47 protein-coding genes are annotated in these 52,111 nt (G+C 32.9%); 4 read left to right on the top strand and 43 right to left on the bottom strand.

What is annotated here, in order from left to right; genetic code table 11:
* From HMPREF1864_RS01715 to crcB, 38 genes are all read right to left on the bottom strand, one after another.
* Positions 1–232: HD domain-containing protein (locus HMPREF1864_RS01715; protein WP_156435946.1), on the bottom strand; the 232-nt coding region annotated here is incomplete at its 3' end.
* A complete protein-coding gene (gene recJ / locus HMPREF1864_RS01710; RefSeq protein WP_062571116.1) occupies positions 216–2,006 on the bottom strand; it encodes a single-stranded-DNA-specific exonuclease RecJ in 1,791 nt (596 codons plus the stop codon). The genes HMPREF1864_RS01715 and recJ, both read right to left, overlap by 17 nt.
* A gap of 118 nt (positions 2,007–2,124) precedes the next feature.
* The gene (gene scfB / locus HMPREF1864_RS01705; protein WP_062571115.1) at positions 2,125–3,474 is read right to left on the bottom strand and encodes a thioether cross-link-forming SCIFF peptide maturase; all 1,350 of its coding nucleotides are present in this window, start codon (positions 3,472–3,474) and stop codon (positions 2,125–2,127) included.
* 52 nt (positions 3,475–3,526) lie between these two features.
* A complete protein-coding gene (scfA, locus tag HMPREF1864_RS01700; RefSeq protein WP_005956826.1) occupies positions 3,527–3,673 on the bottom strand; it encodes a six-cysteine ranthipeptide SCIFF in 147 nt (48 codons plus the stop codon).
* Positions 3,674–3,681: 8 nt separating this feature from the next.
* Positions 3,682–3,981 carry a preprotein translocase subunit YajC gene (gene yajC, locus HMPREF1864_RS01695; RefSeq protein ID WP_062571114.1) on the bottom strand — a complete coding sequence of 100 codons (300 nt, stop codon included), beginning with the start codon at positions 3,979–3,981 and terminating at the stop codon, positions 3,682–3,684.
* Between the two features lie 80 nt (positions 3,982–4,061).
* A complete protein-coding gene (tgt, locus tag HMPREF1864_RS01690; protein ID WP_062571113.1) occupies positions 4,062–5,174 on the bottom strand; it encodes a tRNA guanosine(34) transglycosylase Tgt in 1,113 nt (370 codons plus the stop codon).
* Between the two features lie 5 nt (positions 5,175–5,179).
* Positions 5,180–6,199, bottom strand: coding sequence for a tRNA preQ1(34) S-adenosylmethionine ribosyltransferase-isomerase QueA (queA, locus tag HMPREF1864_RS01685; RefSeq protein WP_062571112.1), 1,020 nt, complete (start codon positions 6,197–6,199; stop codon positions 5,180–5,182).
* A gap of 13 nt (positions 6,200–6,212) precedes the next feature.
* Positions 6,213–7,331 (bottom strand): SpoIID/LytB domain-containing protein, encoded by a 1,119-nt coding sequence (locus HMPREF1864_RS01680; RefSeq protein ID WP_062571177.1) that lies wholly within the window; start codon positions 7,329–7,331, stop codon positions 6,213–6,215.
* A 1-nt stretch (position 7,332) separates the two neighbouring features.
* Positions 7,333–8,334 carry a Holliday junction branch migration DNA helicase RuvB gene (ruvB, locus tag HMPREF1864_RS01675; protein ID WP_062571111.1) on the bottom strand — a complete coding sequence of 334 codons (1,002 nt, stop codon included), beginning with the start codon at positions 8,332–8,334 and terminating at the stop codon, positions 7,333–7,335.
* A 4-nt stretch (positions 8,335–8,338) separates the two neighbouring features.
* Entirely contained in the window at positions 8,339–8,923 is a 585-nt protein-coding gene (gene ruvA, locus HMPREF1864_RS01670) for a Holliday junction branch migration protein RuvA (protein ID WP_062571110.1), read from the bottom strand.
* Positions 8,923–9,417, bottom strand: a complete 495-nt coding sequence (gene ruvC, locus HMPREF1864_RS01665; protein WP_062571109.1) for a crossover junction endodeoxyribonuclease RuvC — start codon at positions 9,415–9,417, stop codon at positions 8,923–8,925. The genes ruvA and ruvC overlap by 1 nt, the downstream gene beginning before the upstream one ends.
* A 38-nt stretch (positions 9,418–9,455) precedes the next feature.
* Positions 9,456–10,217 (bottom strand): hypothetical protein, encoded by a 762-nt coding sequence (locus HMPREF1864_RS01660; protein ID WP_062571108.1) that lies wholly within the window; start codon positions 10,215–10,217, stop codon positions 9,456–9,458.
* Positions 10,218–10,301: 84 nt separating this feature from the next.
* The gene (asnA, locus tag HMPREF1864_RS01655) at positions 10,302–11,297 is read right to left on the bottom strand and encodes an aspartate--ammonia ligase (RefSeq protein WP_062571107.1); all 996 of its coding nucleotides are present in this window, start codon (positions 11,295–11,297) and stop codon (positions 10,302–10,304) included.
* A 55-nt stretch (positions 11,298–11,352) separates the two neighbouring features.
* A complete protein-coding gene (locus HMPREF1864_RS01650; protein WP_062571106.1) occupies positions 11,353–12,006 on the bottom strand; it encodes a zinc dependent phospholipase C family protein in 654 nt (217 codons plus the stop codon).
* Between the two features lie 66 nt (positions 12,007–12,072).
* The gene (locus tag HMPREF1864_RS01645; RefSeq protein WP_369817831.1) at positions 12,073–13,716 is read right to left on the bottom strand and encodes a glycosyl hydrolase family 18 protein; all 1,644 of its coding nucleotides are present in this window, start codon (positions 13,714–13,716) and stop codon (positions 12,073–12,075) included.
* A gap of 61 nt (positions 13,717–13,777) precedes the next feature.
* Positions 13,778–14,125 carry a 50S ribosomal protein L19 gene (gene rplS / locus HMPREF1864_RS01640; protein ID WP_062571104.1) on the bottom strand — a complete coding sequence of 116 codons (348 nt, stop codon included), beginning with the start codon at positions 14,123–14,125 and terminating at the stop codon, positions 13,778–13,780.
* Positions 14,112–14,855 (bottom strand): tRNA (guanosine(37)-N1)-methyltransferase TrmD, encoded by a 744-nt coding sequence (gene trmD / locus HMPREF1864_RS01635; RefSeq protein ID WP_062571103.1) that lies wholly within the window; start codon positions 14,853–14,855, stop codon positions 14,112–14,114. Before trmD ends, rplS begins: the two co-directional genes overlap by 14 nt.
* Positions 14,852–15,355, bottom strand: a complete 504-nt coding sequence (gene rimM / locus HMPREF1864_RS01630) for a ribosome maturation factor RimM (RefSeq protein ID WP_062571102.1) — start codon at positions 15,353–15,355, stop codon at positions 14,852–14,854. Before rimM ends, trmD begins: the two co-directional genes overlap by 4 nt.
* The gene (locus tag HMPREF1864_RS01625; RefSeq protein ID WP_062571101.1) at positions 15,342–15,575 is read right to left on the bottom strand and encodes a KH domain-containing protein; all 234 of its coding nucleotides are present in this window, start codon (positions 15,573–15,575) and stop codon (positions 15,342–15,344) included. Before HMPREF1864_RS01625 ends, rimM begins: the two co-directional genes overlap by 14 nt.
* A 20-nt stretch (positions 15,576–15,595) precedes the next feature.
* Positions 15,596–15,895 (bottom strand): 30S ribosomal protein S16, encoded by a 300-nt coding sequence (rpsP, locus tag HMPREF1864_RS01620; protein WP_005956761.1) that lies wholly within the window; start codon positions 15,893–15,895, stop codon positions 15,596–15,598.
* A 49-nt stretch (positions 15,896–15,944) separates the two neighbouring features.
* Positions 15,945–17,282 (bottom strand): signal recognition particle protein, encoded by a 1,338-nt coding sequence (gene ffh, locus HMPREF1864_RS01615; RefSeq protein WP_062571100.1) that lies wholly within the window; start codon positions 17,280–17,282, stop codon positions 15,945–15,947.
* Positions 17,283–17,293: 11 nt separating this feature from the next.
* Positions 17,294–17,650, bottom strand: a complete 357-nt coding sequence (gene ylxM / locus HMPREF1864_RS01610; protein ID WP_062571099.1) for a YlxM family DNA-binding protein — start codon at positions 17,648–17,650, stop codon at positions 17,294–17,296.
* Positions 17,651–18,123: 473 nt separating this feature from the next.
* Complete coding sequence (gene ftsY / locus HMPREF1864_RS01605) at positions 18,124–19,503, bottom strand: signal recognition particle-docking protein FtsY (RefSeq protein ID WP_062571098.1); 1,380 nt, start codon at positions 19,501–19,503, stop codon at positions 18,124–18,126.
* A 9-nt stretch (positions 19,504–19,512) separates the two neighbouring features.
* A complete protein-coding gene (smc, locus tag HMPREF1864_RS01600) occupies positions 19,513–23,034 on the bottom strand; it encodes a chromosome segregation protein SMC (RefSeq protein ID WP_062571097.1) in 3,522 nt (1,173 codons plus the stop codon).
* 4 nt (positions 23,035–23,038) lie between these two features.
* Positions 23,039–24,088, bottom strand: a complete 1,050-nt coding sequence (locus HMPREF1864_RS01595; protein ID WP_062571096.1) for an elongator complex protein 3 — start codon at positions 24,086–24,088, stop codon at positions 23,039–23,041.
* Positions 24,081–24,776: a ribonuclease III gene (gene rnc / locus HMPREF1864_RS01590; protein ID WP_062571095.1), complete on the bottom strand. Its 696-nt coding sequence runs from the start codon at positions 24,774–24,776 to the stop codon at positions 24,081–24,083. The genes HMPREF1864_RS01595 and rnc overlap by 8 nt, the downstream gene beginning before the upstream one ends.
* A 4-nt stretch (positions 24,777–24,780) precedes the next feature.
* Entirely contained in the window at positions 24,781–25,008 is a 228-nt protein-coding gene (gene acpP, locus HMPREF1864_RS01585) for an acyl carrier protein (RefSeq protein WP_062571094.1), read from the bottom strand.
* Positions 25,008–25,991: a phosphate acyltransferase PlsX gene (gene plsX / locus HMPREF1864_RS01580; RefSeq protein WP_062571093.1), complete on the bottom strand. Its 984-nt coding sequence runs from the start codon at positions 25,989–25,991 to the stop codon at positions 25,008–25,010. Before plsX ends, acpP begins: the two co-directional genes overlap by 1 nt.
* Before the next feature lie 671 nt (positions 25,992–26,662).
* Positions 26,663–30,199 (bottom strand): pyruvate:ferredoxin (flavodoxin) oxidoreductase, encoded by a 3,537-nt coding sequence (nifJ, locus tag HMPREF1864_RS01575; protein WP_062571092.1) that lies wholly within the window; start codon positions 30,197–30,199, stop codon positions 26,663–26,665.
* Between the two features lie 233 nt (positions 30,200–30,432).
* Positions 30,433–31,347, bottom strand: a complete 915-nt coding sequence (gene hprK, locus HMPREF1864_RS01570) for an HPr(Ser) kinase/phosphatase (protein ID WP_062571091.1) — start codon at positions 31,345–31,347, stop codon at positions 30,433–30,435.
* Positions 31,337–33,199 (bottom strand): excinuclease ABC subunit UvrC, encoded by a 1,863-nt coding sequence (uvrC, locus tag HMPREF1864_RS01565; RefSeq protein WP_062571090.1) that lies wholly within the window; start codon positions 33,197–33,199, stop codon positions 31,337–31,339. The genes hprK and uvrC overlap by 11 nt, the downstream gene beginning before the upstream one ends.
* Before the next feature lie 4 nt (positions 33,200–33,203).
* Positions 33,204–34,955: an aminopeptidase P family protein gene (locus tag HMPREF1864_RS01560; RefSeq protein WP_062571089.1), complete on the bottom strand. Its 1,752-nt coding sequence runs from the start codon at positions 34,953–34,955 to the stop codon at positions 33,204–33,206.
* 103 nt (positions 34,956–35,058) lie between these two features.
* Positions 35,059–35,289 (bottom strand): hypothetical protein, encoded by a 231-nt coding sequence (locus HMPREF1864_RS01555; RefSeq protein WP_062571088.1) that lies wholly within the window; start codon positions 35,287–35,289, stop codon positions 35,059–35,061.
* A 494-nt stretch (positions 35,290–35,783) separates the two neighbouring features.
* Positions 35,784–37,178 carry a M56 family metallopeptidase gene (locus HMPREF1864_RS01545; RefSeq protein WP_062571086.1) on the bottom strand — a complete coding sequence of 465 codons (1,395 nt, stop codon included), beginning with the start codon at positions 37,176–37,178 and terminating at the stop codon, positions 35,784–35,786.
* Positions 37,175–37,558: a BlaI/MecI/CopY family transcriptional regulator gene (locus HMPREF1864_RS01540; RefSeq protein ID WP_156435944.1), complete on the bottom strand. Its 384-nt coding sequence runs from the start codon at positions 37,556–37,558 to the stop codon at positions 37,175–37,177. Before HMPREF1864_RS01540 ends, HMPREF1864_RS01545 begins: the two co-directional genes overlap by 4 nt.
* 143 nt (positions 37,559–37,701) lie before the next feature.
* Positions 37,702–39,774, bottom strand: a complete 2,073-nt coding sequence (locus HMPREF1864_RS01535) for a sensor histidine kinase (RefSeq protein WP_062571085.1) — start codon at positions 39,772–39,774, stop codon at positions 37,702–37,704.
* Complete coding sequence (locus HMPREF1864_RS01530) at positions 39,774–40,472, bottom strand: response regulator transcription factor (protein WP_062571084.1); 699 nt, start codon at positions 40,470–40,472, stop codon at positions 39,774–39,776. The genes HMPREF1864_RS01535 and HMPREF1864_RS01530 overlap by 1 nt, the downstream gene beginning before the upstream one ends.
* 83 nt (positions 40,473–40,555) lie before the next feature.
* Positions 40,556–40,918, bottom strand: coding sequence for a fluoride efflux transporter CrcB (gene crcB, locus HMPREF1864_RS01525; RefSeq protein ID WP_062571083.1), 363 nt, complete (start codon positions 40,916–40,918; stop codon positions 40,556–40,558).
* A gap of 92 nt (positions 40,919–41,010) precedes the next feature.
* Between crcB and HMPREF1864_RS01520 the strand changes: the two genes are divergently transcribed.
* Together HMPREF1864_RS01520 and alr are read left to right on the top strand one after the other, a co-directional pair.
* Positions 41,011–42,330 carry a uracil-xanthine permease family protein gene (locus HMPREF1864_RS01520; protein WP_231723489.1) on the top strand — a complete coding sequence of 440 codons (1,320 nt, stop codon included), beginning with the start codon at positions 41,011–41,013 and terminating at the stop codon, positions 42,328–42,330.
* A 106-nt stretch (positions 42,331–42,436) separates the two neighbouring features.
* Positions 42,437–43,594, top strand: a complete 1,158-nt coding sequence (gene alr, locus HMPREF1864_RS01515; RefSeq protein ID WP_062571081.1) for an alanine racemase — start codon at positions 42,437–42,439, stop codon at positions 43,592–43,594.
* A gap of 111 nt (positions 43,595–43,705) precedes the next feature.
* On the opposite strand, the gene spoVG is transcribed toward alr, so the two are convergent.
* Positions 43,706–44,029, bottom strand: a complete 324-nt coding sequence (gene spoVG / locus HMPREF1864_RS01510) for a septation regulator SpoVG (protein WP_062571080.1) — start codon at positions 44,027–44,029, stop codon at positions 43,706–43,708.
* Between the two features lie 159 nt (positions 44,030–44,188).
* On the opposite strand from spoVG, the gene murC reads away from it, so the two are divergent.
* A complete protein-coding gene (gene murC, locus HMPREF1864_RS01505) occupies positions 44,189–45,583 on the top strand; it encodes a UDP-N-acetylmuramate--L-alanine ligase (protein ID WP_062571079.1) in 1,395 nt (464 codons plus the stop codon).
* Positions 45,584–45,674: 91 nt separating this feature from the next.
* Here murC and HMPREF1864_RS01500 read toward each other — a convergent pair whose 3' ends face one another.
* Together HMPREF1864_RS01500 and HMPREF1864_RS01495 are read right to left on the bottom strand one after the other, a co-directional pair.
* The gene (locus HMPREF1864_RS01500; protein WP_062571078.1) at positions 45,675–47,924 is read right to left on the bottom strand and encodes a stalk domain-containing protein; all 2,250 of its coding nucleotides are present in this window, start codon (positions 47,922–47,924) and stop codon (positions 45,675–45,677) included.
* A 151-nt stretch (positions 47,925–48,075) separates the two neighbouring features.
* Complete coding sequence (locus tag HMPREF1864_RS01495; protein WP_062571077.1) at positions 48,076–49,143, bottom strand: pyridoxal-phosphate-dependent aminotransferase family protein; 1,068 nt, start codon at positions 49,141–49,143, stop codon at positions 48,076–48,078.
* 217 nt (positions 49,144–49,360) lie between these two features.
* Here HMPREF1864_RS01495 and HMPREF1864_RS01490 point away from each other — a divergent pair, with 217 nt between their 5' ends.
* On the top strand, positions 49,361–49,789 hold the full coding sequence (locus HMPREF1864_RS01490; protein WP_062571076.1) for a Dps family protein: 429 nt from the start codon (positions 49,361–49,363) through the stop codon (positions 49,787–49,789).
* A 62-nt stretch (positions 49,790–49,851) separates the two neighbouring features.
* On the opposite strand, the gene HMPREF1864_RS01485 is transcribed toward HMPREF1864_RS01490, so the two are convergent.
* A complete protein-coding gene (locus tag HMPREF1864_RS01485; protein ID WP_062571075.1) occupies positions 49,852–50,940 on the bottom strand; it encodes a PIN/TRAM domain-containing protein in 1,089 nt (362 codons plus the stop codon).
* Between the two features lie 33 nt (positions 50,941–50,973).
* A complete protein-coding gene (locus tag HMPREF1864_RS01480) occupies positions 50,974–51,456 on the bottom strand; it encodes a CarD family transcriptional regulator (protein WP_062571074.1) in 483 nt (160 codons plus the stop codon).
* Between the last annotated feature and the right edge of the window lie 655 nt (positions 51,457–52,111).

Genomic DNA, 52,111 nt, shown 5'->3' with positions numbered 1-52,111 from the left:
TATCTTCTACAACATCGTGAAGAAGGCCAGCAACAATAGTGGCTGTATCCATGTTCATATCAGCCAAAATCAAGCTAACATTAAGAGGATGAATAATATAATCTTCACCAGAATTCCTCTTTTGACCCCTGTGATGTTCATCAGCCATCTTATAGGCACGTCTAATCATATCTATATCAGCATTTTCATTATAGGATTTTACTTTTTCAATTAATTCATCTATTAATAACATTCTTCTCACCTGTGATTCTATAGCTTTTAATTTTTAATTGAATGGTAACATTCCCATTAAATTTATTTAAGTCAAGATTAAAAACTATATCTATTAAAATATTGGAAGGCCTTCCATTTAAAAGACCCATAACTTCTTCCCTTCCATAGGAACTAGCAAGCTTCCTTAAAAATACTTTAGAATCTTCAAATAAAATACCCGTGTAATTTATATTTTCTTGAGACAAAGTCATCTTCAAAAAGTTTTTGTTTTTACCCAAGATATTAAGCGATTTTATCTGCAAGTTTTTGGCACCAAACTTTGGGGCAGAATTTCCATTCCCGAAGGGAGCTAGAGACTCTATATCTTGAACAAGCTTCATACTAATGTATTTTAGTTTTAAGTTTCCGTCTATATAAACCTTTCTTATTAAGTCATCTTCTGTTAGACTTTCTTTCTGGTCTACATCATTAATAAAATCTTCGAGATTTTCCAAGGGAAGAGCTAAGCCGCAAGCCATCTTGTGTCCACCAAAACTCTTGAGGTATTCCTTTGATTTGGAAAATTCTTGGAACATATTGTATTCTTCAATACTTCGTCCAGACCCCTTAATTAAGTCCTTGGAATCACTTAAAACTACGCTGGGTCTATAATACTTTTCTTTAATCTTTCCAGCAACAATACCAAGGATTGATTCATTTAAGCCCTCCTCATAAACTATAAGGATTTTATGCTTATCTAATAATTCTTCCTTTTGTATCTTCTCATCTATTACTTCAAAGGCATCACTGGTTAGCTTTTGTCTCTCATAATTGAGGTCTCTTAATTTCTTAGCCCTTTCAAGAGCAAGTGAATAATCCTTCTCCAAAAATAATTCTATAGCTTCTTTAGCAGATTCTAGTCTGCCACTAGAATTAATCGTTGGTCCAATGATAAAACCTATATGGTAAACATCAATATCTTCTTTTTTTATATCAGAAGCCTCTATTAGGGCATTAAGTCCCAAATCCTTAGTTTCCCTTAAGAGCTTAATTCCTTCAGAAACTATTACCCTATTTTCATTTGTTAGTGGCATTACATCACATACAGTTGCTATGGCAGCGTAGGGTAATAATTTTTCATAAAACTCTTCCTTATCTACTCCCTTAATTAAAAAAAGGTACTCTATGAGTTTAAATGCAACTACTCCACCACATATTTCCTTAAAGGGATAGGCACAAGAAGACTGTTTTGGATCTATAACTGCACTTGCATCTGGAATAATCTCAACTTCACTTCTGTCTTTAACAATCTTCGGCACCTCATGGTGATCAGTAACAACTACATCAATACCTAAAGACATAGCATAGTCAACTGCATCTCTTGCAGCAATTCCATTGTCGCAAGTTATAATGCACTTGACTCCATCCTCATGGGTCTTGTCAATTAAATTCTTATTAATTCCATATCCATCTTCAACTCTATGGGGTATGTCATAGGAGACATCTCCGCCAATAGTCCTTAAGCCTTCATACAAGATATAAGTTGACGTCACACCGTCAACATCATAGTCACCAATAATTCTAATTTTATTCTTCTTAGCCAAGTGACTTAAAATTATATTTGAAGCCTTTACCATATCCTTTAACAAAATAGGTGAATTTAAATTTGAAAGACTTGGTTCTAAAAACTCTCGAATGTCTTCTTCTGTATTTATTTCCCTATTAAGTAAAATTTTATATATAACATTGTTTATCCCTAATTTTTTATAGTCGATACCAGGATCACTTTTGTTTTTTATAAACCATCTTTCCATTCAATCACCACTTTATGTATGAAGATAATTATATCAAAAATTATCATTAAGGTAAAACAATTAGCCTATCAAGCAACAAAAAAAGAACCCTCATGGGGTTCTTAAAAAATTTTTATCACTATTCATTAGCTAGAACTGAAATTGCACACTCAATTCTTTTCTTTTCCATTTCGCATCCAACCTTGTAAGGCTTGCTTAAGTCATTGTTACTGTAGTAAGCGTTGGCGTGACAACCACCTGAGCAGTAATATCTTGCCCAACAAGTAGGACAGTCTTCATTAGTATAGACGTTAGAATTTTTAAAATTATCTCTTAACTCAGTATTTGTAATTCCATCATCAACATTACCAAGTAAGAAGTCTTCTTCACCAACAAATTGGTGGCAAGGATAAATTTCTCCTTGGGGTGTTATAGCAACATACTCTGAACCAGCTCCACATCCAACAGTTCTTTTAACTATACAAGGCCCTTGTGATAAGTCGATAATGAAGTGGAAGAAAGAAAAGTCTTTGTCTTTCTTTCTTATCTCAATGTAATCCTTAGACATCTTCTCATATTCATGAAGTATTTTTTCAAGGTGCTCTTCTCTAATTGCGTAAGGCTCCCTCTCATCAGTAACTACTGGTTCAATAGAAGTTTTTTTAAACCCATGAGAGTAGAAGTCTTTTAAGTCTTCAGAAAAGTCTAAATTTTCATTTGTAAATGTTCCCCTGATGAAGTAGTCCTTGTCTCCTCTTTTTTCAATTAATTCTTTGAATTTTGGAACAATAATGTCATAAGACCCTTTACCATTTGTAGTAGGACGCATTTCATCATTTATTTTTTTTCTTCCGTCAATAGATAGAACAACATTGTCCATGTTCTCATTAATAAATTCGTCTATTTCATCATTTAGTAGAACACCATTAGTTGTAATTGTAAACCTGAAGTGTTTATTATATTTTTTTTCTTCTTCTCTACCATAAGCTACAAGTTTTTTTACTAAGGCAAAATTCATTAGAGGTTCACCACCAAAGAAATCTACTTCAAGATTTCTCCTGTTACCAGAATTTTGTAGAAGAAAGTCTAAGGCCTTCTTGCCTGTCTCAAAGTTCATAAGACTTCTGTCGCCCTTAAAGTCACCTTGAGATGCAAAACAATACTTACATCTTAAGTTACAATCGTGAGCAACATGAAGACAAAGTGCCTTTACTACATTTTGAGGATTGAATCTAGGAAGTTTAAAGTGTTCATCTTCAGAAAATAATAAATCTTCTTTAGCCAAGTAGTCTATTTCTTCATAAGCTTCTTTAGCGTCTTCTTTATTATATAGTTTTGAATATTTATCAATAACTTCATCCTTTGACAATTTTTCATAATCATCAATCATTTCATATACAATTTTTTCTACAATATGGACTGATCCACTTGCTATATCAAGGACAACATATCTATTATTTAAATAAAATTTATGAATTCTTTCTTCCATCTTCTCTCCTTTACTTAACCCCTAACAAAATAAAAGCAAGGTTTCCCTTGCCTTAGTTTTCAGAATTTTCACATTTTTGATTTCCTACGGTACAGCTAGTCTTGCAAGCTGATTGACAAGATGTTTGGCATTCTCCACATCCGCCTTTTTCGTAAGTTTTCTTAAGATTTTTTTGTGTAAGTGTTTTAATGTGTTTCATAATATCTCCTATTCTTCTTCAACGTCTTTTAGATCAGTATTCTTTTTATAAGTACCATTAATTCCCCACTTCATAATTTCAAATTTTGTATTGTCAGATGAAGTTTCGATAACTAAGTAATCTTCCTTAACAAGGATAATTTTTCCAATAATACCGCCGATTGTAATTATTTTATCTCCAACCTTTAAGCTTTCACGCATTTCATTGATTTCATTTGCTTTTTTCTTTTGTGGTCTTATTACAAAGAAATAGAAAACAGCAAACATCAATATTAAAGGAAGGAAATTTAACATTGCTCTTTGATCCATTATTGACCCCTTTCTTCTTAATATTTAATAATTATATTATACATTTAAACTCATAACTTAACAAGAATATCTTTAAGTCTTTACTTGTAACCATATTTTTTATAAAAATCTTTTTTATATTCAAGGAAGTAGTCTCCCCTAATGGATTCTCTAATGTTTTCCATCATATTTATTAAGAAATAGAGATTGTGAATAGTTGCTAGCCTCATTCCAAGTATCTCGTCTACATTAAATAAGTGTCTAAGATATGCCTTTGAAAAATTCCTGCAAGTGTAACAGTCACATTCATCATCAAGCCTTGAGAAGTCCTCTTTATAAATTGCATTTTTTATTGGAATTCTTCCTTGATGAGTTAAGACACTTCCATTTCTTGCAATTCTTGTAGGAAGAACACAGTCTGCCATGTCCACTCCTCTTTCCACTGCTTCGAATAAGTAATCTGGGCTTCCAACTCCCATTAGGTATCTTGGTTTGTTTTCTGGCATAAAGTCTGTTGTATAATCCAAAATCTCAGTCATTAAATCAATAGGTTCTCCAACTGAAAGACCTCCAATGGAATAACCCTTAAAGTTCATATCAACCATTTCTTTTGCAGAAATTTCTCTTAGATCCTTGTACATCCCTCCCTGGATAATTCCAAAAAGAGTTTGATTGTCTACATTCTTGTGATGGTTCTTACATCTTTCAGCCCATCTAAGAGTTCTTCTCATTGAATGATCAATATATTCATGACTTGCTGGATAGGGTGCACATTCATCAAAAGCCATAATTATATCTGACCCCAAAATGTTTTGTATATCAATTGACTTTTCTGGAGAGATAAACATCTTACTCCCATCAATGTGACTCCTGAAGTGAACACCTTCTTCAGTAATTTTTCTATTATCGGATAGAGAAAAAACTTGAAATCCTCCTGAGTCGGTTAGAATTGGTTTATCCCAATTCATAAACTTATGAAGACCACCTGCCTTTTCTATTATCTCTGTACCTGGTCTTAAAAATAAATGATAGGTGTTTGATAAGATTATTTGAGCTCCAATATCTTTTAGCTCATCAGGTGTCATTGTCTTAACTGTAGCTCTTGTCCCTACTGGCATAAAAATTGGGGTTTCTATTTCCCCATGATTTGTCGTTATTTTTCCAAGTCTTGCCTTTGAATCCTTAGAAGTTTTTAATAATTCAAATTTAAACATAAAACCTACCTTATAAACATGGCATCACCAAAGCTGAAAAATCTATATTTTTTCTTTACCGCTTCTTCATAAGCCTTTAAAATAATTTCTCTACTTGCTAGGGATGACACGAGCATTAGAAGGGTGGATTCTGGCAAGTGAAAGTTTGTTATAAGTGCATCGACACATTTAAACTTATAAGGTGGATAAATAAATATATTTGTAAATCCACTTTTCTCACATACTCTTCCATCTTCATTGGCAATTGACTCAACAGTTCTCACACTTGTAGTCCCAACTGCAATCACTCTGCTTCCCCTGTCTTTAGCCGCATTAATTCTATCTGCAACTTCCTTTGTCATTACATAAAACTCAGAGTGCATCTCATGTTCGTCAACATTTTCTACCTTAACTGGTCTAAAAGTTCCCAGTCCAACATGAAGAGTAATGTAACAAATTTCTACACCCTTATCTTTTAATTTTTCAAGAAGTTCTTTTGTGAAGTGAAGTCCTGCAGTTGGTGCTGCAGCTGATCCTTCTTCCCTGGCATAAACTGTTTGATACCTATTTTTATCCTCTAGCTTTTCTGTTATATAGGGAGGAAGTGGCATTTCTCCAAGTTCATCTAGGATTTCTTCAAATATTCCATCGTACTCAAACTTTAAAAATCTGGATCCATCTCCAGATATATCTAAAACCTCAGCAGAAAGTTTATCACTAAAAATAATTTTTGTTCCTATTTTTGCTTTTTTACCAGGCTTAGATAAACATTCCCAAATATCATCTTTTCTATTTAAAAGAAGAAATTCAATCTTTTCTTCTCGCCCTTCCCTGTGTCCATAAATTCTTGCAGGCATTACCTTGGTGTCATTTAATACCAACAAATCACCCTTTTTAAGATAATCTATTATGTCATAAAAGTGTTTGTGCTCCATTTCTCCAGTTTCTTTATCTAAAACTAAAAGTCTGGAATGGTCTCTCTTTTCTTCAGGATGTTGTGCTATTAATTCCTTTGGTAAGTCGTAATAAAAATCTTTTGTTTTCATTTTTGCCTTTCTATTATTTTATCTTTTCTATATTTGTACCTGGAAAATAAAATCCAATAATATCCTTGTAATTGCTTCCTTTTTTAGCCATTTCGACAGCACCATACTGACTCATGCCAACACCATGTCCGTATCCCTTACCACTTACTAATATTTTATTTCCTATTACATTTACATCAAATAGGGTTGACTTTATAATTGTATTGCCAATTTTTTTCCTAAAATCAGTAGCCTTGATTTTTACATCTCCTTTAGATGTAGAAAAAGTCAAGTTGTTAACTCTATTTGAATTATTATAGTCAAGACTAACACTAAATACGTCAGATAAATTTAACTTCTTTAAGTCACTATCTTTAAGCTCATAATTCCACGGATGAACTGAATAAGGATCTTCTTGTGCTATAAGATAAGGAACACTATTTCCGCCCCAAGCTTCAGAAGATGAAACTGTATAACCACCAGAAGAAGCACAAAAAATTGTCTCTGCAACTTCACCCTTATACTTAATAACTTGTCCAATAGTTTCTTCTACAGCCTTATTTGTAGATTTATTTTCAACATCTTTTCCATAATATACTTGTGATCTTGTAGTATCATCAAGATTGTAACCATTTTTTTTGAACTTGTTGTAGTTGTTTATGGCAAAAGATCTTGAGCAAAGTGCTTGAGCCTTTAAAGATTCCATTGGAAAGCTTGGGCTCATTTCTTTAGGAAGAACTCCCTTTAAGTATTCATCTATCTCCACCCTATTTACTACATCAAGTTTTTTATTGTTGACTCTAAAGGAAATTGCTCCTCCATAGTTTCTCTTTATCTTATCAACGTAAATCGGCGAATCAGAAGATATTAAAAAAGCTCCATTTTGAGGGAAGTTTTTTAGTGTAAAGTTTTTACCATCTATGTTAATTTTACTACCGTCAAAGATAATATTAATTTCTTTGTTATTTGTATTATTAATGACTTGTTCATCAGAAGTAACAACTCTTAGATTAGATTTTGATTTTAACTTTAAATTTTCCCCAACAGGAATAGATTTTCCAACTTTTATGTCAATCTTGTCATAGTCTTCCTTAGCAAAGATATTTAATGGCAGTAAAACCAAAAATAAAGCTAACAATAATATTTTTTTCATTTCATTCATCCTTATACTCCAAACCAAAATGATCATAGGCCCTCTTAGTGGCCACTCTTCCTCTAGGCGTTCTAATAATAAAGCCTATTTGCATTAAATAAGGCTCGTAAACATCTTCTACTGTTCCCTTATCTTCACCAATAGCTGCCGATATCGCATCAATTCCCACTGGTCTTCCGTTGAATTTCTCAATCATAGTGAGTATTATTCTTCTGTCAATATTGTCTAAGCCAAACTTATCGATTTCAAGAAGGTTAAGTCCCTTTATAGCAACTTTTGTTGTTATAACTCCACCTTCTTTTACTTCAGCATAGTCCCTTACTCTCTTTAAAAGTCTATTGGCAATTCTTGGTGTTCCTCTTGATCTTCTAGCAATTTCTAATGCTCCCTCTTCTTCTATGGGAACATTTAAAATTTTTGCCGACCTCATTATAATCTCAACTAGAGACTTACTATCATAAAGATCTAGTTTAAGCATAACCCCAAATCTATCTCTAAGAGGTGATGTAAGCATACCTGCCCTTGTAGTTGCCCCAATAAGTGTAAAGGGTGCAAGGTCAAGTCTTATAGACCTTGCAGAAGGTCCTTTGCCTATTATTATGTCTAAAGCATGGTCCTCCATAGCAGGATATAAGATTTCCTCCACAGACTTATTTAACCTGTGAATTTCATCTATAAAAAGAACATCATCATTATTTAAATTTGTAAGAATACTCGCTAGGTCTCCCTGTTTTTCAATTGCAGGACCAGATGTAACTTTTAGGTTAACACCCATCTCATTGGCAATTATACCAGCAAGTGTAGTTTTCCCAAGTCCTGGTGGTCCACTTAAAAGTGTGTGATCCAAGGGCTCTGACCTGTTTTTGGCAGCTTCAATAAAAATTTTTAAATTCTTAACTACCTTTTCTTGGCCAATATACTCTTCTAACCACTTAGGTCTAAGACTTACTTCCCTAGCATCGCCATCAATAAGCTCTGGCTCCACTAATCTATTTTTTTCCATTTTATCAACCCATTAATTTTAAAGCTTCTCTTATTCTCTCAGAAATATCAAGTGAAGGATCTACTTTGTCTAGTGCATTTTTAGCATCATATACATTATAACCCAAGGAAATTAGAGCCTCAACTGCTGAATCATCCTTTTCCTCGATAATTTCTACTTCATCAGTCATAGAAGTCAAGTCTAAGTCTAACTTTTCAACCTTGTCCTTTAATTCAAGGATTATCCTCTGAGCAGTTTTTTTACCAACGCCTGGTAATTTTGTAAGAGATTTTTCATCCTTTGATACAATGTATTTTGCAATGTTAATTACATCATCGCCATCAAGAATTCCCATTGCTAGCTTAGGTCCAATTCCCGTAACACTTGTAAGAAGATCGAAGGCATCTCTTGTTTCTATATGGCTAAATCCATATAAAATTGCTGCATCCTCTCTTAAAACCAGCCTGATGTTAATGAAAACTTCCTCTTTTTCATAAAAAGTATGAAGCTCCCTTTCTACCATATTTACAATATAGCCTATTCCATTGGATTCAAGTACTAGGTACCCCCTATCAGTAGAGTGAACTCTTCCCTTTAAAAATTCTATCATTATATCATCCTAAAACTTTCTTTAAACTTAATTGAGCTTCCATGAGTTATTGCAACTGCCAAGGCATCTGCAACATCATCTGGTTTTGGAACTTTCTCTAAGTTTAAAATAATCTTTACCATCTCTTGAACTTGATTTTTTGTAGCTCTTCCATAACCAACTATGGCTTGTTTTACTTGAAGAGGAGTGTATTCGTAGAGTCCTGCTCCAGATTCTTTGGCAGCTAAGACTTCAACTCCACGAGCTTGAGCAACTGTTATTGCTGTCTTTACATTCTTGTTAAAAAAAAGTTCTTCGAAGGCTATGTCATCGGGTTTATACCTTTCTATAAGATCATTCATATCTTGGTATATTGCATTTAGCCTTTCTGGAAGTGGAACTTTTGCCTCTGTTGTTATTGCTCCGTAATCCAAAACTTTATAAGAATTCCCTTTGAGTTCTATAAATCCATACCCAACAATAGCTATCCCTGGGTCAATCCCCAAAATTACCAATTTATCACCACTTTAAAAAGGATAGTATAAAACTATCCTTACTTGTATCTCTTTAAAACTCTGTCGTTAACTCCATCCCAAAAAGCATTTCTAAAAACTCTGAAACAATCTATGTATAGAAATTTAGAAATCTTGTTATTTAAAATTTCAATTTCAGAATCAGTTAAGTAGGAGTCAACTTCTTTAATTTCAACGTCGTCATCTTGACTTCTAAAAATAAGCTGCAAGTCTAGGTGGTCGTTTATACTTTGGATCTTACTATTGAGAAGTCTTTTTCTAACATCAGTAAGAGTGTTTTTTATAAAAATCCTTATTTGCCTATCTTTTCTTATTTCCTTGAAAACTAACTTCTTAAAAGATAAAACTTCCTCGTTCTTAAATTCATATTGAAAAAGTTTCTTTCTATTGTAAAGTTCATCTATAGTAAGGTGCTTCAAGGTTATTATCTCAAGCATATTAATGTGCTTTTTTGAGTTAAAGCCGAGCCTATATCCCTCTAAGTATAAATATAGTTCAAGCCTATTTATATCATCATGAATAAGATTGGAGAGGTTTCTCGATATAAGTTCAATTCCCTCTTTTTGCCTATAAACCTTTACAATATCCTTTCTCAAATTCTCAAGAGTAACATATCTTGGATAAATATTTTCAATAGACTCGTAAACATTATAAAGATTCAGTAAAATATTTATGCTATCCAAGTCGCCCTTGTACAAGAAGTTTGCGATTAGGTATTTTTTTATATCTTTAAAGGCAAGCCTTTTATAAGGTGTCTGATTTAATTTTTCAGCCAAATCCATAAAAAAATCCTCCGTTAGTTCGTATAAAATAATTATACTATAAGTCACGGAGGATTTAAAATCCAAATTGTAAATGTAATGTAATTATAATAATTTAATTTTGTTTTCTTTACAGAAGTCTAAACTCTTTTCATCCCAAACGCCTACTTGAACTTCACCAATGTGTTGTTTTTCTAAGAAGAACATACAAATTCTTGATTGACCAATACCTCCACCTACAGTGTAAGGTAGATCTGCATTCATAATATTTTGGTGATAAGGAAGTTTAAACCTTTCAGTTGTATTTGTAAGTTCGCATTGGCTCTTTAGAGATTCTTCGTCAACACGAATACCCATACTTGAAACTTCAAGAGAGTTATCTAGGACTTCATCCCAGAACAAGATGTCCCCATTTAGGTTCCAATCATCATAGTCAGGTGATCTAAGATCGTGGGGCTTGCCAGACTTTAGTTCATGACCAATTCCCATGATGAAGACTGCTCCCTTTTCCTTACAAATTAATTTTTCTCTTTCCTTAGGAGTTTTTCCTGGATACTTATCTTCTAATTCTTGGGAAGTTATAAAGAAGATTTCTTCTGGAAGTTTCTTTGAAAGAATGTAAGGATAAGTTTGATTAATATATTCTTCAGTTCTTTTAAATACAGAATAAATTTCTCTTACAATTAAGAAAAGATACTCCTTATTTCTATCAGACTTATTTATAATTTTTTCCCAGTCCCATTGGTCTACATAGGAAGAGTGAATTTCATCAAGCTCTTCTTCTGCCCTAATGGCATTCATATCAGCGTAGATTCCTTCATACATATTAAATCCGTAATCCTTAAGGGCATTTCTCTTCCACTTAGCAAGAGATTGAACAATTTCAACATTGATTCCATAATGTCTAAGATCAAAGTCTACAGCTTTTTCTCCATTTAAGTTGTCGTTAAGCCCTGTTTCAGGTCTTACAAATAGAGGGGCAGAAACTCTTTGTAAGTTTAGAGTGTTTGCTAAATCTCTTTGAAAGTAATCCTTAACTGACTTGATTGCTATCTGTGTCTCTCTAAGATCTAATTTTGTAGCACTAGAGTTGTTCCTCATTTTTTTCCTCCCTAATTATAAAAATCTTTCACCCACAATAAGCGAAAGATTTCTTTTAAATATATTGTATATCAAAATCTCCTTGAAATTGGAGACTTGATTCAATAACTAAAATAGAAATATTTGTACAAAGATTTAAAGCAAAATTTAAATCATTGTCAAAAGAATGATCTGACCCCTTGTATTGGTCTATAACATCTATTAAATACTTCATAACTCTTTCTTCAAGTTTCATATCAGAATCTTCTAAAAAATTAATATCATCAACACTGATTACTGAAGAAAAATCTTTTTCTAGGTATTTATTCTCCCTTGCATAAAGGGCTAAGTCTTGTTCGTACTTAACGTGTTTTCTCAAATTTTCTACGAAAGTCATTCTGTAAGCATGAGGATAGCAAACAAAATCACATAGATAGTGCATTATTATGCCAAGTCTCTTGCTCACATAGTTAATTAATAATTTGCTTTCATTTCCTTCTGAATAAGAGAATCTTGAAAAGAAAATTAATTTAGTAATTTCCTTTGCTATATATTCTCCAGATTCGTCGAAATAATGTCTCTTCAACTTGTAATAAGGAAGGACATCTGGGGCAACTGATCCCCAAAGCACTTTTCCCAAATTTAAATTGACATTGTATTTGTCTTTTATTCTATCGTGGACAATCCTTGCCACGATTTTATGTGTATCTGGTAAAATTTTTAAACACATCCTAAATAAAAATTTTCATCATCTTTACAAAAAGATTTTATACTTTTATAGCAAAATTGTCAATTTTTAGTTTGTCTTGTCTAGTTCCTTTGATATTACGTCCCAAATATTTGAAGTTTCAAAGCCAAGTCTCCAGCTTCCAACGCCTGCTAGATTATATTTGTTAACAAGGGATACCTTCTTTTCAAGTGAATTTGCATCTTCAATCCAAATTTTATAGTTAGCATTGTTTTCTTGATACTCAACATAATTTTGTTGTGACTCTTTATCCCAAACTGGTTTCAAGCCTTTGGCTGCGATTATTCTAGCAACTTCATCCATAGAAATTGTCTTAGAAGTTACCTTGCCACCAGCTTCCTTCCACATTCTAGTGTAAAGAGGGACTCCAAGAATCATTTTTTTATTTGGAATGCTTCTAAATAATACATTGACTGATCCTTCTACCCACTTGTATTGGGCAACAGATCCAGCCTTATCAGAAGATCCCCAGTGTTGGTCGTAGGCCATTACTACCATATAGTCAGCAATATCAGCAAGAGCCTTTCTATCATAAGGTTCCTTTGTAACTTCAGCTGAAATTTGTGGTGTAACATCAACAGATATAATAAAGTCATCACCTGCAGCTTGTCTGAACTCTCTTACAAAGTCTGTTATATAATCTCTATCATCTACCCTTGTATGTTCAAAGTCAATATTTATTCCCTTCATTCCATACTTTTTACAAAGTTCTAAGGTTTTATTTATAACCTTCTTACGAGTGTTTTCATTTGATAGGGCCTCATGAGTTACATTTGGATCAAAGGAGTTGTCAAGATATGCCCAGACATCTATTCCTAAGTCCTTGTATTTTTTAATATAATTTTGATTTCCCCTGTCAATCATATCCCCATTTCCATTCCTAATGGAGAACCAAGTTGGTATTATAACATCAAGTCCCTTAATGTCTTTTATTTGGTTAATCTTGTCTTCAGAATGTTCTGCATAAGTGTAGTCCCAAGTTAAGTTTATTGGATCAGCAAATGTATTTTTTGAAGTTGACTTAAAAGAAACTTTCTCAAAGTTTTCATCTAGGTCCTTCTTTAAAACATAACCAGCATATCCTTCAGGCATCCTAACCTTGCAGAACTTACCCTTTTCTTCATAGACATATAGTTCCTCTCCCTTAGGTAGCTTTTTAATAATTGGGCTCCTCTTAGAATCAGATTCTCTTAATAGAGTTTCAGATGTAGTTTTTGTTAAATCATATTCCTTATCCCTGTAGTCAAGAAGGAGCAGTCTAATGTCCTTGTTGTATCTTAACCTAACATCATAGTCATAGATAAAGGCTTCAATTGGAAGCATAATCTTTCCATTTTTTTCAATAACAGGAGCACGCAAATCAATTGTCCCGCTGTTGAACTTTGCTTTGTATTCATTTAATTTTAAAATTTTATTAGCATGATCGTTGTTGATTTTAACTTCTCCAGTTGACTTATCATATTCTATACCCTTATCGAGGTATTCTTTTATGTAGTCAAGGGAAAGATAAATCATTCCATCTTCAATGCAAAAATCGTCCTTATCAATGTCCTTGTCTTCTGTCAAAAAATTAAACTTATCGTACTTAGTTGAAATTTTGCTAGTTCCTCTATTTTCAACAAATAAAAATGCACCAGCTGCTAGGACAATAATTAATAAGAGTCCCACAAAAAGTTTTTTCAAATTTATCACCCTTTTTTAATTTATTTGCTCAAAATAAAAGATACTAAAAATAGGACTTAAAGTCCCATTCTCAGTAGTTTGTTTTTTCTCTAACTTTTGCAGCCTTACCTTGTCTATCTCTAAGATAGTAAAGTTTAGCACGTCTAACTCTACCCTTTCTTGTAATAACAAGATCAGCAATTCTTGGTGAGTTAAGTAGGAAAGTTCTTTCAACTCCAATACCGTAAGAAATTCTTCTTACTGTGAAAGTCTTTCTAGCGCCCTTTCCTTGAATTTTTAAAACAGTACCATCGAATACTTGGATTCTTTGTCTTTCGCCTTCGATAATTCTGTAGTGAACGCTAACTGTATCTCCAACATTAAATTTAGGTAAGTTTTCATTTATTTGTTCTGCTTCAATAGCTCTAATATAATCCATTGTCTTTACCTCCTTCCAGTAAATCTTTCAAAATATCTTTTTCTTCATCATTTAAAGTTTTATCTTTTAATAAGTCAGGCCTTTTCTGTAAAGTATTTTTTATAGACTCTCTGAGCCTATACTTCCTAATTTTTTCATGATCTCCACTTAAAAGAATATCAGGAACTTCAAGTCCTCTAAATTCTCTTGGCCTAGTGTATTGGGGATGTTCTAAAAGTCCATTGTAGTGTGATTCATCCTCAAAGGACTCCTCACTAGCAAGTACACCATCAAGTAGTCTTGACACGCCATCAATGATAACCATTGATGCCAACTCTCCACCAGTTAAAACATAATCACCAATGGAAATTTCTTCATCAACATAATTTTCAATGACCCTATTGTCAATACCTTCATAGTGACCGTTTAAAAGAATAATGTGTTCTTCATTTTTTAAGTCTTTTAGCTTATCCTGTGTAAGCACCTTGCCCTGTGGGGACATATAATAAACTTTAGATCTTTCTGTCTTTACAGATTCTATTGCCTCTACTATTGGTTTAATTTGCATTAGCATACCAGGTCCACCGCCATAGGGGTAATCATCGACTTGTAAATATTTGTTGATGGCAAAATCTCTAATATCTACAGTTTCTAATTCTAGCTTTCCTTGGCCAATAGATCTTCCAACAATAGAAAAATCTCTAATATTATTTATGAATTCGGGAAATAATGTTAAAACACTAATTTTCACAAAATCATTCCTTCTATTAACTTAATAGTTATTGTTGAATCTATTTTTTTTATAAATTCTTTTACTCCAGGCACCTGATAAGTTTCCTTGTCCTTGCCTTCTACGACAAAAATATCATTAGCAGGGTATTCCAATACTTCCTTTAAGACTCCAATGTAATTGCCATCAGTGTCATAAACTTCTTTTCCAATTAAATCAGAAACATAGTATTGGTCTTCCCTAAGTTCTAACCTGTCTTCATCCTTAATATAAAGCTTAGACCCTTTTAGGTTTAGAACATCGTTTATATTTTCATAACCTTCAAAGCTTAAATAGACAAAATCATTAACTCGAACTTTTTTAATAAAAAATTCTTTTAAATCTTCACCTACAAAGACGCTCTTAAGTTTAGAAAACCTCTTTTTGTCAAAGGTATAAGGATCAACTTTAAGTTCCCCCTTGATACCATGAGTATTAATAATTTTACCAATGCAAGTAATTGAATCTTTAATATTCTTCAATTTCCAAATTAACCTTTACATCTTCTTTTAGTGAAACAGCTTTTAAAATTGCTCTTATTGCCTTAGCAATTCTACCTTGTTTGCCAATAACTTTTCCCATTTCATTTGATGCAACTTTAAGAGTAATATCAATTGAATTATCATTCTTAGTCATTGCTACATCAACTGAAGAAGGATCGTCAACTAAAGATTTAGCAATATATTCAATTAATTCAACCATTTGGTCCTCCAAACATACTGTTATTCAGTAGCTTCTGATTCACTTGCTTCTGCTGTATTATTTGAGTTAGCACCAGCGCTGTACACTGAGTTTTCTCTGAAAAGTCTGTCAACTGTATCAGTAGGCTTTGCACCATTCTTAATCCAGTTGTTAGCTTTTTCTGCATCTACAACAACTTCCTTAGGAGTTGTAAGTGGGTTATAATAACCAATCTCCTCGATGAACTTTCCATCTCTAGGGCTTCTAGAGTCTGCTACAACTATTCTATAAAAGGGTTTTTTCTTAGCACCCATTCTTCTAAGTCTAATTTTAACTGCCAAATTATTCACCTCCACAAAAAAATTTATATATTAAAATATATAAGCTAACTTAAAAGGAAAAAGGTAATTTAAACTTTCTCTTTCCCATTGTCTTGGACATATTTCCAAATTGTTTCATCATCTTTCTCATGTCCTTAAACTGTTTAATAAGTTTGTTTACATCGGCTGGACTAGTTCCAGATCCCTTTGCTATTCTCTTCCTTCTGGAAGAATCTATAATTTCTGGCTTTTGTCTTTCCTTCTTAGTCATAGAAAGAATAATAGCCTCTACTTTTGCAAATTCATTATCAGGTAAGCTAATACCCTTTAGAGCCTTGCTGTTCATACCAGGAATCATTCCTATTATATCTTCAAGTGGCCCCATATTTTTCATTTGCTGCATTTGGTCTAGGAAATCTTCAAAAGTGAAAGTTGACTTCCTAAGCTTTTCTTCAAGTTCCTTTGCCTTCTTATCATCAACAGCTGATTGTGCCTTTTCGATTAAGGAGAGCACATCTCCCATTCCAAGTATTCTTGAAGCCATTCTATCTGGATGAAAGACTTCAATATTATCCATTTTTTCACCACTGGCGATGAACTTAATAGGAACATCTGTAACCGACCTAATTGATAAGGCAGCACCACCTCTGGCGTCACCATCAAGTTTAGTTAAGATAACACCTGTTAACTTTAACATGTCATCAAATGTGTCAGCAACATTTACTGCATCTTGACCTGTCATTGCATCGAGGACAAGAAGAACTTCAGATGGTTCAAGTGCCTCGTGAATATCTTGAAGCTCCTTCATAAGGGCTTCATCTATGTGAAGTCTACCTGCAGTATCTATGATGACTACGTCATTTCCATTTTTCTTGGCATGTTCAAGAGCTGCCTTGGAAATATCTACTGGAGAAATTTTATCTCCCATAGTAAATACTGGAGTATCGACAGACTCACCAACAACTTGAAGTTGTTTTATAGCTGCTGGCCTGTAAACGTCACAAGCAACTAAAAGAGGTCTTTTTCCATCTTTTTTTAATTTATTGGCAAGCTTACCACTTGTAGTAGTTTTACCTGCACCCTGAAGACCACACATCATTATAACTGTTGGTTTCTTTGAGAAGTCAATTTTAACCTCGCTAGTCCCCATTAAACTTGTGAGTTCTTCATTAACAATTTTTATTACTTGCTGGCCGGGAGTTAGGGATTCTAAAACTTCTTTTCCCAAAGCCCTTTCCTTTACTGTCTTTACAAAGTCTTTTACAACTCTGAAGTTTACGTCAGCTTCAAGAAGTGCAAGTTTTACCTCACGCATTGCCGCGTCAATATCTTTTTCAGATAATTTGCCTTTACCTCTTAAGTTATGCAAAGTATTTTGCAATTTATCGGATAAACTTTCGAATACCAAAAATCCACCTCCTAGTCAAAAAGTATTTCTCTAAGCTCTTTAATTTTTAAATTATTATTTTGACTTAGACTTTCTTTTTCTATACTTTCTAAAATGCTTTCTATTTTTTCATTTTTTATTTGTTTCTTAGCTTCTTCTTTTTTTGCATTTTTGATTAACTCAAGTTTTGCTTCAAAATCTTCTAAGTTATTCTCCGCTCTCTTTAAGTTATCGAATACTGCTTGCTTAGATATATTAAGTTCAGATGAAATCTCGTTGATTGTGCAATCATAAACATAATACATTAGGGCAGCCTTCATCTGCTTTTCAGTAAGAAGCTTTCCGTAGAAATCAAGTAAACTGTTCATCCTGAAAAATTTCTCATTCATTATATCACCATTTTTCTCATAAGGTCAACCTCTTTACTTGACCTATCTAATTCTAACTAATTGCCTACTTAATGTCAACATTAATTTTAAAGTTTTTTAATTTTTTATGAATTTTTTGCCGTCGCCACTCTCTTCAATAAACTTTTAACGGAAATAGTTTGACAACTTATTAAATTTTTATTATGTAGCAAAATAATATGACTCCACAAAACTTTATAACTTATTAATTTTCTATTAAGTCATAAAAATTTCTTGCTTTGTAATTTTCTATAAAGCCATAAATTTTTATTACTTTATAATTTCTTGCAGCTTTGTTAGTTTTTATAACTTAATGAAATTTTATTTTTCAATTTTTCTAACTAGATTTAAAATTATTTTCCACAATAGGGCTTTCTATAATTTTTTGTGGACTTCACTTAAAAGTTAGTATTAAAAAAGTAGGTCCTAAGACCTACTAAATAATTTTATAAATTTTAACCAAAAATTGTTTCTAAGAAGCTATCAATGTTAAAGTCTTGAAGGTCATCAATGCCTTCCCCAACTCCAATAAGCTTAATAGGGATTCCAAGTTCTGATTGAAGGGCAACAACAACGCCACCCTTTGCTGTACCATCAAGCTTTGTTAGTGCAATTCCTGTTATGTCAGTTGCTTCTCTAAAAGTCTTAGCTTGGTTAATTGCATTTTGACCTGTTGTTGAATCAAGTACCAACAAGTTTTCTCGATTTGCTTCTGGGAACTTGTTGGAAATAATCCTATTAATTTTTTCAAGTTCCTTCATTAGATTAGACTTGTTGTGAAGTCTTCCTGCTGTGTCAACTATTAGGACGTCAGTTTTTCTAGCCTTTGCTGCTTCAATTGCATCGAAAACAACTGCTGCAGGATCTGACCCTTCAGCGTGACTAATTATATCAACATGGGCCCTGTTGCCCCATTCTTTTAATTGGTCAATGGCTGCTGCCCTAAAGGTATCTGCTGCACAAACAAGAACAGACTTGCTTTCTCTTTTAAATCTTGAAGAAAGCTTACCAATAGTTGTTGTCTTACCAACTCCATTTACTCCAACTACTAAAATAATCACTGGCGGATCTGTCTTAATTGGAGTGTTTAACTCTGGATTCATAAGTTTTTTTGCTTCTTCCATTAAAAGAGGCTTAACTTCTTTTGGGTCGTTAATCTTTTCCCTAATTATTGTTTCACGCAAGTTGTCAATTAGCTTCATTGTGGTTTCCATTCCAATATCTGCTGATATTAAAATATCTTCTAGGTCTTCAAGCATCTCATCGTCAATCTTGACATAGGCACCTAAGACAGTGTTGATTTTAATTCCAACTTCTTTTCTAGTCTTGTCTAGACCTTCCTTTAGTCTTTGGAAGAGAGAAACTTTTTTTGGCTCTTCTACTATCTCTTCAACTTCTTCTACTTCTTCACTGTCATTAGCTTCCTTGGTTTCTTCTACTTCAGAAAGATTTCCTTCTTCCGAAGCTTCTTCAAGTTCTTCCCTAATTTTTTCTCTTTCTTTTTGAACTTCTTCTGCTTGGATTTCTTCCTTTTTATCTAAAGCTTCTTCAACAACTTCCTTGTCTATAGAAGCTACCTTTGCGTCTTCTATTTTTTCTGAATTGTCAATATCTTCATCAGAAAGTTTGCCTTCCTCTGAAGCTTCTTCTAACTTTTCTTCTATTTCTTCTAACTCCTGAGCTTCTTCTTCCCTAATCTCTTCATTAGTTAAAATAATTTCTTCATCAGCATCTTCCTTGGGTGCAACTTCTTCAGAAAGCTTCTCTTCAATTAAGTCTTCCTTAATCTCTTTGTCATCTTTTTTCTTAAATTTATCCTTAAACCAATTAAACATATCTATCTCCTAATCCTTTAATTTTACAGAGAACAATTTACTAATTCCCTTCTCTTCCATTGTAACACCATACATAGTCTTTGCAATCTCCATTGTCAGCTTCCTGTGGGTTATGATTATAAACTGAATTCCTTTAAGAGTTAAAAGGTAATCAGCATACCTCTTGATATTTGCATCGTCAAGGGCTGCATCAATTTCATCTAGGATACAAAAAGATGCTGGCCTATACTTTAATAGAGCGAACAAGAGAGCTACTGCAGTAAGGGACCTTTCCCCACCAGATAATAATGAAAGAGATTGTAATTTCTTACCTGGAGGCGAAGCCTTAATCTCAATTCCCGATTCTAAGACATCTCCCTCTACACTTATCTCTGCACGACCGCCATTAAATAAAATTTTGAAAATTTCTGTAAAGTTTCCAGAAATTTCTTCCATAGCTTCGTTAAATAATTTTTTCATTTCATGGTCCAGCTTGCTTAGAATAGATTTTATTTCTTCTTTAGAATTAATTAAATCATCCCTTTGTGAAGTGTAAAAATCGCATCTCTCTTTTACAAGTTTGTACTCTTCAATAGAAGAAATATTTACTTCTCCATAGTCGCGAACTTTTTTCTTTAATCTTCTAAGAGTTCCCTCTTTTAAGTCCTTGAGGTTATCGTCAATAAAGTCATGATAATCTAAGATGTCGTAGTCTTCCTTTAACCTATCTACTTCACTAGAAATTTTATTTCTATTCATTTCAATTTTAAGTTCAGTTTTTTCTATTTCAGAACTTATTATTAGGAATTTCTCCTTAAGGTTGGAAAGCTCTTCTCTCTTGTCTAAGTAAGTTTTATTTTTCTCATCTAAGTCCTTCTTAACTTCTTCTAATTTGAGATTTAAGTTATCTATAAATTCCCTAATTTCTTCAAGAGATTTTTTATTTTCTTCATTAGATTTTGCCTTTGCTTCAATATTAGCTTGAGACTCTTCTAATATTTTCTTATTATTATCAAGTTTTTCATCAGTCGCAGAAATTTCAGACTTTATTCTTTCAATTTCCCTGGACTTGTAGAGTATTTTTTCTCTATTTTCTCTTTCAAGTAGTTGAATTTCTATTTTTTCATTTTTTAGCCCTTCAATTTCTTTTGAAAGTTCGTCTAGCCTATCTCCACTGTCAACTTCAGCTAAGAGTTCTTCAAGCAACTTATTCTTGCTTTCAATTTGAAGCTTGTTGTCCTCTAAACTATTTAAGTCTGCTTTAATATTTTCTTCAAGCTCATCTCTTTCTCTTAGATACTTGTTTAAGTACTGGGAGTTAAGATCATTGTCATTTTTATTTTTGTAAATATTTGACTCAATTTCATTAATCTTGAGACTTATAGAATTTCTTTTTTCCATATAGGAACCTGCAAAATCATTGAGGTCTAAAATTTTTTCTTCAACTTCCTTCTTTTCTGCTTCAAGTTTTTTAAGTTGGCTTTGAACTCCCTTAAACTTATTTTGAAAATCAGTAATTTCATTTTTACGCAAGATAAATGAGCTGTTGTAGTTGTTAAGTGACCCACCTGTTATGGCTCCCGATGGATTAAAGACCTCACCCTTTAGAGTTACAACCTTAAGCTTATGTTTTTTTGAAATCCTAGAGGCATTTTTAAAATTGTCAGCTATTATAACTCTTCCAAGCAAATTATAAAAAATTCCCTTAAATACTTCATCAAACTTTATTAAGTCACAAGCTATGCCAACCATACCTTCTTCTTTGGAGTTAATGCTCACTCTGCTTCCAGAGACCCTATCTAGTGGAAGAAAAGTCGCCCTACCCATTTTATTTTTCTCCAAGATTTTTAACATCTCTGAGGTATCCTTAGTAGAGGATACAATAATGTTTTGGGACATTGACCCAAGTGCAACAGAAATTGCTCTTTCGAAATCTTTTTCCACATAAAATTTTTCTGCAACTGGACCATAAAGTGAATCCTTGAAAATATTGTTTTTTGAAGAAAAATTCATAAAGGATTTAACAGTCCTGTTGTAGCCTTCATAGTTTGATTCCATATTTTCAAGAATCTTTAACCTTGCAAGGATTTCATTTCCTTTATTTTTTCTTTCTATTAAATCAGATTCAAGCTTTTTATTTTCATCGTCAAGTCTCAAAAGATCTTCTTTGGTCTTTTCAAAGTCTTGGTCATCACTTTCTAGTTTTTCCTTTAAATTTTTTAATTCTAAAGTATCCCTATCAATAATTTTTTCAAATTCAGTTTGATTTTCTCTAAGATTTTCTATGGACTTATCAAGATTAGACTTCCTGTTGTTTTTTTCTTCTATTATATCTTCAAGGGTTTCGCTCTTGAATTTTATATTTTCTATTTCATTTTTTAGCTTATTTTTATTTTCAAAATTTAAGTTGCCAAGATCTTCTAGGTTCTTAAAGTCGGCTTCTAATTTTTTTATTAAGTCTTCTTTTGTATTTAGTTTTTCAAGAATTCCTTCTTTAGAGGAATTTAATACTTCCCTGTCTTTTTCAATTTCACCTATTAATTCTCTTGACTTTAGCAATTCTTTATCTAGGCTTTCATTTTCAAAGCCAATTCTTTCAATATCCCTTTTTAGAGAATTTATTTTTTCCTCATCTAGGTTTATTTCTAAATTTAACTTATCAAAGTCTTCCTTGTAACTACTTAATTTTTCACTAGAAGTCTCACTTTCTTCCTTAAGACCTTCAAGCTTTTCTTGAATTTCTTCCAGATTTTTGGATAAATCCTCCCTATTGTTTATGATTTGATCAGAATCTGACTTTAAAACTTCAAGTTCCTTGACCTTGTCGAGTAAGTCCTCTTCACGTTTTTTCATATCCTTGCAAGAAAAATTTATGTCGTAAATTTTTAATTCTTCATAATCTTTTAAATAGGACTCAGCTTTTTCTGCTTGAGTTTTTAAGTTTTGTTCCTGAACTTCTATTTCTGAAAGAATATCTTCAATCCTAATGAGGTTCTCCTCTGTCTTTAAAAGTTTATTCTTAGATTGAATTTTCTTATACTTGTACTTTGAAATTCCTGCAGCCTCTTCAAAGATATTTCTCCTGTCTTCAGGTTTAGAACTAAGGACAGACTCAATCTTTCCTTGACCTATAACAGAGTAGCCGTCCTTACCAATTCCTGTATCCATAAAGAGTTCTTTAATGTCTTTAAGCCTGCATTTCTTGTTGTTAATTAAGAATTCACTTTCAAGGGACCTATACATCCTCCTAGTTACAGAAACTTCATTATAATCCACATTAAGGGACTTATCTGAGTTGTCAAATACAATAGTTACCTCAGCCATGCCTAGGGGCTTTTTGGAGTCAGTTCCAGAAAAAATTACATCCTCCATCTTACTTCCACGAAGGTTTTTGGCAGAAGATTCCCCCAATACCCAGGTTATTGCATCTGTAATATTACTTTTTCCACTTCCATTGGGTCCGACAATTGCCGTAGTGGTTTCATCTAATTCAATTTTTGTTCTATTTGCAAAGGACTTAAAGCCCTGCATAGTAACGGATTTTAAAAACATTTGCTCACCTGTAGTAATTTCTCACATCAATAACTTCGTCTTTCTTTGACAAAATTTCCACTTCAAAATCAGATAAATTTTTTTGTCTAAGATTTATTTTTTTTATTCCAAGTTTTTTTATAATTTCCTTCTTGTTCCCTGACCCTTGTCCACTAATGTTAGAAATATTTTTTCCTTGGGCAAGTAGTGTAATTTCATCAGCAAGATTATTCGAATCCATAAAATAATTTATAAGTGCATTTTTAAAATAAAAAGATTCTACCAATTGCCTATAAGCTGGATGAAAGGCACCTGCCACAATATCTCCACCATAGTTTATGTTGTCTGTTGGCTGAAGACCAACCCTTATTACATTAATATTATTTTTATAATAAATATTTAGAATATCAGCCACATATTTTATTGAATCTCCTAATTCAAGGGACTTGTATGATCCCTTTTCAAGATTTTTACAAAGGGCTGTCTCTTTTATAACAAGTGTTGGATATATCCTCACACAATAGGGCTTTAATTTTACGAATTCCCCTGCAGTATAAAGAGATTTTTCTAAAGTATCCCCTGGTAATCCCACCATTTGTTGGAGACCTAACTTAAATCCATAAGACTTGATTAGATGGGCAGCTTCATATACGCAAGATGCATCATGTCCCCTGTTAGATAACTTTAAAACTTTAGGATCAAGACTTTGAACCCCAAGTTCAATTATATCTACTCCATAACTTTTTAAGTTTTCTAAAATTTCATCATCTATAGCATCTGGTCTTGTTGAAAGTCTTATATACTTAACTAGGTCTTTTTCCTTATATGAATGAGCCACCTTTAAAAATCCAACTTGTTCTTCAAGTGGGATAGCAGTGAAGCTTCCACCATAAAAGGCAACTTCAACATTATCCTTCCTCTTAAAATAAGAAAGATATTCCAAAATAGTATCTTCAACATCACTATTTGAAATATCTGTAGACATACCTGTAATTTTTCTCTGGTTACAAAAAACGCAATCATTGGGGCAACCGTAGTGAGGAATGAAAATAGGTATAATATTTCTCTTAGACATTCCTTTTCCTTTCTAGAGCTTCCCTTGCAGCTTCCTGTTGAGATTCCTTCTTAGTCTTGCCAGATCCTCTACCAGACAAAACTTCATCTAAGTATAATTCTGTAAAGAAAGTTTTGTCATTATCAGGTCCCTCTTCTTTTACAAGTTTATACTCAGCTTTTTGACCAGACCTTTGGACCTCTTCTTGCAGCATAGTTTTGAAGTCAATGTTAAAGAGCTTATATCCATCTTCTTTTAAGAATTCATCAAATAAATTCAAGATTATTTTCTTTGCATTATTAAAGTTTGAATCCAGGAAAATAGCCCCAATTAGAGCCTCCAAAGCATCAGCAGAGGTTGACTCCCTCTTGTTGCCGCCATTTTTCTTTTCCCCTTTGCCAAATCTTATAAAGTCTCCCAGTTCCAGATCCTTTGAAATGAAAAATAAGACCTTCTCATTAACAGACTCTGCCCTCATCTTAGTTAAGGACCCTTCTAGGTCTCTTGGAAAGCTTTTATAAAAATACTCTCCAATAACTAGACCGAGAACAGCGTCTCCAAGAAATTCAAGTCTTTCATTGCTTTCATATTGTTTCATTTTGTTTTCATTTACAAAAGATGAATGAGTTAGGGCGGTTTCTAAAAGACCTTTATCCTTAAAATTATAATTTAATTTTTTTTCAAGATTTTTTAAGTTGGAAAAGGTCATGTAATTATTGTTCCAAATCTTCTACGTATTCTATTACATCGCCAATAGTCTTTAACTTTTCAAGATCTTCTTCAGAAACTTCTGTCTCAAATTCTTCTTCTATAGTCATTACAAGTTCTACAAGTTCAATAGAATCAGCGTTTAAGTCATCTTGAAAGTTCATATCTTCTGTAAGATCATCTTGATCAATGTTAAATTGTTCAGCAATAATTTGTAAAATTCTATCCTTCATTATTTTTCCACCTTATCTTTTATTTTTTCTACAATATTAGATTCCGCTATATCTATGGCGTACTTAGCAGCATTTTTTATAGCTCTAGCATCAGAATTTCCGTGGGCCTTAATAATATTTCCATCAATTCCCAATAGAATTGTACCCCCAACTTCTTTAGCATCTAAGTTTTTAAGCTTCTTCATCAAAAATTCAGTAAAAGCCTTTTTACTTTTGTCATCTAGATCTGAAGTTGCAATTCCGTGAAATATACTTTTTGTTGTAAATTCTACAAGACCTTCAATAGATTTAAGAAGAACATTTCCATCAAATCCATCACAAACTAGTAGGTCTACATCATTGTCCATAATATCTCTAGCTTCCACATTACCTACAAAGTTTAAATCAGATTCTTTTAATTTTTGGTAGGCACCTTTATAAAGAGTATTGCCCTTGCCTTCTTCTGCACCCACATTTAAAAGTCCAATTTTTGGATTTTCTATCTTATAGTATTCTCGTAAAAAGACATCGCCTAGAATTGCAAATTCTTCTAAGAGTTCTGGGCTTGTGTCCATGTTGGCACCTGAATCTATAACAAGTGTATTTGACTTAAGACCTGGGATCAGAGTTGGAAGAACTCCCCTCTTGATTCCCTGTATCCTACCTACAATAAAGATTCCACCGCCTAATAAAGCACCAGTACTTCCTGCAGAAATAAATGCATCAGCCTTCTTTTCTTTTAATAGGGTCAAGGCCTTTACAATAGAAGAATCTTTCTTTTTTCTTAAAGCAAAAACAGGTTCTTCATTATTTTCTATATTTTCACTTGCATCCACTATTTCAACTTTATCTTTATTATAATCTAAACCTTGAAGATTTTCTTTTATAAAGTCTTCTCTTCCCACAAGGATGACTTCATTATTGAATTCGTTGGAAGCATCAATAGCTCCCTTAAGGATTTCAAGCTTGTTGTCGCCACCATTTATATCAAATATTAATTTCATTTCGACCTCCATTAATAAACTTAATATTATATTAAATGACTAAAAAAATCAATCTTTTGCCATTATTTAATAAGATTTCTTAACTTATATCGAAACAAGCAAAATTATAATTCAGCTGTATGATGAATATTACTTTTTTTTCTAATTATGCTAATTTTAATTTCTTAAAAAGAAATTCATTTCTATTCAAGTACCTATTATATTAAGTTAACTTTCTTAGAATCTAAATACAAGTAAGCCATCAAAGTTAAAATTTTATTTTCTACAAGCTAATAAAAAATTACTAAGTAGGATTTTTTTACAACTTAATAAACATTCACGACTTTTTAAAAATTCACAACTTTATAAAAATTCATGACTTTATAAAAATTCATCACTTTATAAAAATTCATCACTTTATAAAATTTCATAGTTCAGCATTAATCTACAAGATCTTCATGGTTTACTAATTAATAAGAAAATATTAACTTGATAAGTTTCATAAACAAATTACTTATTACTTCACATAAATTTATAACTAATCGATTCCAAAAAACAATAATTTAAATACCATCAAGCTGCAATAAGAAAAATGAAGTCATATAAAATATAAAAGGCAATAAAAAAACTCGCTCAAGTTTCCTCAAGCGAGTTAAATTTATTTATTTAGAAATTATATTATTTGGCAAAAATTATTCTTCACCTTCTGCTAGTGCAAGATAGCCTTCGTATCTTTCCTTAGCATTTTCTTCAGCAACTTCGTAAAGTTTTTCTGCTCTTTCAGGGAATAACTTCTTAAGAGATGTATATCTTACTTCTCCATCAAGGAAGTCTCTGAATGGTTTAGTTGGTTCTTTAGAGTCTAAGATGAATGGATTCTTTCCTTCTTCTTTAAGTTCAGGGTTGAATCTGTATAGGTGCCAGTAACCTGTTTCAACAGCTTTCTTTTCTTCTTCAATTGAGAAGCCCATACCTACTCTAATACCGTGGTTAATACATGGTGCGTAAGCAATGATTAATGATGGACCATTGTAAGCTTCAGCTTCTTTAATTGCCTTGTAAGCTTGGTTCTTGTCAGCACCAAGAGCAATTTGAGCTACATATACATAACCATAAGTTGTTGCCATTAGACCAAGGTCTTTCTTCTTAGTTAACTTACCAGCTGCTGCGAATTGTGCAATTGCTGCTGTTGGAGTTGACTTAGATGCTTGACCACCAGTGTTTGAATAAACTTCAGTATCAAGAACAAGGATGTTGATGTTTTCACCAGATGCTAGAACGTGGTCAACTCCACCGAATCCGATGTCGTAAGCCCAACCATCTCCACCGATGATCCATTGACTCTTCTTAATTAAGAATCTTTCAAGACCCTTAAGGTCATCAATGATTTCATCTGCCTTGTCGTTGCCGAATTTCTTATCAAGAACTTTTAGTACACTTGCACTTGCTGCCTTAGAAGTCTTGTAGTCATCCATTCCTTCAATCCAAGTCTTGAATGCTTCGTTTGCTTCTGCATCAAGGTTAAGTTCAATGAAGTCTTCCATAAGGTTTTTAATTCTATTTCTTGTTTGAGTTTGAGAAACAGCCATACCATATCCATATTCAGCGTTATCTTCGAATAGGGAGTTAGCCCATGATGGTCCATTTCCACAATCGTCAGTACAATATGGCATTGATGGTGCTGATCCACCCCAGATTGATGAACAACCTGTAGCATTAGCAATACTCATTCTATCTCCAAATAATTGTGTAACAAGTTTTACATAAGGAGTTTCTCCACAACCTGCACATGCTCCTGAGAATTCAAGATATGGAGTTTGGAATTGAGAGTTCTTGAAGTTGTTTGGTTCAATATTTTCTTGTTTTGATTTTATATTTTCAAATGCATATTCCCAGTTAGCTGCTTGAACATCTAATTCGTTTTCGAATGGTGACATAACAAGTGCTTTTTCTTTTGCTGGACATACTTGAGCACAGTTACCACAACCTGTACAATCTAGTGGAGAAACTTGCATTCTGTATTCATAATTTTCAAGTCCCTTACCTCTAGCCTTAACTGTTTCAAAGCTTTCTGGTGCATTAGCCTTTTCTTTTTCATCAGCTAGGAAAGGTCTAATTACTGCGTGAGGACAAACTAGTGAACATTGGTTACATTGGATACAGTTTTCACTCTTCCAGTGAGGAACTTTAACTGCAATACCTCTCTTTTCGTAACGGCTTGTTCCTGATGGGAATGTTCCGTCAACCATGTTGATGAAAGTTGATACAGGAAGATCGTTACCTTCTTGTCTGTTCATTGGGATTAGGATGTTGTTGATAAAATCAGGAGCTCCATTGATTTTGAAGTTCTTAGTTGTATCAGCATCTTTCCAAGAATCCTTAACTTCTACCTTGTGAAGAGCTCCAATACCTTGATCTACTGCAGCGTAGTTCATATTAACAATATCGTCACCCTTTGCACCGTAATCTTTTACGATAGCTTGTTTTAGAAGTTTAACAGCTTCATCTAGTGGAAGTACTTGAGAAAGGTTAAAGAATGCAGCTTGCATTACCATGTTAGTTCTTCCGCCAAGTCCAACTTCTGCAGCTATTTTAGTAGCGTTGATTGTGTAGAATTCAATTTCATTTTCAGCAATATATTTCTTCATATATCCTGGTAGGTGTTCGTCAAGTTCTTCGTCATTCCAAATAGTATTTAGTAGGAACTTTCCACCCTTCTTAAGTCCTCTTAATAGGTCATAAGAGTAAACGTAAGATTGTTTTGAACATGAAATAAAGTCAGTTTCTGTTAGTAGGTAAGTTGATGTAATTCTGTTGTGACCAAATCTTAAGTGAGACATTGTAACCCCACCAGATTTTTTAGAGTCATAGTCAAAGTAACCTTGTGCATACATGTCAGTGTTATCACCGATAATCTTAATAGCAGATTTGTTTGCACCTACAGTACCGTCAGATCCGAATCCCCAGAACTTACATCTAATAGTTCCTTCAGGTTCAGTTGTGATGTTTTCTTTAATTTCAAGTGATTTGTGAGTTACATCATCAACAATACCAATTGTGAAGTCGTTCTTAGGTTGGTCAGCTTTAAGGTTTTCGTAAACTGTTAGGATATCTGTTGGGTTAGTGTCCTTTGAACCTAGACCATAGATACCACCAACGATAAGTGGTTTTTTATCTGATTCGTAGAAAGCATCTCTAATGTCAAGATAAAGTGGTTGTCCAACTGCTCCCTTTTCCTTAGTTCTATCAAGAACTGCAATTCTTTCAACAGTTTCTGGAATTGCTCCCATTAAGTGCTTAATTGAGAAAGGTCTGTAAAGATGAACTTTAATAAGTCCTGTCTTTTGTCCTCTTGCGTTTAAGTAATCAACAACTTCTTCTATTGTTTCAGTTACTGATCCCATTGCTACAATAATATCAGTAGCATCTTTTGCACCGTAGTAGTTGAATAGGTTGTATTCTCTACCAGTTAATTTAGAAATGTCCTTCATATAACCTTCAGTGATATCAATGATATCAGTGTAATAGTGGTTTGAAGCTTCAATTTCTTGGAAGTAGATATCAGGGTTTTGTGCAGTACCTCTAATTTCAGGTTCATTTGGGTTAAGAGCTCTTTGTTTGAAAGCCTTAACTGCTTCTTTATCTACTAGTTTTGCTAAATCATCGTAATTAAGTACTTCAATTTTTTGAACTTCGTGAGATGTTCTAAAACCATCAAAGAAGTGAATGAAAGGTAAACTTCCCTTGATAGCAGCTAAGTGAGCAACCCCAGCTAAGTCCATTGCTTCTTGAACTGAACCTGATGCTAACATAGCAAATCCTGTAGCTCTTGCTGCCATAACATCTTGGTGATCTCCAAAGATTGAAAGCGCGTGTGATGCTAGTGCTCTAGCAGCAACGTGGAATACACCTGGAAGTAATTCCCCTGCTATCTTGTACATGTTAGGTAGCATAAGTAATAAACCTTGAGATGCTGTGTAAGTTGATGTTAGTGATCCAGCTTGTAGTGAACCGTGAACAGCTCCAGCAGCTCCTCCTTCAGATTGTAACTCCTTAACCAATACTTCTTGACCGAAGATGTTCTTTCTTCCGTGAGAAGCCCAAGCATCAATGTGCTCAGCCATTGGTGAAGAAGGTGTGATTGGGTAAATACAAGCAACGTCAGAGAACGCATAGGCTATGTGAGCGGCTGCTTCATTACCGTCCATTGTTTTAAATGTTTTAGACATATTTGCCTCCTAATTATTAATAATATAAATATTAACTAACCATACTGTTTATATTATAGGACTTAATTTAATAAATTTCAATAATATTATTAATAAAAGTCTTAGAAAGATTGAAATTAGCGAATTACGAAAGGCATTCCATAGTACGGAATTTTGCTTTTTATTTTTCTATTTTCTACTACTATTAATAATAGTAAATAAAAACTTATGCCTAAGTTATAACTAAAATATTTTTAATCTTTCATTCCACCCATAAGTCTATTATTTAAGGCTTCTGCAGGATTGTATCCCAATTCTTTTTGCTTGTAGTTTTTAGTTGCAACTTCAATTATGAGGGCTGTATGTCTTCCTGGCTTAACTGGTATGTCAAACCTAACAACATCTATTCCAAGTATGCTTTGATATTTGTTATCTAGTCCAAGCCTTTCATATTCCTTTGACTCGTCCCAATCTTCTAAGTTTACAACTACCTCTATTTCCTTTTCTTCCATTACGAAGCCTACGCCAAACATTTTTTGGATGTCGATAATGCCAACTCCTCTTATCTCCATAAAATATTTTGTTATTTCTGGTGACTTTCCAATAAGTCTCTTATCTAAGTTTTTTATAATAACTGAGTCATCAGAAATTAATCTTGCTCCATTTGAAATAAGATCTAGGGCAGTTTCACTTTTACCTATTCCACTTCTACCAGTTATTAAAACTCCAATACCAGAAATATCTAAGAGAACTCCATGCATCCTCATAGTTGGTGCGAGCTCATCTTCTACCAGCGAAATTATCTTGCTAAATACCTTAGAGGTTGAGTCAGGACTTCTTAGAATTGTTACATTATATTTTTTTGCAAGTTCTATGGCTTGGGGAAATATTTCAGCATTTCTAGAAAAAATTACTGCAGGAATGTCATAGATAAATAATTTTTCTAGGGTTTCATATCTCATCTTATCGTCCATAGCATTTATATAGTGCCACTCTTGAGTTCCTATAAGCTGAATCCTATCCTTAACAAAGTTTGAGTAGTAACCATTAAGTTGCAAACCAGGTCTATTGATGTCACTGCTTTCTATTTCAATATCCTTGTAGTCTGTCGATGCGTGAACGAGTTCAAATTTTAATTCATCAACTATATATTTTATCTTAACGCCCATTATTTCCTCCCCTAAAGTGCTGGTAAATGGAATTAGCACTTGCTTCATTCATAGATTCAACTTCCATTAATTCTTCTAGACTTGCATTTTTTATCTTGTCAATTGATTTAAAGTGCTTTAAGAGGTTTTCCTTTCTCTTTGGTCCAATTAATTTTATATCATCAAGTTCTGACTTAAACATAGTCTTTGACCTTAAATTTCTGTGATAATTTATTGCAAACCTGTGAGCCTCTTCTTGAATTTTATAAATCATCTTATAGGCACGTGAGTTTAAATCAATTTTAAATTCCTCATTGTTGTAAATAATTCCACGAGTCTTGTGAAAGTCATCCTTTACAAGTCCACAAATTTCTAAATTTAATTTCAACTTGCCTAAGATTTCTTTGGCAGCATTGACTTGTCCCTTGCCACCGTCCATCATTATAAGGTCTGGGAAATTTGAAAAGGAAGATGACTTCGAAGTTTTCTTTTCTTCAACTCCCCTTGTAAATCTCCTCTCGATAACTTCTTTCAAACTCGAATAGTCATCGGGTCCCACAACACTTTTTATTCTAAATTTTCTGTAGTCACTTTTCTTAGAGTCTCCATCTTCAAAGACCACCATAGACCCTACAGACTCAACTCCAGAGATATTTGAAATATCGTAAGCTTCTATCCTCCTAGGAGTTTCCTTTAGACCAAGTAGATCCCTAATATCTTCAAGGGCCTTTTTATTTGTTTCAGCACGCTTCTTGAACTTGTCACCATACTTTTCAATCATATCCAGGGCATTCCTCTTAACCATCTTAACAAGTTCCTTCTTGTTGCCCTTAATTGGAACTACAATGTTAACCTTATTGCCCCTCTTTTCTGTGAGCCAGTCTTCTAACAATTTAAGATCAAGAGGTTTTTCTTCTATTATAATTTCCTTTGGTATATAAGATGCCCCAATGTAAAATTGCTTCACAAAAGACGAAAAGATTTCTTCATAGGAATCATTGTAATAGTCCCTTATCATGTAGTGCTCACGACCAATAATTTTTCCATTTCTAAAGAAGAAGATTTGAATGAGAACTTCATCAATTCCCTTGGCAAGGGCAATAATGTCCTTGTCGTCGTTGGCTTCTGGGTCAGAAATAAGTTGTCTTTCCTTTAAGTATTCAAGATTTTTAATTCTGTCACGAATGTCTGCTGCATTTTCATAATCAAGATTTCTCGAATAGTCCATCATCTTCTCGTGAAGCTTATCCACTAGCTTACTGTTTGATGAATATAAAAAACTTAGGACTTCTTCAACCATTAAATTATAATCCTCATCTTTTACTTCTCCAGTGCAGGGTCCCAGACACTTGCCAATGTAGTAGTTTAAGCAGGGCCTAAAGGGTTTTTCTTCCACATTTTCAAGATTCAAGTTGCAGGTCCTAAGGGGATAAATTCTCTCAAAGGTTTCGATGGAACCATTTACTGCAAAGACATCTGGATAGGGTCCAAAATATTTTGCTCCATCCTTGGCAACCCTTCTTGTCTTCATAACCCTTGGAAACCTCTCGTTGACCTTGACCTTAATGTAGGGATATTGCTTGTCATCACGCAAGAGAATGTTGTATTTTGGAAGATTATCCTTTATCAAGTTGGACTCAAGCACTAAGGACTCAACTTCATTTTCTACTATTATATATTCGAAGTCGTGAATCTTTGACACCATGCTGGCAACTTTTTTTGAGGACTTTCCATAGGATCCAAAGTATTGTCTAACTCTTTTTCTAAGAGATTTAGCTTTTCCAACATAGATTATTTCGTCTAATTCATTTTTCATTATATAAACTCCCGGTTTGTCAGGAAGTTTATCAAGCCTTTCTCTTAAATCTAACAATTATTTATACCTCTCTCGTTGCTTCTTTCAAGTATTCTAAAATTTCTCCTTCAAGATGTGGACTTAACTTTTCAAAAACTTCTTTGTGGTAGGAATTTAAAACTTCTACTTGTCTATCTGTCAAAAGACTCACATCAATTGCATTAAGTTCAAAGGGACAGATGGAAATTGTCTTAAACTTATTAAAGATTGAGTCCACAGTTTCGCAGTCGTAGACAACCCTCATAATATTTTCAATCCTTATTCCATGCTTGCCTTCCTTGTAAACTCCTGGCTCATTGGATACAATCATGCCTTCTTTCATTCTAACTGCAGGATCCCTTGGAGAAATTCTCTGTGGTCCCTCGTGAACTGAAAGGACAAATCCAATTCCATGGCCAGTGCCACACTTGTAGTCCATCCTCTCTTGCCATAGGGCATATCTTGCAATCCCATCAAGGGCTAGGTCATAAGTTCCCTTTAAGAAAACTGCGTCCATTAAGTTTATATGGCTCTTAAGTGTCAAGGTGTAATCCCTTATCTCTTCTTCACCTAATTCTCCCATGGCAATTGTCCTTGTTATATCAGTTGTCCCTGAATAGTATTGTCCACCTGAGTCTACAAGATAAAGTCCCTTGTCTTCTATTATTGCTTGGCTTTCCTTTGTGGCATGATAGTGCATCATGGCAGCGTTGGAGCCATAGGCAGAGATTGTGTCAAAGGAATTGGAAATATAAAGTGGGTCCTCTCCACGAAGTCCATCTAGCTTCATAGCAGCTTGGTATTCTCCAATTTTATTTTTTACATTCTTCTTTAACCAATAGATGAACTTAAAGAGTGCCACTCCATCTCTAACATAAGTGTCTTCAAGATTTTTTATTTCAACTTCGTTCTTTATAGCCTTTAGGTCTTCTGAAATATTTCTTCCAAAGATAATTTCATTCTTATCGCAAAGGCCCTTGTAAATTCTTTCGTTAATAGAGGCTGGGTCAAGATAAATTTTTTCGTCCTTATAAGTTTCTAAATAATCATAAAAGTCTGAATAAGCTTTTATTTCTAGTACTTTAGAAAGCTCTCCCTCTATCTTTTTTGTCTTGGACTTGTTAGTGAATAGAAGTACCTTGTCAGCTTCAATTATCATAAAGGAAATCAAAACTGGCGTGTCCTTTATATCCATGCCACGAAGGTTCAAAGTCCATCCAATGTCAACAAGAGATGAAACCACTGTCATCTCGGCATTTTTCTTTTTTAAAATTTCTCTTATTTCAGAAATTTTTTCTGATGGGGACTTACCTGCATATTTTATGTCCAAGAGGAAGGCATCATCAGATGGAAAGTCATACCTATCTTCCCAGAGGTTCTTTATCAAGTCTATGTCAATAATTTTAACATCCTTACTTTTTAGTTTATTTGAAATAGATGAAAAGTCTTGGTGAGAAAAATATTCTGCGTTAAGACCAAGCCTCATTCCCTCTTTAATATTTTCTGCAATCCACTCATCGTAGTTTAAGACTCCAGCTTGCCCTTGCTTTTTAAGTTCAAATCCAAAGTCTTTTATCTCCCTTGCTGCTTGGATGTAATACCTTCCATCAGTCCAAAGATAGGCCTCATCATTTGTCACTACAGCAGTCCCTTGTGAACCAGTAAAGCCTGTCAAAAATTCTCTCTCCTTGTAGTAGTCTGGCAGGTACTCTGACCCATGAGGATCCTTTGTTGGCACAAGATAAAAATCTATTTTATTTTCTTCCATTAACTTTCGAATTTTATTTAAAATCACATTATCACTTCCTAAGTCCTATCTTATCACAAGAGAAAAATTGGGCAAAGAAAAAAGTCCGGTTAAATATTTTCAACCGAACTTTATTGAAATTTAAGTTATCTTATTTATCTGATTCAGTATAAATTTGTGTAGGTCCATCAGCTCCACCAATCATTTCTACTTCACCATCTTGAGTCATTTTTCTCCACTCATCCTTTGAAATTTTCCTATTTATTAATTTTTCCATTTGAGTTTTTTTCAAACCTTGATTCTCTTTTGCAATAGTTTTATTTACAAAGAATCCTGTAAAAAATGACAAACATATAAGAAATATAGCTAAACCTTTCTTCAAAATATTACCTCCTTTTTATTACTTTCTAGCATTTGTTATTATGCTAAATCGACTGCTTTCTCCCATAATATTTTAAAATAAAAAGTAATATACAATTTCCCACCATGTGTAACTAATATATACTAATAAGAGTAGTACTATTATCAATATACTTTTAATTATTAAAGCTTGATTTTCCTTAGTAATTTTCTTATTAACATAAAAATTTATAGTTTTATACCCTCCATACAATATAGGAATGTTGATTACAATGCACATTAAATTTAAGTAAGAGTTTATAAATTTATCAGATCCTAAAAAGTAAATATTATATTTCCTGCCAAAAAATTTAAGACTAACAAATAATATTAAACTTAGTAATGAAATTCCATACATAGTTCTTTTTTTATTAGTACGCTTATTTAATAAATAAACTAATATTAAGTATATTATTATACTTATGATGTAAATTAAAAGCTGTTTTGTCCTCAACTTATCTCTCCTTTTAATATTTATTAATCAGTACACATTCTTCCATCACTATCATAACTACTTATGTTTATTTTATAAGTCAATGGATTTACAGACTGATTAATTATAATAACTTTGTAAATACTTACACTATTAGCTTTAATTTTTAAATTTGTAGTTTTATCGAATCTTGCCTCATATATTAAATTTCCATTTTCTTGTATGATAATTGTGTAATCAACTCCACCTTTACAATACATCTCACTTGTTCTCACAGTAAAACCATTGTGGTCTTTTCCATAAATTGAATTCATATTAAATGTATAAGACTCATGATCTAATCCTTCAATTCTAATTTTTTCATCTACATTTGCTGATCTTAATTCATTAGTTGGAATTTTATATAAATCTAACTTCTCATACTCTTCATCTGTTATTTCTTCAACTACATTGTCCACATTTACATAAACTTCTTTTATTTCTTTTGTATCTGAAATAACTTCGTTTTCATCTACTACTACGGCATTTGTAATTACGGGTATGTACAACATTAATAAAAATACTAAAGTAAATGTACCTGATATTGTTTTTTTCCAATTTTTCATGGTCAGCATCCTTTCTCTAGTTGGGCTTAAATTTAAGACAAATTTATCATTTCCTCTTTGTCTTTCTACTAATTTAAGCAGTGACTGGCAATAATTTTTTCTGTTTTCTAGGTTATCTCCTATTTTTTCTATAACTATTTTGTCGCAGTTTATCTCTATATCTTCTTCAAAATATTTTAAGCTAAGTATTAAAAATGGATTATACCAGTAAAGACATATTATTAAATTTTTTAAGTGACTTAATGCAATATGATATTTTTCTATATGAACTAGCTCATGTGTTAATACATGATTTAATAAATCATAATCCTTTAAAATACTTTCTTGTAAAATTATTTTTGGTTTCACTATCCCATAGGTTATAGGCGTATCTATTTCATCATTAATATAAATTTTAACTTCTCTTTTTATATTAAATTTTTTTTGACATTTATTTAAATGAGTTCTTTCTTTTAATTCATAAGAATTACTAATAACGTTTTTAAATTTTATAAATTGATATAGTGTATAAATAACAAGTAAAATTGAGCCAACTATCCTATTAATCCTTGATAGTGACGGAAATTTGTATGTAATATTTATTGCTGCTTGATTTATCAAAATTGATGGTGCAAAAATTATTTTTATAAATTTTGATCCTTCATAGGTTTCTAAACTGAATAGTATATCTTTTGGAAATATTAAATAGATTAAAAGAAGAGTCCATAATATAGTATTGGCACCTTTAATACTTTTTAAATTTAATCTCTTTCTAAAAATTAAAATTATAAATATTATTAAAATAGACTTTAAGCTTTTATAAAGAAGTGCTGAACTTACTAGACCTATTCTCATTTTTCTGCATTTTCAAAATCTTTAATTATATTTTTCATTTCTTGAACTTCTTCTTTACTTATTTTTTTATCCTTTAAAAATGTTTTACAAAAACTTATAAAAGAACCTTGAAAAAATTTATCTATGGCTTCTTCTCTTTGTTTCTGCAAAGCTTCTTCTCTTGTAACTATGGGTTTTATTGTGTACTTAGGATACCTCCTTGCTATTGCTCCCTTTTCTAAAAGTCTGCCAAAAAATGTGTAGCAGGATGTTTTACCCAAGTCGTATTTTTCATATAATACTTTTGATAGTTCTAAGGCTTGAATTTCTCCATTTTCATCTAAGCATTCGCCTTCCCACAAAACTTCCATTACCATTAGTTCTCCATTTGATAGCTCCATTTTTTTCACCCCATAAATCATTTTATTTTTGTCGACATTTATATTTTCATCTTGAGTATATAGTATCGCTTTATCTTTGTCAAGTTTTAATAAAAGAAAAAAGTCCGGTCTCCCGAACTTTCTCCTCTTTATTAAATTTATTTTTAAAATTCAATTGTAACTTTGAATAAGTCTCCGTCAATGTCTATGTCAAGGCTTGCTCCGTGAGCTCTCACGAAGGAAGATGCTATTGATAGACCAAGACCTGATCCTGAAGTTGTCCTTGATTTTTCTCCACGAGTGAATCTTTCCATAAGTTCCTCTGCAGAAATATTAAGTGGATACTTGGAAATATTTTTTATTGTAAGCTTAACTCCACCATCATCTCTTAGGTCAACATAGACTCTTGAGTTTTCTAAGGCATACTTAGAAATATTTGAGAATAAGTTGTCTAAGACTCTTGAGAATTTTTGTCCGTCAATATTAAGCATAACTTTGTCTTCAGGAAGATTTGAAATTATCTCAATGTTTTTTTCTGAAATTTTATCTTCCCACTCGCCTATCGATTGGGCAACGAGAGAATTAAAGTCAAGCTCTTGCCTGTCAAGTTCAATGTTATTTGATGTTGCCTTTGAAACTTCAAACAAGTCTTCGATTAAGACCCTTAACTTGTTGGACTTTTCGTTAATTATCTTAGCATACTCTCTTGCTTCCTCTTGTGAATTGTCTTCCTTTGAAAGCAAGTCAGAATAATTGAGTATTGAAGTTAAAGGTGTCTTTAGGTCGTGACTGACATTGGTTATAAGTTCTGTCTTTAACCTTTCAGACTTAACTGCATCTTCAATGGCAAGGTCTAAGTTTGATCCAATGTTGTTAAAGTTATCAACTATGCCATCATAAAGTCCACCAGTTTTTTCAATCTTCTTCTTATAATTTCCTCCAACAATTTCGCTTGCTTCCCTATTAATTCTCGCAACTTGGTTAATGTTTTTAAGAATTATAAAGTAGATGAAGCCTGCAAAGATTATCATTGGTATAAGAATTGCTTCAGGTGATGCTGCAAACATGCCTGCAAAGAATAGGAAGGCAATAAATACGACTATGCACAAGACAAGATAAACAAGTGTGAATTTCATCTTGGCATTATTTATTTCCTTGTCCTCAATTTTATCCACTTTTGAAAATTCTGAAATGCTTGCCTTAAATGCCCTATAGATTAAAGCATTTTCTACTAAATAATTATCTGTATTCTTATTAAATATAGATTTTAAAAGAATTACAAAATAGTTTGCTGTTAAAGAAACTATCATAAGACCTACTAGGTACAAGGCATAGAAGATATATAGGTTGGTATAAACTTGTCCTGAAGTAGAAATCACTAATCCAACCATTGAAAATATGAAAAATAAAACTAAGACAACTTCAATTGGAAACTTGAAAACTTTTTTAAGTTCTTGGCTCTCATCAACTTTTTCCATATTCATAAATAGTCCAAGTATTACTGATAGGACAGCTGCCACTAAGACGCTGACTCCAATTTGCACTTGGACTTGGTCCATAAATAAATCTCTTTCAATATCTTTAAAGACTTCATCGTCTAAAGAAGCATAGTAAGCAAATTTTAAATTTTTAATATTATATTTGCTGTTTAAATCTCTAAAACTGTCATTAATTTTAGATTTAAAAGACTTGTCTATAAAATTGTAGTCACTATCCATAAGTCTTTGACTCTTTTGAACCTTATCAATCACTATACTATCATTAATTACTGAACCAGTAATTAAGAAGTCATTATTTCCCATTTCAATCTCTAAAGGATCAAATTCGTTTTTTTCATATTCATTAGTTAGATAAAAAGTTTTGTACTCAGATTTTAATTCTGGTTGATCAAGCATCCAATCTTCTAAATAATTTTTCGGATCAAGTCCTTTGGCCTTTAGGTCGTCCTTCTTCTTTTGAGCTTCAATTGATTCTGGATCTGTAACAACATTTCCATTTTGATCAAAATATTTTAGTTTATATGACTTAAGAGCAAAGTTAAATCTAATATTGGAGCTATAATCTTCACCATTAAGAGATAAGTCTATGGTGCTAGTAATTCTATTATCTGTCAGAATTCTTCTATAAGAAGAATCAGGATCTCTTGAAAATAAAAAACTACCTGCTAAAAGTGAAATAAGTGAAATTGCTAAAATTATTAAAGCATAATAGGATAATTTGTAAGAATTTTTTTTCATTATTTTCGCCTCAAATCTTCAAACTTATATCCAAGACCCCATTGCACCTTTAAGTACATTGGCTTCTTTGGATTTACTTCGATTTTCTCTCTAATACGTCTGATGTGAACTGTCACAGTCTTTGCCTCCATGGCTGGTTCATTCCAGACACTTTCGTAAATTTCTTCAATGGAAAAGACCCTGTTGGGATTCTTCATCAAGAGTTCCAAAATTTTAAACTCAATAGAAGTAAGTGCCACTGGCTTGTCCTCCACATAGGCAATTTTTTGTGACAAGTCTAACTTGATGCTGCCTATCTCAATAAAGTTCCTGTCCTTTTTTAAATCATAGGCATAAAATCTTCTCAGGTTGCTCTTCACTCGAGCAATGAGTTCCATTGGATTGAAGGGCTTTTGAACATAATCATCAGCACCAATGTTGAGTCCAAAAATTTTGTCTGTGTCCTCTGATTTTGCAGATAGGATAATTATTGGGACAAAGGAAACTTCTCTTAACTTAATTATTGCTTCCTCGCCAGAAAGTTTTGGCATCATGAGGTCCATTATAATTAAATCAATTTTTTCATTTTTAAAAATTTCTAGAGCTTCAAGTCCATCTTCAGCATAAAAAATTTCAAAATTTTCATTCTTTAGATAAATCCCAATGGATCTTGCGATTTCCTTATCGTCCTCGGCAATTAAAATACTATACTTATCCATTACATCCCTCCTTCTGACTTTATAATAGCAAATAATAATTACAAAACTTCTTACTAATTCTTACAAATTTATTAATTCTTAATTCAAAAAGATTTTATGACAAGAGTCCTTGCAAGATAGATTGCAAAGAGAGATAAAAGTATGCTAAGAAAGGCATAAAAAATTCCTGTTCCAAACTTTTGATTGTCTCCCAAGTTAAAAATTTCAAAGGCAAAAGTTGAAAAGGTAGTAAAGCCTCCACAAAAACCAACCTTTAAAAATAAAACAAGTCTTGAGTCTAAATTATTTTTCTCTGCGTAAAAGGCTATGAGGCCAATTAAAAATGATCCCACTACATTTATTAAAAAAGTTCCAAGAGGGAAGTCCCCATGACTTTTTATTGTAGTGGATAAAAGATACCTAAGTAGGGAGCCCAAGGCTCCACCGAGTCCAACAAAAATGTACAATTTTTTTCCTTTCTATACATACAAATATTGTTACTTAAAAGTGAATGTGTTAAAATTTATTCAACATTATTATATGAGAAATGAGGTTTATTGTGAAGAAATTTTATGGTATGAAACTTGAATATGAAGTTGATGACAAGCCAGATTTTTTGAAATCATCTCTACTTGGTTTTCAAAATATTTTGACTGCCTTTAGTGGTATCATTGCAGTGCCACTTAGTATTGCTGCTATCGCTGGCACAAATGTTTATGATACTTCGGTACTTATCTCTGCTGCCCTTCTTGCTTCGGGTATATGTTCTTTTATCCAAACAAGAGGGATTTTTAATGGCAAGGCCAAGGTTGGTATTGGTCTACCGACAATTATGGGAACGGACTTTGGATTTGTTCCACCAGCCAACGCTGTTATTAATACTATGGGTGGCGGTCTTGCTGGTTACTATGGCGCTACAATTTTGGGTGCCCTATTAGAATTAATTCTAAGCTTTTTTATTAAGCCACTACTTAAATTCTTCCCAGAAGTTGTAACTGGAACTGTAATAACTCTTATTGGTGTTACAATGATGCCCGTTGCCTTTGACTGGGTTGGAGGAGGTTATGGAGCAGAAAATTATGGGGACCCACTCTTTATCGGGATAGCCGTCTTCACCTTCTTGCTTATAATTTTTATAAATCATTATGGAAGAGGATTTGCAACAACAGCATCAGTTGTCATTGCCATGACTATTTCATACATTATTTGTATTCCATTAAATCTTGTTGACTTTTCACAAGTAGCAGCTGCTCCTTGGATAAGAATTCCAAGTTTATTTCCCTTTGGACTTAAATTTGATTTGAAATTTGTCATCCCCTTCATAGCAGGCTACCTTGTTACAATTATTGAAACTGTTGGAGTTATGAAAACTCTTGGCGAAGTTTGTGAAGTTGATCTTGATGACAACGACATTGCATCTGGTGTAAGAGCAGACGCTATTGGCTCAATGCTTTCTCCAGTTTTTGGTTCAGGTGCAGCCCAAACTTTTAGTCAAAACGTTGGACTTATTCCACTTACAAAGTGTGCATCAAAAAAAGTTGCAATTTACTCTTCATTTATTTTAATAATAATGAGTCTTTGTCCAAAGTTTGCAACTCTTGTTTCTATTATGCCAACACCAATCCTTGGTGGAGCGGGTATTCTTATGTTTGGAACAATTTTAGGTTCAGGTATGCAGGCCCTATCAAGAGCTAAGTTCTCATCAAAGAACCTAATGATTATTGCTGGTGGCATTGGAGTTGGAATTGGTATTACAATGAAACCAGATATAGTCGCAAAACTTCCAAGCATAATTGCAGCTCTCTTCTCTTCAGGTATTTCTGGAGGAACTATTGTAGCTGTCATTTTAAATATCTTGTTAGTAGATAAGGAATATTAATTAAACTGCCTCGGGGCAGTTTTTTTATTTTCAAAAGATTTTTATTTATTTCCTGTGATATAATAAAAAAAGCAACTTTTAAACTCTTAATCGAAAGGATAATAAGATGAAAGATTTTTTAACAAGACCTGCTTGGATTGAGATAGATCTTGATAAATTTGAAAATAATATGAAGATAATAAAAGACAAGGTTGGAGAAAAAACTGAAGTCATGAGTGTTGTGAAAAGCGATGCTTATAGACTAGGTGCCCTTCCCTTATCACAAGTTTCCCTTGACCTTGGAATAAATAATTATGCAGTGGCAACTCTATCAGAGGCCCTAAGCTTGAGAAAAAAATTTCCTAAAGTTAACATTTTGATCTTGGGTTACACTCCTCGCCATCTATATGAAGACGCAATAAGAAATCACATTACACTTACAATTTATTCCCTAAATGATGCCCTAGTTTTAAATGAGCTTGCAGGTGACTTGAAAGAAGAGGCTAAGATACATATTGCCTTTGACTCTGGTATGTCAAGAATTGGTTTTACACCTTGTGACGAAGCAAAAAAAGAAATTTGTGAAATCTTTAAACTTGAAAATATAAATGTGGAAGGAATTTTTTCTCACTTTGCAGCTTGTGAAGCTGATCCAGAATTTACTGAAAGACAGTTCAAGACCTTTACAAAATTTATTGATGACTTAAAGAATCTTGGATGCAAGTTTAAATTTAGACACATTGCAAATTCTCATTCAGTTCTCTTCCATGACGAGTACGACCTAGATATGGTTAGACCTGGTATAATTCAATTTGGTTACACTGATAGCGATCATCTACCTGAGGAGTTTGGTTTAGAAGAAATCATATCCTTGAAGGCACAAATTTCTTCTATAAGAGAAGTAAAGAAGGGCGAAACTGTTGGCTACGAAAGATTTTATAAGTGCCCAAGGGACACAAAGGTTGTAACTCTTCCCCTTGGCTATGCAGATGCCTTCCCTCGTATCCTCTCAGAAAAAATTGAAGTTTTAATTAATGGCAAGAGATGTAAACAAATCGGACTTATCTGTATGGATCAAATGATGATTGATACCACAGATGTGGACTGCAAGATTGGCGATGACGTTGTCTTAATTGGTCGACAAGGAGGCGAAGAGATAAAAGTTCGTGATATCTGCATCCATTCTGGCGATTGCGAAACTTCTTTTATAACCCACTTCAATAGAAGACTTCCAAAATACTATTACAAAAATAAAGAACTTGTCCACGTGAGCAAGATGGACTGACACAGGCTATGACTTTCATAGCCTTTTTTTATTTATATTTTTTATTGCGTCACCTTTACTTTACAAGTTTACATAAAAAAAGAGGGTCTATGCCCTCTCAATCTTTAAATTTTATTCTTCGATTATTTCTTCTACTTCAACTTCAACAACTCCACCATCATTATCTTCTTGGTCAAGTTGTTCCTTCACAGAATAATATTCTTTAAATACAACATCTTCAAGTTCTTTTCTTGCTTCAGCACTAATAGGATGAGCAATGTCTCTGTATTCACCATTAGGAAGTCTTCTGCTTGGCATTGCTAAAAATAATGATTCTTTGCCTTCTATTATTTTTATGTCGTGAAGCACGAATTCGTTATTAAAGGTAACAGATACTATTGCTTTAAGTTTTCCTTCAGTTGGCAATTTACGTAGTCTTACATCAGTTATGTTCATAGAAGTATCCCTCTCTTTCTTTATCACATTATAACATAATCTGATTATTAATTGAATATATTACTTCAATATTTTCTCTGAATTTACTTAAATGACAAGTTAAAAAATTTTCTCACCTTAGAAAATATGTTATAATTAAAAAGAATTGGAGGAAGTAAATTGTTTGAAATTAATATAGATAAAAGTGATTACAAAAATATATTTTTTATTGGCATTGGTGGCATCTCTATGTCTGCTCTTGCAGAATTAATGTTGGCTAAGGGTTATAAGGTTTTTGGAAGCGACAGGAGTCCTTCCATTAACACAGATAAATTAGAGAAGAATGGTGCAAAGATTTATTATGAGCACAAGAAAGACCACATTAATGGAATGGACCTTGTCATCTTTACAGATGCAATCTCCTTTGACAACGAAGAATATGTTGAAGCTGTAAAACAAAAAATAGATCTTGTAGATCGTGCAAGTTTCCTTGGAGCAGTGATGAAGAACTACGATAAATCAATTGCTGTTTCAGGAACACATGGCAAGACTTCTACTACATCAATGCTTACAGAAATTATTAAGGACCTCGATGTCAATCCAACAATTATGCTTGGTGGTCAACTAAAGGACATTGATGGAAATATAAAAATTGGGGATAAAAAATTATTTTTAACAGAAGCCTGCGAGTACAAGGCAAACATCCTAAAGTATTTCCCTACAACAGAAATTATTTTAAATATTGACGAGGACCACCTAGATTACTTTGACAACATTGACCACATAATAAGAACCTTTAAGGCTTACGTTGATAACTTAAGTGAAAGTGATTATGTAATTATAAATATTGATGATGAAAATACAAAATCCCTCTTGCCTATTACAAACTGCAAGGTCTTTACTTTTGGCATAAATAATCATGCAGACCTTATGGCTAAGAATATCGAGTTTAGCGAAGAAGGTTTCCCAGCTTATGACCTCTACCTTAGGGGCGAAAAGCTTGCCCACGTTGAACTTTCAATTCTCGGTAGACACAATATTTTAAATTCTCTTGCAGCAATTGGGGCAGCCTATGTAAATGGAATTTCAATTGAGGATTCTATTGCTGGTTTAAAAACTTACAAGGGCGTTGAGAGAAGACTTGAAGTGAAAGGATTCTACAAGGGTGCTAAGGTTATGGACGACTATGCCCACCACCCAACTGAAATAAAATCATCAATTCATGCAATTAAAAATGCCTGCAAGGGTAAACTCTACACAGTTTTCCAACCTCATACTTTTACAAGGACAAAGCTTCTTCTTGATGCCTTTGCAAACTCCTTTGACGAATCTGATGTGATTATAATCACTGATATTTATGCAGCTCGTGAAAAGGACTATGGGGATATCCACTCAAAGACTCTCAGAAATGCTATTGCTGAACACAGGGACAATGCCTTTTACATCTCTGGCTTCGAAGACATAGTTAAGTTTGTAAAAGAAAATATTTCAAAGGACGATATTTTTGTAACTATGGGAGCTGGTGACGTTTATAAAATTGGCGAGATGCTCTTATCTGAAAATGCCAATAAATAATATTAAAAAATTAGGAACTCTTGTGAGTTCCTTTTTGCTTACTCTTATAAAGATATACATCCATTAAAAAATCTCCCCTCAGGGAGATCTTTTAATTTAATATGCTCTTATTGTTTTGATTTACATTTATAGCATTCTTATTTGTTTCTAAGTTCTTATTCTTAATAGCCTTATTGGCTTCACTATTATTTGCTTTATTCTTAGAATTATTGACATTGTTATTAGAAGTATTAACTTCTCCATTAGCTTCAATATTTTTCTTATCTAAATCTTTCCTATCTTCGAAGAATGAAATTTCAATTTCACGACTTTCATTGATGTAGTTTACATTCATACCTAAGTTCTCTGCAACAAACCTAATTGGCACATAAGTCCTGTCGCCTTTAATTATTGCAGCTTGGTCAATAGCAATTTCTTTTCCATCAACTGTAATTTTTTTAGAATCAATTGGAAGGATTATATTCTTGCCATTGCTATTTACTGTTACAACTCGATTATCGCCATCCCATTGAACGTCTCCACCTATTGCCTCAACAATAAATCTAAGCGGAACAAGGGTCCTTGAGTTTGAAATAAATGGTTTTGCATCCATCTTCTTAGCTTGACCATTAACTGTGTAGTTAACATCATTTATTTTCATCTTTATAAGTCTTGTGTTTTCATCATAAAGTGAAAGGCTTGTAGTTTTAGCTCCAAGTTTTACGATAATCTTTGGATTTTTTCCATAGTCATTAATTTTTATATTAAAATTATTTGGATTTACTTCAGCCTTTAAGTCTTCAAAGGAGTAGTTTAAAACTCTTGGAGAAATATTAATCTTTCTTCCCTTGTACTCTCCTGTTGCATCAACTTTAATTTCACTGTCCTTTTTAACAACACTGTTTTTGGTTGAAAGTTTTAGGTTGCTATAGCTTGATGAATCAGCAACATTAAGCTCCTTGCTAAAGCCATCGCCCTTATCAGCTTGAAGCTTAATTGTAAACTTGCCAGGAGTTAATGGAAGATAGCTTTGACCATTTAAGATATTTGCTCCGTTGGAAGAATCTGAAATAGTGTAAGTCCTTGTATTTATATCAATTGGGTTTAGAAATTCATCCCAAGCTGATTTTAATTTTAAGTTAACTTGTTCACCAACAATAGTGTCAACATCACTTTCAAATTTTCCATCAGCAATTAAGCCAGTGTTCTTGCTTGTGTTATAAACTCCAAGGCCATTTACAACCCTTCTCTCAGCACCATTCCTCTCTGGATTAGTTGCCCTTGTCCTGTTTAAGTCCCCAAGATTTCTAACAGCCATGGCTGTTGAGCCACCACCATCAAGGTTCATAGCCTTATAAACTCCTATTTCCTGCATAAATTTTGCAAATTCAGCAATTGTTAGGCCTGACGATCTTTTAGTCCTTCCCTCAGCAGTTACCACATAAACTGTTTTACCGTCTTGACTAATTCCAACAGCAGTCCTTGCCCTTACACCGTCAATAAACTTAATATCTCTTGTGTAGGGTTTTACAGCTCCATTGTCAACTAAGACTGCATGACCACCAATCATCATCTTCCAATTTCTATTAGGTTCAATGTTGTATTTTATGCCTAACTTGTCTCCAACTTTTACATTGTCTTGGATAAATTTGATAGCGGAACCAGAAAATTGTAAGATTTTCTTTCCCTTAGGGATAGACATATCAAGTCCCTTATTGTAAGAAATTTGTTCAACTTCATTGTTTTCATTTAAGAGGACTTCTCCACCATTTTTATCTCCCCTAGTCTTAGCTGTCCAGAAGGAATCATACAATTGAATTTTATTTTGGTGGGAATACTCCATAGATGGTTGGTACCAATACTTAGTTTTGTTTAATCCATCAATATGAAAAGATCTACCATTAGGAGCAGTGACGCTTCCAACAAACTTTGTAAGTTCAATAAAAGCCTTGTCATTACTGTCAATTCCAAAAGACCAGATGTCATTTAAAACTGCTGGCGATGATTTAGTCTCTCCATTAATAACTGATGGCCCTTGTGGAGCACCTTCTAACTGCATAGTGAAGAAGTCACCATTGACAAGGGCTATTGCATTGGTCCTATTTGCCATTTGAGAAACTGTGGCCTTATTAGTATAAGTTCCTCCACCTGCAACAGTGTTAATCTTTGCATAGGGGTTGTTTAAATCAACCTTTATTACATTTACCTCTGCATTTCCTTTACCTCTCTTAACTTGGTACTTGTATCTTACAACTCCAGGACCTATTGGCTCTTGGAATAGCAAATTGTTCTCTGCAAATACCTTTGAACTTATTAAGAGAAAAAATAAAATCAATGCAATACTAATTTTTTTCTTATTCATTTAATCTACCTCACTTAATTAAAAATTATAAATCATAGCTGAGCCATTCACAAAGAATATTGCGACTTGTAACAAAAACTTAATTATAAATTAAAAAGACCTAGATGAGAAATTTTTACTCCCCATCTAGGTCTTTGTGAAAATAAATTTTTTATTTATTTAGAATTTCGTCAAAAGTTTTTGTAAACTCTTTAATATCTTCTAGCCTTGTGTCGCCCATGTGACCAACTCTAAAAGTCTTGCCAGCAAGTTTTCCATAGCCGTTAGAAATTAAAAATCCCTTCTTCATAAATTCTTGGCTTATAGTATCAAATTCCAAGTTCCTTGTATTCTTTACACAAGTTATTGTTGGAGAAAGGTACTTCTTGTTGCCAAAGACTTCAAAGTTTTCATTAGCCCACTTCTTGAAATACTCAGACATTTCTTTATGTCTTTTGAATCTGTTTTCAAGTCCTTCTTCATTAACAATATAGTTCAATTGATATTCAGCAGCAACCATATTAGAAATAGCTGGAGTTGATGGATATTGGTAGTTGTGTTCTTTTACATACTTGTATAAAAGAAGTAAGTCAAAGTAGTGACCCCTATTCTCAACAGTCTTTGCCTTTTCTACAGCCTTTTGTGAAAAAGATGCAAAGCTAAGTCCTGGTACAAGACTTAAACATTTTTGTGAAGAAGTAATTGCTATATCAATTCCATACTTGTCTTGATCAATTGGTGTTCCACCAGCAGAACTTACAGTGTCAAGTGCCCAAATAATATGAGGATACTTGTCAATAAGAGGCTTTAATTCATCCAAACTATTTAAGATACCAGAAGATGTTTCGTTGTGAGTTATACCAACAAAATCATATTCCTTTGCCTTTAAAGCTTCTTCTAACTTATTTGGGTCAGTAGCTTCTCCGTCATCTGATCTTAAGATATCAGTTTCTATTCCATTTTCAAGTCCCAACCTTTGCCAAAGTTCTCCAAAGGATCCTATGGCACAAATAAGAGCCCTCTTCTTAGTACAAGACCTAATGGCACCTTCCATAAGTCCAGTACCTGATGATGTTGAAACAAGGATTTGTTCCTTAGTTCCAAATATCTTTTGCATATTTATTGTAATTGATTTTTGAATTTCTGATGCTTCCTTAGTTCTATGTCCAATTACAGGTTTGTCAAATTGTTTTAAAACTTCGCTGCGAACAGACACAGGACCGGGTAAAAATAATTTCATTTTCGTTCCCCCTTATCTATTAAGAAATAATAATACAAATCAAAACTATAGTCAAACAAAAAACTTTTTAACTTATTACAATAAAATTTGTTTATTAAGTATATATTCTATGTTTTATTAAAAACTATATACTCCTAATATACAGATGTTAAATATATTGCTTATTTCTTTTATATGCTTTATACTAAATATAAATAAAATATTAGGAGGAAATTAAATGGAAAAATTAAATATTTATTTAGCAAATCTTGCAGTTGAACATATTAAGCTTCACAATCTTCATTGGAATATAGTTGGAAAACAATTCGTGGCTATTCATGTATATTTAGAATCCGAATATGATAAAGCTGTTGATAGACTTGATGAAATCGCTGAACTTATTAGAATGAGTGGACAATTCCCAACAGCAAGCTTTAAAAAATATCTTGAAGTTGCAACAGTTAAAGAAATTGAAGACTCTAAGGAAATTCCAACAAACGAAGCTTTAGAGATTCTTCTTGCTGACATCAAGCTACAAAAAGAACTTGCATTAGAAATTAGAAAAGAAGCAAATGATAAGGACAACTTCCCAGTAGCTAATACTATGGAAGACCATATCTCAGACTACAATAAACAAATTTGGTTTATTGAATCAAGCTTAAAATAAAATAATAGTTCTTAAATAAAAATAATCATTAGATTAAAATACTTAATCTAATGATTATTTTTTTATTTTAATTTTGCAAAAATCATCTTGCCTGCTGAAGTTTGAAGAGCTGATGTAACAACAACATTTACCTTTTCTCCAATTAAGTCCTTGCCATTTTCAACGACAATCATAGTGCCATCATCTAAATAAGCAAGACCTTGGTTGTGCTCCTTACCTTCTCTTACAATTAAGATATCCATTTCTTCGCCGGGAAGATATAGAGGCTTAACTGCATTGGCAAGCTCATTGATATTTAAAACATCTAAATTTTGAACCTTAGCTACCTTGTTTAAATTAAAATCATTAGTCACGATTTTTCCATTTAATTCAATGGCAAGCTTTAAAAGTTTGGAATCCACTTCAGGAATTTCTTCAATCTTGCCCTTGTAGATTATAACTTCAACATTTTTTAGCTCTTGAATTTCTGCAACTGTATCAAGACCTCTCCTGCCACGATTTCTCTTTAAGCCATCAGCAGAGTCAGCTATGTGTTGTAGTTCTTCAAGTACAAAAACAGGAACAACAAGAGGGCCTTCAATAAACCCTGCCCTTGCTATGTCAAGTATCCTTCCGTCAATGATAACGGAAGTATCCAAGACCTTGGGAATGCCTGTGCGATCCTTTACCACATCCTTGGGCTTTGCATTTCTTTTAACAGCCAATGATGTAAGATCCTTAACTTTTTCTGATATAGTGTCCTTATTTGACATCCCAATATTAAGACCTAAATAACCAAGCATACCATAAAGCAATATTGAAATTACCGAACCCACATAGGGGATTGGAATCTTGTAAATAGGTTGTGAAATTAAGAATGCTATTATGAGACCAAGAATTAGTCCCACAGCGCCTAGTATAACTTCTGTAAAAGATTTTCTTTGAATTTGTCTCTCCCAGATAGCCAACAAATCTTCCAAAGCCCTAAAGGCCTTTGGAGAAAGCATAAAAAATATAAGTGCAAATAAAAGTACAACAACAACAGAAATGCCTGTTGTAATTTTTTGGCTACCAATAGCTTTTACAAAGTTAACATCTGATAAAACAGACACAATAAAAACACCCACTAATGCGCCTATTACAGTAAATAGAAACTTAAAAATTTTGGACACAATTTTTCGGTTTTTGCTAATAAAAATCCCTCCTTATCCAAAAATGGCATCATCAATTAATTTTGTCACTTCTTCAACATTTTTTTCAAAAACAAGAACCATCTCTGATACAATAATCTGCTTTGCCTCATTCAAGATCTTCCTCTCACCAGTTGATAGGGACTTTTCTCTATCTAGGCTCTCAAGAGATCTTACAACATCAGCAATTTCCATTAAATCACCAGATTTAATCTTGTCAAGATTGTATCTATATCTTCTATTCCAATTTTTTGGCATAGAAATTATCTCTCCAGAAGATAGGTTTTTTAAAACCTTCTCCATAGTATCAGCGTCAGAAATATCTCTAACACCAACTTCTTTTGCATTTTTTACAGGCACCATGACCTTAAGGTCATTTATAGGCAACCTCACTATGTAGTACTTGTGCACATCTCCAAGGATCTCTCTCTCTTCAATTGCTACAATTTCACCGGCACCATGCATAGGATATACAATCTTATCACCAATATTAAACATTTTTTACCTCCTATTGTCCCTTATACTAGTATAACAGAGCTTTTTAGAAAAGTAAACATAATACTATATCATAATCCATTACATTATGCAAAGATTTTTTTTAATTTTTTGTATTTTATTTATTATAATTTTTCTTTGTGAAAGATATAGATGGGCATTGTGAAATTTTATTGAAGTAAATAAAAAAACTATTAAATATTTAATGTATTTTTATTAAGAATAACAGTTTAATAAATTTTTATTTAAAATTTTCTTTAAGCCTTATAAGAAAGTTTAACCTTATAAGACCCTATGACTTTGCTTTTTATTCTTACTTTAGTAACAAACTGCAACTTTGCTTTTTTTATTAACTTGTAAGTCTTTATGAGTTTGTAATTTTTTACAACTTAGCAAGCTCTTATAACTTTGTAATTATTTTCTATTTAATAAAATTCTCATAACTTTATATAATCTTATAACTCTGTATTTGTTTTCAACTTCATAGAATCTTATAACTTTATAAGTATTTTTAACTTAATAAAAAGTCACAAGCTTACTTTTAAATGCTTCTCTCACACTATTTAATAACCTTAATTTTTCTTGCCATAACACCTTGTTAAAGGGCAAAAAAAATCCCCTGAAAAATGTGGTGACCCCATAAAGTTGGACCTAATAC

This window comes from Peptoniphilus sp. DNF00840 (assembly GCF_001553125.1).
In the GTDB taxonomy this organism is placed as follows: domain Bacteria; phylum Bacillota; class Clostridia; order Tissierellales; family Peptoniphilaceae; genus Peptoniphilus_A; species Peptoniphilus_A vaginalis.
This window is presented reverse-complemented; position numbering and strand designations above follow the sequence as displayed.

What these genes read in the sequence shown, in the direction of transcription:
- HMPREF1864_RS01495 (WP_062571077.1), bottom strand. Translation starts at nt 49,143, where the DNA reads ATGAAATTATTTTTACCCGGTCCTGTGTCTGTTCGCAGCGAAGTTTTA.
- rplS (WP_062571104.1), bottom strand. Translation starts at nt 14,125, where the DNA reads ATGGATTATATTAGAGCTATTGAAGCAGAACAAATAAATGAAAACTTA.
- HMPREF1864_RS01490 (WP_062571076.1), top strand. Translation starts at nt 49,361, where the DNA reads ATGGAAAAATTAAATATTTATTTAGCAAATCTTGCAGTTGAACATATT.
- nifJ (WP_062571092.1), bottom strand. Translation starts at nt 30,199, where the DNA reads ATGTCTAAAACATTTAAAACAATGGACGGTAATGAAGCAGCCGCTCAC.
- tgt (WP_062571113.1), bottom strand. Translation starts at nt 5,174, where the DNA reads ATGTTTAAATTTGAATTATTAAAAACTTCTAAGGATTCAAAGGCAAGA.
- ylxM (WP_062571099.1), bottom strand. Translation starts at nt 17,650, where the DNA reads ATGAATGAGAAATTTTTCAGGATGAACAGTTTACTTGATTTCTACGGA.
- HMPREF1864_RS01595 (WP_062571096.1), bottom strand. Translation starts at nt 24,088, where the DNA reads ATGTCTAAGAGAAATATTATACCTATTTTCATTCCTCACTACGGTTGC.
- rnc (WP_062571095.1), bottom strand. Translation starts at nt 24,776, where the DNA reads ATGACCTTTTCCAACTTAAAAAATCTTGAAAAAAAATTAAATTATAAT.
- asnA (WP_062571107.1), bottom strand. Translation starts at nt 11,297, where the DNA reads ATGAGGAACAACTCTAGTGCTACAAAATTAGATCTTAGAGAGACACAG.
- HMPREF1864_RS01660 (WP_062571108.1), bottom strand. Translation starts at nt 10,217, where the DNA reads ATGGATTTGGCTGAAAAATTAAATCAGACACCTTATAAAAGGCTTGCC.
- smc (WP_062571097.1), bottom strand. Translation starts at nt 23,034, where the DNA reads ATGTTTTTAAAATCCGTTACTATGCAGGGCTTTAAGTCCTTTGCAAAT.
- HMPREF1864_RS01535 (WP_062571085.1), bottom strand. Translation starts at nt 39,774, where the DNA reads ATGAAAAAAAATTCTTACAAATTATCCTATTATGCTTTAATAATTTTA.
- ruvA (WP_062571110.1), bottom strand. Translation starts at nt 8,923, where the DNA reads ATGATAGAATTTTTAAAGGGAAGAGTTCACTCTACTGATAGGGGGTAC.
- plsX (WP_062571093.1), bottom strand. Translation starts at nt 25,991, where the DNA reads ATGAAATTAATATTTGATATAAATGGTGGCGACAACAAGCTTGAAATC.
- ftsY (WP_062571098.1), bottom strand. Translation starts at nt 19,503, where the DNA reads ATGTTTAATTGGTTTAAGGATAAATTTAAGAAAAAAGATGACAAAGAG.
- spoVG (WP_062571080.1), bottom strand. Translation starts at nt 44,029, where the DNA reads ATGAACATAACTGATGTAAGACTACGTAAATTGCCAACTGAAGGAAAA.
- acpP (WP_062571094.1), bottom strand. Translation starts at nt 25,008, where the DNA reads ATGAAGGATAGAATTTTACAAATTATTGCTGAACAATTTAACATTGAT.
- queA (WP_062571112.1), bottom strand. Translation starts at nt 6,199, where the DNA reads ATGAAAACAAAAGATTTTTATTACGACTTACCAAAGGAATTAATAGCA.
- HMPREF1864_RS01545 (WP_062571086.1), bottom strand. Translation starts at nt 37,178, where the DNA reads ATGAGAATAGGTCTAGTAAGTTCAGCACTTCTTTATAAAAGCTTAAAG.
- scfB (WP_062571115.1), bottom strand. Translation starts at nt 3,474, where the DNA reads ATGGAAGAAAGAATTCATAAATTTTATTTAAATAATAGATATGTTGTC.
- ruvB (WP_062571111.1), bottom strand. Translation starts at nt 8,334, where the DNA reads ATGGAAAAAAATAGATTAGTGGAGCCAGAGCTTATTGATGGCGATGCT.
- hprK (WP_062571091.1), bottom strand. Translation starts at nt 31,347, where the DNA reads ATGGGCGTTAAGATAAAATATATAGTTGATGAATTAAAATTTGAACTC.
- yajC (WP_062571114.1), bottom strand. Translation starts at nt 3,981, where the DNA reads ATGGATCAAAGAGCAATGTTAAATTTCCTTCCTTTAATATTGATGTTT.
- HMPREF1864_RS01650 (WP_062571106.1), bottom strand. Translation starts at nt 12,006, where the DNA reads ATGTGTTTAAAAATTTTACCAGATACACATAAAATCGTGGCAAGGATT.
- HMPREF1864_RS01500 (WP_062571078.1), bottom strand. Translation starts at nt 47,924, where the DNA reads ATGAATAAGAAAAAAATTAGTATTGCATTGATTTTATTTTTTCTCTTA.
- alr (WP_062571081.1), top strand. Translation starts at nt 42,437, where the DNA reads ATGAAAGATTTTTTAACAAGACCTGCTTGGATTGAGATAGATCTTGAT.
- HMPREF1864_RS01540 (WP_156435944.1), bottom strand. Translation starts at nt 37,558, where the DNA reads ATGGAGCTATCAAATGGAGAACTAATGGTAATGGAAGTTTTGTGGGAA.
- scfA (WP_005956826.1), bottom strand. Translation starts at nt 3,673, where the DNA reads ATGAAACACATTAAAACACTTACACAAAAAAATCTTAAGAAAACTTAC.
- HMPREF1864_RS01625 (WP_062571101.1), bottom strand. Translation starts at nt 15,575, where the DNA reads ATGGTTGAATTAATTGAATATATTGCTAAATCTTTAGTTGACGATCCT.
- recJ (WP_062571116.1), bottom strand. Translation starts at nt 2,006, where the DNA reads ATGGAAAGATGGTTTATAAAAAACAAAAGTGATCCTGGTATCGACTAT.
- HMPREF1864_RS01680 (WP_062571177.1), bottom strand. Translation starts at nt 7,331, where the DNA reads ATGAAAAAAATATTATTGTTAGCTTTATTTTTGGTTTTACTGCCATTA.
- HMPREF1864_RS01480 (WP_062571074.1), bottom strand. Translation starts at nt 51,456, where the DNA reads ATGTTTAATATTGGTGATAAGATTGTATATCCTATGCATGGTGCCGGT.
- HMPREF1864_RS01530 (WP_062571084.1), bottom strand. Translation starts at nt 40,472, where the DNA reads ATGGATAAGTATAGTATTTTAATTGCCGAGGACGATAAGGAAATCGCA.